Here is a 57,671-nt window from a genome sequence, read left to right on the forward strand (position 1 = left end):
CGGAACAAAGGAATTTCCCAACGTTGGTTCCCTTTTCCCGCTACCAGGTCTCTGTCCCCATATCCCTTTTGCAGCAGATAGGCCCGATAGTCAAATTCTTTCAACTCTCCTGCATCCGCAGGCAAAGATATCCTCTTTTCTTTGAGATATCTTCTGAATTTATCCACGCATTCCGGACAGAAACAGCCTGCATTATTGAACACATGCTTCTGAGAATCATACTCATCAATATGCAGACCGCCGGCATTTGCATCAATCATCATTTCTGTTTCTTTTTTCAGATAGGCAAGATAAGAGTCTTTATTCGCGCATGCCGAATAGCATTTATGATCATGCTCCGGAGCCATCAGCCATCGTGCCAGGATATTCCTGCCTTCCAGGGAAACAGCCTTAAATTCTTCAAGGTAATCCCCAACTTTATCTCCTTTGAAATCAGTAAGCCCCTGCGGAAAAAATTGCTCTATAGGAGGAAATACATAGGGATAACGGTTGACGGACAATTCGCTCATACCCACGTATCCTTTTTTCACACCGGCATCCCTGTGTATATTCAAAGCCAGCAGCTGTGTTTCATCTTCATTCCATTCTGCCGCAAATTCCCATAGCTGTGCCTTCCAGAGCACTGCAAACGGCCGTATTCCCCTTTTCCGACATTCCCCGCAAAATTCCCTGTCATTCATATAGCCGTACAGCCGCATTCTGGGTTCAACTGCCCCTTCCGCTTCCAAAGCCAGATAAGGAAGGCCGATGGCACCGCTTCCCAAACAGGACCAGAGCAGCATATTACCATGCATTTCTATGATATCCTCAATCATATGCATATTTTTCATCGGCAGACTGGGATGATAATTCCACATATCCCTCTGCCACCCCATAAAATACAGTCCCTTTTTCATTTTTCTATACCTTTCTTAATCAGCACAATGCCGCAGACTGACTGTATCCACGGCACTGCATTTTCCTTATTCTTTTCTTTCGGCGGACTGTTCCCTTCTGGCAGTTACTACTGCCTTTTCCTGCAGAAGTCTTCAAAATCCCTTACACAATATCGCATCCCTCTTTAAGCCGGCACACCAGATTATAAAGGAAACTCCTTATCTCTCTGATATCCTTCTTTTCCGATCTCCGGTAGGCAGCAATCCTGGCGGTAGGCGGTACTGCCATGGGCACCAGTTCCCCTGCTTCCAGCAGGTTAGCTACATTTTCCGCAGCCTCCAGCAGTTCCTCCGCTCCTGCCCTTTTTTCCAATGCATCCCGGGCGGCGGCGATCGCCTTATCTGCGTGGCCTTCCTGGTTCACATCCGACTGTATGGCTGTTTCATTCCGATTTCTGAAGAATCCCAGGATGGCTGCCACAATAGAAGGATCTCGTACCGTTCCGTCCGGATATACTATACCATGTACCTTGCTCCACATACCGCCTTCTTCCTCTATCATCAGTTCAAATAAATACCAGCCAATCCCATATCTGTCTGCTGTCTCCACTGCCATATCATAGGGATTGGAGCGGCACAGACAGCCCGTCTCGTTGTTAATTACCGGCTTGCCGTATTTTTGAGATAACTCCACCGCCCGCCTGCAGGTTGCTTCCACCCGGCTTCTGGTTTCCAGATAATCATGAAAAATAATAATATCTACCAGTTCCCCTGTCCTGCTGTACTCCGTATCCTCAATGAATGTATGTCCCACGCCAAGTGCATTTACCGGATCCTTTTCTCTGACAAATTTGATAAAATGTCGCACAAAATCCCATACCATATCCAATCTTTTCTGTTTTTCCTGCGGATCATCCACACTCAGAAGGAAACCATGCCAGCTGGGCTCGTTCATCACATCCCAGAACAGCAGGCCGGGATGTGAAGCTACTGCATTAATGATATCAGACACATATGCTTCCCCTATGCTGTAGTTTTCCGGGTAATAGCACCCGGGAATGGGAGAACAGGAATGATCCTCCGACAGCCAGTAAGGTGTCTGGTCATCCGTAAAATAGGGCATCAGCAGGATTGGCGTAGTGGTGATTCCGTGATCATATGCAACAGTCATGAAATCCCTGAGATTATCAAGGAACCTTTCAGAATCCTTTTTCCAGTCCTCCATGTGCATGAACAGGCGGCAACTGTTGAGCGTAAGGCGCTTTGCATATCCCATGTTCCGCACTTCAATCTCGTGATTATAGTCCTTGAGTGAAGCCAGAGAATAGTTAAATCCTTTAATATTGCTGTAATCTTTTAATGGTCTCATAAACCCTCCCAATTTTTTATGCGGTTCCGCCGCCCTTGTTCCTGTCACATCAGATTCATTCCTTTAAATATATTAATAGTCCGCTCCGACATCTTTTATTTCATCATATGCCGCCTTCTTCTCCGCATATTTGGAATCAGCCCACTGATCCAGTTTATCTGCTCCCATACTCTTGGCAGTGGACAGCATTTCCTGATACAGGGCTTTGGATTCCTCCGGCGTGGAAGCCGTAATAATCTGTGCAGTCATGTTATTATAAAGTTCCACCAGATTATTCATAATTGTCTGTTCTTCCGAATCTGCACCCATACGAAGCATGCCCAGTACCGGGTTTGTTTCAGAGATGGAAGTAGCTGCTTCTCTTGCTTTAAAGGTCTGTCCTTCATTACCATATCCGGGAAGTGTGTTTCTAACGCCATCATGATAGATCCAGCCCCAGAATTTCATACCGTCTGATTCGGTAGGAGATTCAAAATCATAGTTCAGGACAGGATAGCTGTGTTCTTCATCCCAGTTCCAATCGGTTCCTTCCTCACCCCAAAGAGACAGGCACTGTCCTTCTTCACTGTACATGAATTTCATAAAATTATAGGCGGCAACAGGATCCGAACAGCTCTTGGGTACAAACAATCCTCTCCAGCCAGCCGTTGTCTGCAGATGCTTTGCACCCGGCTGATTAGAAATGATATCGGTCAGCTGAACAAGTCTGTAGTCACAGCCTGCTTCTCCCAGAGTCACACCCATCTCATCAGCAGTATTGGAATATTTCGCCAGCGCAAACAGTTTGCCTGCTGCCATGTAATCTGAATCGTCACTGTCGGAAGTAAATGCAAAATTCTCATCTGTCATATAACCTTTGAGATACCAGTCGTTCATCAGTTCATAATAATCTTCCAGGACAGGATCCTCTATAAATGCCTTTGCATGCCCGTCCACATCCAGGAAACCGCCGATTCCGGCATCGGACCCCAACAGCATTTTAATGATGCCGTTTGTATGTGTGTAGTTATACATAAAGGGAACCACATCCGGATACTGTTTCTTTACTTCAGCCAGCATTGCTTCAAACTCATCCAGATTGTTGATCTCAGGAGAACCGATCGCTTCATAGATGTCATCGCGAACTACCAGACCTGTGGTTTCATAAACAGCCTTCGGATATTCTTCCATATAATAGTCCGGAGAATAACCGCACATAATGGTATACAGGTTTCCATCATCAGCCGTGTTCACCAGTCTCAATACGGGATGCACATCAAAAGATTCTTCACCTGCCATCTGTGCCAGTTCATCCAGTGTATAACACATATCGGAATTCTGCAGTCTGGATATTTTCGCATTGTCACTGGTAAGAATGATATCTCCCAAATCTCCGGAGGCGATCATCAGATTCAATGCCGTGCTGTCCGCTGCTGTAGTCACCTCAAAGGTCACACCTGTGTTTTCACTGATTTTTTCAGGAATTCTGCCTTCCCATACAGTATAAGGCCACCATGTTTCATCATTGAAAAACCTCAGTTTTACAATGTCCGAACTGTCCGCTTTTGCAGTTTCTCCTGACTGCGCTGCCGCAGTCGTCTGTTCCGCTGCGCTCTCTTCTTTTGGGACTGTTTCATTGCTGCCGGAAGAAGCTGCACTGCCGCCGCACGCTGTCAGTAACATTGCCGATGCCAGACCAATGCTGATAAAAGATTTTATTCCTTTTCTTTTCATAGTACCCTCCTTATATGTTTGTTGTTTTTATTAAAAGACTCCCCGGAGTCTGATAACCGCTGAATTTTCCAAATATCTTTACTCCTTGACTGCTCCGAGCATCAATCCTTGTACAAAATATTTCTGCAGGAACGGATAAACACACATGATAGGCAGCATGCTGGTAACCATGGCAGTTGCCTGTGTCGTCAAAGTAGTCGACTTTGTAGTGATAGTACCGCCTGTAATGGATGCTCCGGTAGACTGGTTGATTTCTACCAGCATTCGGTAAGCTACCGTCCGCAGGGATTCTTTATTGACGTAATAAGAAGAATCAAGCCATGAATTCCACTGGTTCACGGCAGAAAATAAAGACAATGTTGCGATGAATGGTGTAGAAATAGGCATTACGATTCGAATCAGAGTCTTCAATTCCGAAGCCCCGTCCAGCTTGGCGGACTCCAACAATGCCATTGGAATGGAACCGAAAAAGTTCATGCCCACGATAATAAAAAACAGGTTCAGCATGGATGGAATTACAAACACCCAGAAGGTATTTACCAAATGAAGATTTTTCAGGACAATATAATAGGGAATAAGGCCGCCGGATACATACATGGCAAACACCACCAGGAAACGGTATATCTTGCCGAACATCAGATCTTTACGCGACAGAGTATAGCTTACCAGGCAGGTCATACATACTGTCAGAAAAGTCCCAGCGATGGTACGGATAAAAGACACTACAAAGGCGTTTGTCCAAATCTTCTGTCCCAGCAGATTTTTATAGTTATCAAGGGTGAAAATACGGGGCCACAGATATACACCACCCCTCATAAAATCATAACCATCGCTGAAAGATGCCACTACCACATACCAGAAGGGATAAGCCGTTATCAGCAGGACAATGATCAGGCAGAACCAAACAACTATATCCACAGCCAAATCCTCTCGGGATCTTATTTTTCTTTTATTCATCTGCTTACTTTCTCTCATCAGAATATTCCCTCCCCGGTAATCTTCTTTGCCACCTTATTACTCACCAGGATCAATATCACTGAAACGGCGGACTGTACCAGATCTGCAGCCGTTGCGTATGCAAAGCGGCCTTCTGACAATCCCATTTTAAAGGCATAGGTCTGCAGAATCTCGGAAGCCGAATTGTTAATGGCATTTCCGAAAATATAGCTTTGATCAAAATTAGAACCGCCCATTCCGCCTCCCAGCAGGCCGCCGATGGAAAGAATCAGTACTGTCACGACGGATCCCTTGATTCCCGGGAAAGTGATATAACGGATCCGCTGCAGTCTGCCCGCACCGTCAATCTGCGCCGCTTCATAGAGCTGGGAATCAATGCCGCTGATTGCAGCCAGGAAGATGATTGCCCAGTAACCGGTAGTCTTCCAGATTGCTAAAAAAGTCGCTACTCCCCAGAACAAATTCGGTGAAGTCAGGAACTGAATAGGTGCTTTAATGAGGCCCCAGTCCTGCAGTATCTGGTTAATCAGGCCCATATCCGCATTCAGGAAAGAGTTTGCAATAGTATAAACTAAAATCCATGAGATAAAGTTCGGCAGATAGGTAACTGTCTGAACTGCCTTTTTAAATTTCTGTACCTTCATCTCATTTAAAAGCAGAGCCAGAATAATCGGTGCCGGGAAAGTAAAGAGCAGTTTCAAGATACTCAGTACCACCGTATTTCGAAGAATCTCACTGAAACGGTAATAAGAAAACAGTTCTTTAAACCATCGGATTCCCACCCAGTCTGCCGTCCAGATCCCTGAAAAGCCCATCTGAATCTTATAATCCTTAAAAGCAATAATAATACCGCTCAATGGCAGATAAGAAAAAACAAATAAAACCGCCATACCGATCCAGGCAAATATCTGTAATTCTCTTTGTTTTTTGAATGTTTTCCAGCTTATTTGTAATTTTTCCTTCAATTTCATTCCTCCTGTCCTGTTCTATTCGTTCTCCTGCCGTAGAATAAAAAGCCGGCACAAACGTGCCGGCGCATTTGTGATGCCTTTATAATAAAACAAATGGGTAAAAAAAACTTTTGAATATTAGACTTCTTATTTTTGAAAATCAGACCTGCTGTGGAAGAATAAGTTCCACCTGTGCCCCTTCCGTGGGAAGATTCGTAAAATGATATCCGTAGGCAGACCCATACAATAATTTCATGCGGGACAATACATTATGTATCCCGATATGCTCACCGCGTGCATCCGCCGATACTGTTCCGGATATATTGAGTTCTTCCAGCATTGTTTCCGGGAATCCCGGACCGCTGTCACTAATCCGAAGCGTGAGTACATTGTCCCTGTATTCTGCCTCCAGATGTATTCTCAAGGTATCTTCCCTGGACAAAGCATACTTGACCGCATTTTCCACAAATGTCTGCAAAAGAAGCGGCGGCACGGAAATCTGCATGATCTCTTCTGTAAACCCTTCCTCTTCCATCTTTATTTCATAGGGAAACCGGATCCTCTGAATCTCCAGATAATTATGAGTAAATTCCAGCTCCTGCAAAAGCGGTACCAGTGGTTTTTCTACAGACAGAACGTACCGCACATGTTTGATCAGCTCCAATGTTATAGTTCGAATCTGAGCCACATTTCCGGAAGCTGCAAGAGAATAGATAACATTGAGCATATTAAGGAAAAAATGAGGATTTTTCTGAATCTGCAGATATTTCAGAAAGGTTTCCTGCTCTTCCAGCCTTTTCTCATAGTTCTCAATCTTCATATCGTGAATTTGGCCTGTCATTTCATTAAAAGTGCCCGAAAGCTCCCGTACCTCCTGACAGCCTACAAGTTTTGTTATATGAGTATCCAGATTTCCTTCGGAAAAGGTTTTCATCTGTCGGTTTAATTCGGAAAGCGGTGCGAAAAGAACTCTCTGCAGTGTCAGAAGCAGATAAACCAAAAACAAACCGCTTAAAACAGCCAGAACAATAAGTCCTGTCCACCATATCATCCAGTTTCCCCGCAGCTGCTGCCTGGGTACCAGCGTCACAATAGCTGCCGGAAAACCGTCGATTTTTTCGGTCAGCTGCAGATAACGTCTTCCCTCCTCCCAATATGAGGAACTCTCCAGTCCGAAGGTGCGCTCCTTATCTCCCGTTAATTCATATCCATCCCTATCGGTCAGACCGGATTCCTCAAACCCGGCCACTCCTTCTAAATCAATAATCCGGTTCCATATCCCGTCCAGAGACACATATACTCCCAGATACTGTCCCTGGTGGTAATAGATATAGAAGGCAGTCCATTTATTGTCAATATTTTCAATTGTCCACTCTCCTATCGCCCGTTCCTGCTCCTCTCCTATACAAAGTGTTTTCATGCGCGTGCGTATTTCCATCCGCCTGGTCACATAAGTCATGGAATAAGCGGAAATATCATTCCATTGCTTATTGATGAGAATATCTCTTGATGGCTCATAGAAAAATATACCGCTGAAATCAGGAAAATACTGGCCATAGGAATCCATCTGCCGAGCCACCTGCCGCAGGTTGTCCGCATAGCTGAGAGAAGTGTTGCGGAGCATGCCAAACTTGTCATCGGAAACCAATGTTACAGTCAGAAAATTTTCAATCTGCCTAAGCCTGCTCTCCAACTTGGAGGAACCAAAATCCAGCACTCCCTGCATAGATTCCCTGCTTTGCCGATCCAATGCAAACATAGTAACTGTACTTACCGTAATAAACATGATCCATAGAACCAGCAAAATAGCTCCAATTGCAAACCATATGTCGCGCAAACGCCATCTTCTCCGAATTCCTCCCCTGGCTTTTCTCATTGCGAATGCTCCTTTCTCCAGGCCGCTGGTGTCAGTCCCGTACGATTTTTGAAAAAAGTGGTAAAGGAAGAAAAATTTACATACCCCACCATCTCTCCTATTTCCCCAACAAAGAAATTAGTCTGTTCCAACAGTTCACACGCCATCTGTACTTTTGCATCAGCAATATATTCCTTCAGAGAAACTCCCGTTTCTTTTTTAAAAATCCGATTCAGATAATCCGGATGCAGTCCCACGTATGCCGCTACCTCCTCACGGCAAAGCTCCTGCTGCATATTCATGGAAATATACAATTTAACCCTCTGTATAATGGATTCCGGCATCGTTTCATGGCGCTCCTCCTTAATACAGGCAAACATCCTCTCATAATATTCCAACAGCCCCGGAACAGTTCTGGTATAAGCCGGATTTTCCTTGAAAAGCTGAACCTGGATTTTCCGAAACCTCTCTTTCGCATCTGCCTCCAGCTTCCGTTCAAATTCCTGATCCATTCTGCGTATGGCGGCATCAAGAGAAGCCGTATTACACTGTTCCGGGGCAAGTGCCAGAAAATAATCCTTCATCTTCTGCAGCAGTTCCGTATATTTCCCGGCAGTAAACAGGCCGGAAAAACAGCTCTTCATAACGTTTGGCAGTTCAAACGGCATGAAATGAGTATGCCGTACCTGGGAAGCAGTATAAATCCCGGGACTTACCGCAAACTGAGCATCCGCCTGCCGCAGCAGTTCACATTCCTTCTCCCATCCAGTCAAAAACTGTATCTGTCCAAAATAACAGGAAAGTGCACAATGATAATTTTCTTCCATCCAGTCAGACACCTGCAGAAGCGGTTGAAAAGGATCCTTTGAAGGATTTTCCGGAAAAAACAGCCAAAGCCTTTCATCATACTTATTGACCAACGCATACCTTTCTCCGCGAAGTACCTCCCGGAGCACATTTTCCAAAATAAATGACATTAGGGAAGGATTTATGTCCCGAATTTTATAGGAATGGTGCTTTACTGTTACATATACAGGAAGGAAGCGAAGCTGTTCCTTTACCTCATACTCTTCACAGACACGCCTGAGCTTCTCACCACAGCTGATATGATGAGCCATTAGTGTTTCCCAAAAGGCATCCATATTCCGTATCTTCTGTTCCTGCGTTTTCCGTTCTTTTTCTCTTTTTCTATATTCCACTACTTTTTCTTCTGCATCAAGGATCGCTTTCTTGAGTTCCTCCTCTTCAGCCGGTTTCAACAAATAATTACTGCACCCAAGCTGCAGGGCCCGCTGGGCATACTGAAACTCCGAATGACAGGTCAGAAGGAGCGTTACAACAGGGGCGGGAACTTCTTCCTGCATCCATTCGATCAATTCTATTCCGGTGCCCATAGGCATTTCAATATCGCAAAGCAGAATATCAATCTGTTCCTCCTCCAGAATTTTTTTTGCCTGTTTGATTGACCAGGCAGTCCGGATCTCTGTGATTCCCCAGTCTGCCCATGGAAAGGAGCCGGGCATGCTGTTAATGATAATTTTGTCATCATCTACCAGTAATAATTTCATTCATTCTTCCCCTGTCCGCAGCAATTCTTTTTCCTGCTGTAAAAAAACTGATTGTGTTCTATACTCTGTATATCCTTCGAAACTCACTCTCTGTAATAAATGGTCTTAAATAATCAAAGGCACGTCACTTACGGTTTTTTCGTTTTGTTTCTTGATCATATCATATTTTAGTAAGAAAAACCACTTTTCGTAAGAATATCCGTTCGAAATTAGACATTATGTATATAACACCGCTTTTAAAAGGGAAAAATGAGAAATATCGAAATAGAGAAACAGACAGGGCCGCCACTCATCAAGTGACGGCCCTGTCTGCTATTTATATAACCGGTTCAGCATTCTGGAATGTAAGTGATTCAAAAATAATTTTCCCATCCCGAATCCGCTGTGTCAGTATGCCGCATTGCTTTTTCGCCCTGTGCTGGAAACCGATACAGCTCAATTCCGCAACCGCTTCTTTTACTGTAATCTTTGCGGCAGGATCGGTAAACGCATCTATTTTCTCACCGGCTCTTTGAATCAATCCCCCGCAGTAACGGCGGATATCCTCTTTTCCTTCCAGCGGACGCTCACACAGATTCGTAAGGATGATCGCATCATCGGCATAACCGGCAATCAGCGCTTCTGCATTATGCTCTTTCAAATTGGCAAAATGCCTGTCCGTTACCGCCATCGCCTCTGCATTGCTTGGGAACGGATGCGCTTTCACGCCCAGGGACGGCATATTGACCGCTGTTTTGGCAAAGCCGCTCACATAAACCGCTTTTCCGTTTTCCACCATGTATGTGAAAGAAGCGAAGGAAGAAAAAGGCGGCATGGAGGCAACTAGGGCGATATAATTTTCTGTACTTTGGCGGTACAGGAAATTCAGCTTCTCAACAGCATTTTCAATATCCATTCCCAATTTAATTGCAAAGGAAAGAGAAGTACGCATAACACTGGTAAGGGTATCGTGCCCCATGGTACGGGTTCGCCCGTCCAAACGGGTAATTGCAACCAATTCCTCGGAATAGTCTGACAATGCTTCATCCAGATTCGAATCCTTTTTCATACTCATCATGGAATTAATATGATGTGTCATCAGTTCTTCAGCTGTTCTTGTCATTTTTTATCTCTCCTTAACTTTTGTCTGAATTTGGCCTTTGCGTGTATTATTACACTCGTGTATAATAACTATAAATCACGCTTCTTTTATAAGCAATGACCAGATTCAGGAATCCATGTAGTAATACACATTTTTCAAAATATGTGTATTAAAGAGGGAGTTAACCGTAATATGACAGACCGTAGAATTGTTAAATCAGAAAAAGCGATCCAATCAGCCTTTTTGGCTATGCTGCTTGACGTCGGTTTCGATGCCATTACCGTGAAGAATCTGACAGAAAAAGCCGATATCAGCCGGAAGACCTTTTATCTGCATTATCTGGATAAATATGATCTTCTGAACGGGATTGTGGATGAAATGATTAGGGATCTTACTGACCTTTGCGAAAAGAAGAAGAATATGGGGTTTGTGGATGGCACTGTCCTTTGGTTTTACTATTTTGAAGAGCATAAACCATTCTTTACAGCCTTGTTTTCTACGGAAAGTACCATCTCCTTCCGGCACCGCCTGCTGGATTTTATTATGGAGCAGCTGAATAATAAGCTGGAAGGGGTCTCGGAACACAGGGATACCGAAGTCCTGTGTAAATTTATGGCAATGGCCGTACTTGGGGTTATTGAATCCTATGTACTGGATCAATTTCATGTTGGGATTGAAGAAATAGCGATGCAGGTAGGGGAATTGCTGGAGCAGATTATTATACAGGCGAAGGGTGAATAAGCTGGTTTCATTCTTCCAGCGGATTTTCCAAGGCTATTCTGCGCATAACCTCAATAAACTTTTCCGGTTCTTCCATATTCGGAGAATGAGCCGAATCCTCAAATAAAATAAACTCCTTTTTTGGTGCCTCACAGGCCTCTGCATATTTTTCTGCCAGAACTTGAGAAACCATATAATCATGAGCCCCCTGAGTTATATAGAAGGGAACTTCAAATTTTACGGATGATAGGAAAAGATCATCTTCCAGTAAACCGGGGAACAAATGTATCATCGAAAAATCAGCGCCAAGGAACCAGTTTATTTTTTCGGTAACAGTATATCCCTTGAACACAAAGAGTGATTTAAGTATATCCCAGGAAGTAACCCCCTGATGTAAATGTCCGATTCCGTATTTATTGAGAATAGCTGTCCTGCCTTTTACGAGATAATCGAGCTGCGGAAAATCATCTGCATCCGGGTCATATTTTTCCAACTTTTCTATAACATCTTTGTCGTTCATTTGCTTTGCCCTGCTGAGAATATATTGATAGGCTAATCGCTCCGATTCCTTCTGATTGGATACCTGTCCGATACCAATATACGCAAGATAATTCTCCGGATATTTTTCTATGGTCTTAACACCCAGGTATGAGCCCCAGGAATGACCCAGAAGATATATTTTATTCTGACCAAAACGTGATTTGAGATATTCGGTAACTTCGCGGGTATCCTCGACCAGTTGATCTACCGTCATAGTTGTGGGATCCGTTGATTTATCATATGTCATTCCCGCCCCGCGCTGATCCCAATAGCAAACGGTAAAATATCTTTCAAGGCGTTCTTCTTTTTCCAGATAGGAAATGAATTGAAAAAGCGGCGTACCGGGTCCCCCATGCAGGTATAGGAGCACCGGATTTTGTATATCCTCCCCGCGGATAAACATTCCCTGCTTAATTCCGTTGATTTCGATCCATACTTTTTCGGAAACAGAACCTGGAATTATATTTCCCTGTGTATCCTTTAACGGCGTAAGCCTGCCCGGACTGTTAAGAAATGCCGCCACTATAAACATGGAAACAATAATAATAAATATAAATAATAAAATAAACATTTTTCTCCTTAATCGACTCATATCTGCCTGCCGCCCCTTTTATTTTTCCTGCTAATCCTCTCCTGTTGTTACTATTCTTTTTATCCGCAAATTTCCTTTATGCTTCCAGATATCCGAGCACAGCCTTTGCCAAAATCTGAAACATTACCTTAATTTCTTCCGAAATGTCGTCGCCTCCCATTACGCCGGTTGCCGTACTTTGCGCGATGCCGTCTATAAAACTGCTTACAAACATGATTAGGGACCGGACAGGAATTTGCGGGTGAAAAACACCTTTTTCCACATTGGCCATGGTATATTCCACAATTTTATTCTGTGCATATTCAAGGCTTTGTTTAAACTTCAGTTTAGGGAATACCGCCGCCCTTTTTTCTAAATCGTAGGCATAGTAAACAATTAATTCAAAACAGGTTCTCCCCCCGACGGATTTCAGCAGCTCTCCTATATACCTGCCTATTGCAATAATACATTCGGAAAGGATTTCTTTTACCTCCCGCTGCGAGTTCAGTAATGTGTCAATGTCCTGTTCCAATAAATCATAGGTTGTGTTTTTGTTGATATAATCAACATAGATGTCATCTAAACCGGCATAGTAATGATAAATGATTCCCTGGCTGAAACCGGCTTTTTTGATGATGTCACGCATGGTTATGGAATATAACGGCTTTTCCTTTAATATTTCACCGGTACATTCAAGGATGTAATTTTTTTTATCTGTAAGATATTCGTCTGTGACTTTCGGCATATGCAGTCCTCTTTTCAAAATTGACATAGTGTCAATTTATAGTTTAAAGGAAACGCACCTTATTGTCAACCATAAAAAATGATATAGTGTCAATTTTATTCATTAAAAAGCCGCTCCCCGTATCTGATTGCTCAGATGGGCAGCGGCTTTTTCCCGAAATATAACATTAATCTTTAGAAAATTATTGAATACGGAAAGCAATCGAATACAGCAGTCAGACCTTCAAACGGAGGCAAGGGCAGAACATCTTCCTCTGCTCCATCCATCTTTTGAACGCCCAACCGTGCCATGTACATCCATATCAGCGGCTCATTTTCCCCAGATTCTCATCCAGTATGGAAAGGACTCTGTCCATACACTCTGCAGCCTCTTTTATCTTAGCCGCGATCCTAACACGCCTGCTTTCATCCTGCAGATTCTGCAGTGTAACATTAAAGCCGCCGCCAAGGGCTTCTAAATCATTGCCGTTATCATTATTCCATATCTGTGCCGTTCTTTCATATAACCGGATAACCTCATCAAGAAAAGTCAGATCAGGATTCAGTTCCATAACTCTTCTGAAAAAAGCAGAGGAACAGCTGCCATTCGTAGCCATATTACAGATATTACTCACATGTACCGCCCAGCCATCGTCGAATTCTTCGGGCTTCATGCTGTCAAGCTTTCCGTTTTCAATGCCTTCCGCCCACGCCCGGAATGCCTCCGGGCCGAAGCAGTATTCCTCATTTTTAACAGTGAGCAGTTTTGGCATATCAAAAATAATATCTCTGTAAAGCTGTCTGAGGCTGACCTTCCTTTTCTTTTCGCCGATGAAAAACCATCCTTTTGCGGTACTCGGGCATTCCTCATTGGAATCAATGATCCGTTCAACCGGAATCCGTTCAGGTTCTGTCCTGTCTCCCGTCAGAAACAGCAATATTTTCCCATATTCTTCATATCCCACATATACTCCCATGGGAGGTCCGCCGTACGTGAAGGTTATGACAGGCACCCCCTTATCGATATATGCGATCAGCGTCTGAATATACATTTCCTTATTGGCAGCGAGCTGCTGTGCAGCAACAAAGGTTCCTGCATAGCCGCATTTTTCAAAAATTCTTTCGAAATAACTGCCGCCCTCACGAACAGCGCTGCAGGTGGACGCCCCTTCCCCCATATATACGCCGTAGGAATAAACCTGTGCCAGGACATCACCTGTAAGTCCCGCGAAAAAGCAATAACCGAAGTCCGGTTCCCCGGTATATTCTCCCACGCTTTCCATCACATACCTCGCACAGCCGTCGAACCAGTAATTTTCTCCATACTCACTGGTAATTAATCTGTGTATATCAGGTATCATATTGTTGCTTTGCTTCGTAATCATAATAAGTGCCCCCTCTTTTATTTTAGCCTTAGGCTGCTGCATAAGCTGTGATACACGGATGGATCGAAAATACTTTTTTATAGAACTATTTGAACCAATAATGACAGGAAGTGCCTTCTGACAGCTTAAATCCGCCGACATATAAGGGAAATTAACACCGCAGTACCTGATTTCATCATTAATGATCACCGCAAAATGCTTCAGTCCCACAATCCATGTCAGCCGGTTATAGACCCCCGGCCTGATTCCGCCGCGTTTGGGGTATCTGTGGTAATCGCCGAAAACCGGCTGATGGAAACAGATCGCCTCCTGGGATAATCTCTCATCGGGATTATTATCCATATTAATCCCAAACATATAATTCAAATCTTCACCATGATGGAAACGAATGCTCCCTTCATTCATCCCATGGCCGTATCCTCCGCTGTCTTCACCCACCCGAAATTCCATATCCACCCGAAAAGGAATCTTCACATCCATGCCGGTGGACAATACCCTTGTAGATATCCAGGAAATATATTCCGCCTCTCCCTGTTCCGTAACACGGTAAAAGGGGCTGTTAATCGGAATCAGCTTGTCCATGGGGATTTCTTCAGACCACAAGACAGGATTTGCTTTTTCGATCTCCTCCACGGTAACAGAACTGCACTCCAGTTCTTCCGGCCTTCCGAACAGTTCGGAGGAAGCCAGCCTTTTCTTTATGGGTATGAGCAGGGCAACGAGCTCCCTCTTTTCATCCGGCGAAATTAAATTTTCAAGCATCGCTTCCTGCCGCAAACCGCCGCCGTGAACATAATCGACTTCATAATATTTATTGTCATCAAAAAAGGATACCAGGGAACGGAGCCGCTCTCCTAAATCTTCATCAAGATAGACATTTACCGAAGCAAACAATCCGCCTTCGAATATGCAGTCCATATATTTGCTGTCATTTACAAAATCGTCATCCATTTTCAGAAGGTAAACGTCCCCCGCGGCCGTCTGATATTCGAACTGCTCATGGCTGCCAGGGCCGCCTGTCATAATGCGCCGTGACTGCACCCAATGCCAAAAGCCGTCCGGATCGGTCACCTGATTGTCTTCTTTCAGGTATGATGACAGGACACGCATGGAAGGCAGGAGCAAAATCGAAGGCTCCACGGGCTTTGCCAGATTTTCTGAGATCGCAGACAGTTCGTCGTAGGATACAGAGTTATTTTCCCGCGCATCCACCTGTTCCAGTTCCTGGTTGCAGAAGGCTTCATAAAGGAGCGGTAGGGCGGAGATGTTCCGGACTCCGTTTTTTAACATCGTTTTCAAAAAATCATCCGTTACCTGTCTGAGTTCCGTCAGCGCGGCTGCTTCTCTGTCTATCTCCTCTATGCGGCTGACAAACACCTGCACTACCACGCTCATATCATCGCTTTCATATATGCGCAGGATATCCTTTATGGGCACCATCATTTTCCGAAGGACGATGATCTGCTTCAGACGTTCAATATTGGCGGCGTCAAAATAGCGGTATTTCTCGCCGGGCAGGCGCACGCTCTGAATTAAACCGGCTTCTTCGTAGTACCGCAGGCTGCGTGAGGTGAGTCCGAGTTGTGGTGTGAGATCTGTGATCTTGACTAAATCCATAAGAATTCCCCCCTTCATCTCATGTAAGTATCATATCACTTGACGCTGCGTCAAAGTCAATAGAAAGGATAATATTCTTATTTACCAAATGACTCCTACTAAGCCGGAAGAAAAGGGCAATAATGGATTAGAGACTGACAGGCAAAATGCCATACATTATACCACTGAAATATGGTCTAATGTATGGCATCGTATTTTTTGATAAAGTATAATTTTCAGCACTTAATCTGCCTGGGATACCGATACGTATACCTTCTCAAGCTGCAGATTTCCAAACTTATTGATTCACTATTCTATTATATGGCAGGCTTTTTTCAGCGTTCCCATCAGTTCTGTCAGGTAGTCCTCAATTTCCATTGCATCCACATTCTGCTGTCTTCTGTAAGCTGCGATCTTTGCAGTGGGCGGATATGCCATAGGCACCAGTTCGCCCGCTTCCAGCAGATTAGCGGCGTATTCACAAACTTCCAGAAGATTTTCCACATCCTGGCTGTGATCTGAGCCCTGATTCTGCCTGGCCGCATGTAATGTCCTCTCAGCCAATATACTGACTCTTTTTACATAATCCTCCTGATTCACATCGGAACGGATGGCAGTTTCGCCTCTGTTGCGGAAAAAGCCGCCTATTGCTGCTACAATAGAAGGATCCCGGACGGTCCCATCCGGATAAACTACTCCGTGCACACGCGACCACATATCCTTGCCTATCATCAGTTCGAACAGATACCACCCTATCTGGTATTCATCATGCATCTCAATAGACATATCATAGGGGTTGGCTCTGGCAAGACAGCACATTTCATTGTCCAGTACGGGCTTTCCATATTTTTCCCCCATCTTTTTCGCATACTCCAGTGCGTCGCGCATACGTTTCCGGGTTGGAAAATAATCGTGGAACACGATAACATCAACAAGCTCAGCTGTCCGGCTGGGTTCTGTTTCGAAAATAAAAATATTGCCTATACCGATATCATGCTCCTGATCTTTACTTTTCACATACCTGCAGAAATGTCTGACAATCTCCCATGTTTTTTCCTGCCTGTAACGGAGAAGTTCCATATTGGGCCGCTCCTGATAATCCTGTACATAAGAAGGCTCTTCATCATACCATGTCACAAAATTATCGGTATATCCCGGCTCATTTGCAATGTCCCAAAACAAGAGACCTTCCTCATGGCCGATAGCTTCATACAGATCGTCAAAATACTTCTCGCCTATGTACCAGCAGGATGGATCCTCCAGCGTTTTATATATCGGCTTCAATCCGGCTTCCAGCATAAATCCACTCCATGGAAGTTCATCCTCACGGAACCGAAATCCCATAAAAATAATTGGATTTGTGGAAATACCATGTTTCCACGCTGTTTGTACAAAATCTTTCACATTAGCTAAAAATCTGTCCGGATTTTCCTTATAAAAATCATAACTGAGAAAAATCCTGGCACTGTTCAGATGAAGCCTCTCAGCATAGCCCATATCACGATCAACTATATCATGATGGTACTCCGCCCAGAAAACCCTGTCATTCACAGCATCCGGCTGTGTGTAATTAAATCCGCGCAGCTTCTGATAATCAACTGTTTTTTTCATGAATCCCCCTAACTATGCGCTTCAGCGCGCATCACTCATCACCCCTTTATTCCGCCGAGGGTGATTCCTTTTACAAAATTATTTTGTACAAAAGGATAAATTATGAGTACCGGAAGTACCCCCGCAATTGCCATAGCCATACGTACCGAAACCGTAGGCAGGTCAGCTGCTGTTAATTCTATAATAATTATCATAACAACATTTCTAATAAACTGAAAGCGTTTTTCGTCTTTTGATTTCATATTATAGTCCCTCCTTAAAATAATGCACTGTCCGGATCTATTTTTCGGACGATCAGATTAGCAGACATTACAAGGATAAATCCGATGATCGGCTGATTATTCCCTGCAGGAATTACTCCTAAAAAATATCGGATGGATGAAAAGAGAAAATAATGGGGGAGCACGAAACACTCCCTCATATATTGCTTTCCGAATTATTATCAGTTAAACTAAATATAATACTAAAAAATCCCGAATTCGGAGACAAAAGACAATCATGAAAAAGCACTTTAAGCTGGATATTACAAATAAACAATATCGCTCTGTCCTTCTTTTAAGCTACAGCACCATTACCATAATTGCTATCGCTATTGTCCTGACAGGACTCTTTTCCTGGTTCAATGTCTATACCCAAAGGGTTATATATAATCTCTCTATGACACAGCTTCAGAATCTGGATACGACCATCAGCAATAATCTGGACATGTGGCGGACACAGCTTCAAACGGCCTGGCAGGATGCGAATATCAAACAACACATCTATACCCAGTCAGATAGCTGGAAAACAGAAAACTGGATTGGCAGTTATCTGCAAAGGCTCTGTGTCAATAATGGGTTCGCTGAATATGTCTGCCTTTTCCGAAGTGAAGATGAATTCCGATATTACGGCTGGCGCTATCCTGAAGAAGCCGAAATACAGCAAATAGAGCAAAAGATCATGGAAACCCAAAATGATACACAGCAGTTCATTATCGAAACAAGCAATCGGAAAAACCTGTGTATTTTTCTTACAGACAGAAAAGCCATGGGTGTCAGCCCTCAGCGGGGCATCATTTATTCCCTGGATTTAGAGCAAATGGAGAAAAAGCTCATTTCACAGAAGATTGAAGATTCTATTTTGCTTGTATACACCTCCGATGGCCAGTCCATCATCAACGGAAAACTTTCTGATGAACGTGTTGAACAAATATGGAACCTGCTTCAAAATCAGGATATGTCATCTCCTGGTATGGAGATTGTCCTTGATGAATCCAAATATCTCTGTAACAGCCTTTATAACGACGTCACAGATATGCATTTTGTCATGCTTCAGGATTATCATATCATTCAGACCCGTATGACCGGAATGAAGAAGGCCGCTTTCATCAGTGTTGTGGCCAGTCTGTTCATAGCGCTGCTTCTTGCTGTTATCCTGGCAAATAAGCTGTACTATCCCCTTCAGGATTTCTTCTCCAAAATCGGATCCGGCCCTGAAATTCTGCCGGGAAATGAAGAATACAGCAGACAGCAGGCTGAAATCACCAGCGAAAGAATTATCAGTCAGATACATATGATGTCGCAGCAGTATCATTCCGATAAAATCCTATGGTTTCTGGGTGGAGAAGATACCGACACAGATATCCCTCCTGTGCTCCGGCTGCAGGATCGCGGTGAGCATTGCCTATTTCTTTTATATTGGACAAACCGACATTATTTAGATGAAAATTTTTCATCGGATATATACAGCATACTGGAACGCAATCATTCCGGCTGTAAGATCAGTGCCTTTGCAGACACCGGTTCTCCCTGGCTGCTGATTCTGCTTAAAGAACCGGTCAGAAGCGGTTCTCTCTCTGATTGGAATAAACTCCAGCCTCTCTTGGAAGACGAGTGCACACAAATGGCAAAGGTCCATGGAACACAGATCTTTTATGCTGTATCAGCACTCATTTCTGAAGAAAAAGACCTGCGTCCTAATTTTCAGGAGCTGCAGATGCTGTTGAAATATCATCTTCTCGGACAAAGCCGAAAAGGCATGACCTCTGAAATATTTGAAGACAGAAAAAAACTGGATATTCCTAAAAAAATATATGATGATTTCCTCGATCGAATTAAAAAAGGAAAAACGGAAGAAGCCATTGCGCAGCTTCCCCTGCTGTTGGACGAACTGTCTTCTTATAATATAAAGAAAGTACTTCTTTCCCTTTCTGAGCTGTGCGTCCAGATTGAGCAGTGTATTTTCAGCTGTGAACTAACCGGAAAACAGCGTCAGGAAAATTATCTGGATCACTATATCAAAATCACTTCCCTGTATGACAGAAGTGATCTGGAAAATTATCTGAGACACCTGACAGAAGAAATATGTTTTGAAAACAGTGTTTTCCAGGAAAAGACTCTGCGGATGAATATGCTGGATGCGGTTGAATACATTCAGGAACATTACAGAGATGAAGATATCTGTGTGGAGCAGGTAGCGGAACGTTTTCATATGTCGGTCTCTTATTTCAGCAAGTTGTTTAATGAATATGCAGGAATGACATTTCCGGAATTCATTACCGATCTCAGGCTTACCTATGCCAAAGAAATGCTGCGGGCCAATCCTGATATTAATATAAAAAAGGTGGCAGAGATCTGTGGTTTTTCCACTACTTCTTACTTTTCTTCACAGTTTAAAAAGAAATTCGGACTCTCTCCATCTGCCGTTCGGAACAGCTGATAATATGAAATTGAACGAAAAATATAAAATTGATACGCTTCTTTTTGGCTTTAGTACGCAAAGCTGAACGGATTGCGTATCTTTTTTATTTTCAAAAGCGATTGTACCGGCCTACAATACATGTATCAAACACATGGGAGGCGAACCAAAATGAGTAAACAAAAAACTCCATACAAAATGGCTGCCACTTCGAAAAGCAGCCCCGCCCTGCGGAAATTCAGGCAGGACATTCCTCTATATATATTGGCTCTACCCGGAGTCATAGCCCTGCTTCTGTTTTCCTATTTTCCAATGGCCGGAATTGTCCTGGTATTTAAGGACTACAATTTCAGGGGAGGTATATTTGGAAGTCCCTGGGCCGATCCGATCACTAAAAACTTCCGTTTCTTCTTTAATAATATTTCCACTGCAATGCGTTCCACCGGTCTTACAGTCATGTATAATCTTCTCTTTTTTATAATAGGAACCATATTTGCAGTAGCGATTGCTATCATGCTCAGTGAGATTAAAGGAAAATTCTTTATAAAGATTTCTCAAAGTCTTATGTTTTTACCCTATTTTATTTCCTGGATGGTTATGGGCGCAATCCTCTATGCAATGCTGAATGTGGATTCCGGTCTGGTAAACCAGATTTTAATTTCTATAGGAAAAGAACCCATTGATTTTTATGCGAAACCCAAAACCTGGATTGCAATCCTGACTATTGTAAACACCTGGCAGAGCTGCGGCTATACTTCCATTATTTATTATGGAGTACTCACCGGAATTGATTCCTCCCTATATGAAGCAGCAAAAGTGGACGGTGCAACCAAACTGCAATGTATCCGAAAAATTACAATACCCCTTTTAAGACCGACCATCATCATCCTTTTCCTGCTATCCATAGGAAATATGCTGAAAGGCAACCTGAACATGATTATTGGTCTTACCAACTTAAATCCGGTACTCTTTCCAACAACTGACTTAATCGATGTCTTTGTATACAGAAGCGGCGTAAGAAATGGAGAGATGGCATTTGCATCGGCAATTTCTTTATACCAGTCAATCTTCGGATTCCTTCTGGTTATTACCGCGAATAAAATTGCCGGTAAGTTTGACAAAGACTCAACTTTATTTTAGAAGGGAGAAATCCAATTAATATGAAAACAAAAAAATCAGGTTCAGATAATATCCTGTTAATCATTTTCTATATATTGCTGACACTTATTGCTGCCATATGTATTTTTCCCATTATTTTCGCAGTGATTGGTTCCTTCACGCCTGAAAGTGAAGTGGCTATTCATGGATTTACTCTTTTCCCAAAGGTGTTATCCACAGAAACCTATCAATATGTATTTCAATCGCAGGGCGGCAAGTTACTTAATGCTTATAAAAACAGTATAATTACCACGATTGGAGGTACAGCGCTTTCCGTATTCATAACAGTCTGTTATGCTTATGTTCTTTCCGTAAAAGGTTTTCGTTTTGGAAACAAACTCGCATTTTTCGCTTATTTTACAATGCTTTTTAACGGGGGAATGCTGGCCTGGTATCTCGTCTGTACTAAATATCTTGGCATGAAGGATAGTTACCTTGCGATGTTCCTTCCCTATGCCATGAATGTTTTTAATATGTATCTGATGCGGAACTTTTTCAATGGTCTTCCCTATGAACTGGTTGAAAGTGCAAAAATAGACGGGGCAGGACATTTTCGAATTCTTGCCCAGATTATACTTCCCCTGTCAAAAGCCGGAATTGTCACAATCACTCTGTTTTATGCACTTCAGTATTGGAATGATTTTTACCTGCCGCTGATGCTGATCAATGATGAAAAATATTATACCATTCAGTACATTCTTTATAAAATGATGTCAAATATCCAGTATCTGGCGGCAAATCCGTCAAGCAGTGTGGCTTCCCATATCATACTGCCTGCACAAACAATTAAAATGGCAATTACCTGTATTGCGATCGGCCCTATCATATTGATTTACCCCTTTATCCAAAAGCATTTCGTTAAGGGCGTAACTGTGGGCGCATTAAAAGGTTAATTTGGTGAAAACCAAGTAATAAATAAATAGGAGGAATTAAAGATATGAAGAGAAGGAATGTAACAGCTTTTATTGCGGCCGCAGCAATGACCGTATCCATGCTATTGTCCGGCTGTGGGGGCTCAGCCCCTGCTGCGGGGGAAGGAGACACCGGACAGCCGTCTGCCGAAAAGGAAGCGCCTACCCAGGCAACGCTGATTCTATATGGTGAGGCTTCTCCCAGAATGTCTGATTTTACCGAAAATGAATTTCATGACAAGGTCTTAGACGCGATTAATGTGGATATAACCGTACAGTATCTGCCCTGGTCGGAATATGCCGGGGGCAAAACGGAACTTATGCTCTCTTCCGGAGAAAAATTTGTCACCTATACAGATACCGCTTTCTTATCTAAATGTGTTTCCAAAGGCTATTATGCAGATATCACGGAAGCAGCCGAAGCCTATGCCCAGGATTTGAGAAAAAACTGCGGCGGTGACGAAATGTTTGATGTATGGAAGGTAGATGGAAAATTATATGCTCTTCCTTTCGGCAACAAACCGAATGCCGGTGAAAACTATGTTATTACTGCCAGACAGGATCTTTTGGAAGAGGTCGGCATGACAGAACTCAAAACCCTGGAGGACGTAGAACAATTTTATACTCTTGCCAAAGAAAAACATCCTGATATAATCGGTTTCGGACGCGGCGGCATACTTCCCCAGATGGTTAACGGAGTGATTGAATCCGATATGAATGTATTCCGCCTCAACAATTTCGTTTCCACGGACGGCAACAAGCTTGATGATCCCACTATATATAATTATTATGCATCGGAGGAATATAAACAGGCTGCTAATATTTTCAGAGATTGGTATCAAAAGGGTATGATTCCCAGCTATGTAATGTCCAATGGTTCCCAGATTGATGCAGAATTCATGGCCGGAAAAGCACTGTTCGCAACAGGCGCAAGCTATCGTGTATTTGAGTATGAAGATGCTGTTCGCAAAGCGGATCCCAATGCTAAATTTAAAAATTATTTTCTGGGTGATCAGTCCCGCAAGCCTTTAATGTCCAGAGGTACCTACTCTACCGCCTTTGCCGTAAGTGCAAATGTAGAAGGCCGTGAACTGGAAGGATATGTAAAACTGATTAACCTGCTTCAGAGCAGTCAGGAATGGGTTGACTTCATCCTTTATGGTGTGGAAGGCAAGGATTACAATATCAGTGAAGATGGACAGCTTGAAATGATCAATACAGACGCTTTATTTGAAACATGGCTTCCCGACAATATTAATTTTAAAAGATACCAGAGTTATATTACAGAAGACCAAATCAAAACGTATGAACAGTGGAATGACGGCTGTATCCCACAGAAAGATCTCGGATTTTCCTTCGACATGACACCTGTTCAGACAGAGTATGCGCAGATGCAAGCCGTCGAACAGGAATACTTCTATCCTATCACCAATGGATTGGTTGATTACGATGAAGCAATTGATGAAGCGCTCAAGAAACTGGATGAAGCCGGAATCGACAGATTTCTGGAGGAGTACCAGAAACAATATAACGATTTTTTTGCTGGCAAAAGTGAATAACCTTTTTTAATAAACAAATATAATGCTTTTTGAATGCGGCTGTGAAAAATAAAATCATTTTTCACAGCCGTATTATTTAAAACCAGTTTTTTATATCAGGATTATGATAGTGTACCTGTAATTCTGAAATATGATAAATCAGTACGTCATTCAGATAAAAAGGCTCTTTTTTATAAAATTCCCAGACTATTTTTTCATCTTCAGCCCTAACTACAGTCACAGAAGTACTCATATCGTTTTTTAATGATGAAAAAAGAACTTTCCCTTCCTTCATCAGGCCACCGGTGTATTCCTGGTGCTCCTTCATCATGTCTTCCGTCATCTTTTCCGGATGGGTGACAATTCCTTCTATTAAAAAATATTTCATATTTCTCTTCGTTCCTCCTTAAAATCCACTTAAATCACACACCGCACAATGCGTCTAAAGCCGCCGTGACAGTAACCGGAAGGCAAATCAGGAAAGCGCTTATTACGCGAACGTCAGCCAGTCCTCCCGATGGAACTGAAAATAATCAAATTCACATATTTTACCATTTTCATCAGGCACTGTACGGACACCGTTATTGGCGAATCCAAGCTTTTCTATCACACGGCGTGAAGCTATATTTTCAGGTTTTACAATCGCCACTAAAATATTCTGTCCGGTTTCTTCAAAAGCATAACGTACAGCAGCTTTGGCAGCCTCGGCTGCATAACCATTATTACGATATTCTTCAGCTATACCATAGCCAATTTCAACTTCCCGGTTCAGTTCCGGCTTACTATGGATGTATACACGTCCAATGCATTGGTCTGAATCTTTCAGCCAGATATAAAAATTAACGATAAGCCTGCCTTCTTCATTTTTAGCTTTTACCCAGCGAATCCAATTTCGTACATCTTCATCTGATGCAAATTCATCTTTTCCAAAAGCTCTCACTATCTCTGCATCCTCTTCCGTAATGGTGCGCAGAAACAGTCTCTCTGTATATAATTCCACAAAAACATTCTCCTATTCTTACTGTATTTTCAGCAGCTCATCCGCGATATCTTCTGTATTCCCGATAAGCCGTTTTACCTGTGGAAGCCATTCTTCATAGAAATACATTATCCTTCTGCTCTGTATACCACTTCTGCTGCAGTTCATACATCCGCTTATATTCACCTTCCACACGCAGCAATTCTTCATGACTGCCATCTTGTACGACTTTCCCATCCTTCAATACTATGATTCTATCCGCAATCTGTGCGGAAGCCAGCCTGTGTGTTACTATTATTGCAGTCTTTTTTTCACAAATCTTTGCAAAATCAAGATACAATCTTGTTATTTCCAATAAAGTTACTGCGTTTTGCTGTTAATGTATAGATATCTGAATTATCCAATGTAAAATAAGCTACTAATTTTTTTGCTTTATCTAATTGATATATCATATTACCATCTGAATCATACAGAACCATATCTAAATCACCATTTTTTATATTAGAACTAAATACAAATTTTATTTTATCACCTGTCTCCCCTGAAAACGAAATTTCAGAAGTTGAAGTTGACTGTTCTGTATAACTATGATTCAAATTTCCTAATATTTTAGGCCTGGTTAACAAATAAGCACTTATCATTACAATAACCACTGTGGTAATGCCTATTATTATGTTTTTCTTTTTCATGCTTATCCTTACCACCATATTCTGATTTTTCCCTCAGTCCAACCTCTCGCCGAACGGAAAAATGTTGCACTGTAGTTTGTCTTATACTCATTTATAGAATGCTACTGTATTATTGTGCTTAAACAGAATGGATGTCCTTCCGGATCAAACATAACAGTCGATGTGTCATAATATTGTATCTCACATTTTTTTGCCCCGCACCTTATCGCATGTTCTACTGCTTCCAAAAGATTTTCAACGTAAAAATCAATATGGGCCATTTGTTGTTGCTTACCTCTTTCCCATGGCCAAACAGGTTCGACATAATCTTCTATTTCTTGAAAAGCAAATAACCATCCCTGTGGAGAACGCAATGCTGCCCATCCTTCACCAGAAATTTCTTTTTCCCAACCAAGCAGTGCGGCATAAAAATCAGCCAACGCATCAGCATTTTTACAATCATAAGCAAAGCCACAAACTCCTTTTATCACAATTATTTTCCTCTCTCAATTTATATTCTATGTTATCAAGTTCCGATTTCTCGCTCATTCCAACTTCTCACTGAACTGGGAACTATCATATGTCAGTAATATCACCGGGGGCAATATTATTCCAATTACCATCGAGCATTTTCGTTAGTGCTTGATAGGTGATTTTTTTAGGAACAATTTTATTTCTAAAGGCACTTGTATCTGATTTAGCTGTAACGATTACAACCTGAGATTTCGGCAAAAAGGTTAATCTATGTATATCCGTACAAATTTCATTATTCAAATCATTCAAAATAGCTTTATCAAGTTGTAAACGAAAATCTTTATTGTGTTTGGCTGTCCATATAAAATCATAAGTCATAATCATAAAGTTTCCCTCACAATTCCACTTTTCCCCTTGCCTTATTGATATACCGGTAGTTGTTAATCCCAAACCACAATGCAGAACGGATGCCCAGCGGGATCAATCATAGTAATCCACTCCCCATCACCATACTGCATTTCCGCAAGTTTTGCACCCGATTTGATAGCTCTATCCACCCATTCCGCTAATTCCTTCTTATCCTTTACTCCAAAATCTAAATGGACCATCATTTGTTGTTTTTCTGATTCTGATGGCCAAACAGGAGCAACATAATCTTCTGCATATTGAACTGCAATTCCCATATCGCTTTCAGGAGACTGCAGTCTTATGAAATTTTCTTCTTTAAATACAATGGGCCATCCCAAAAAATCCGAATAAAAACTACTCAGTTGGTGAATATGGCTACACTCTAAGATTACGGTTTTCAATTTTAATCCCATTTGCTATTCCTCAAACTTCCGATTTATCGAAACTTTATATTGTCTTTTTCTTTAATAAATAAACTGCCAGCACACAAAAAATCAGATATACAAAAATAGAAATAACCGACGCTTCAATACCAAAATCTCCGCCGGTAATCAGAAACATCTTATTGTCCAAAACAAAGTTAAATATAGAATTGCTGTCTGCACTGTTCCCGATATGCAAAATTCCGCCAATAATCGCCATATTCCAAATTCCATGGACAATCGCATTGTTCCAGACAGAATGACTTACATAAGCGACGAGGGAAAACAATATTCCCACAATACTCCCCGCTATCAGTAATTGAATAATGCTTATAAAATCAAGATTGTTCCCGATTATATGCAACGCACCAAAAAGAACAGATGGAATAATAACCGCAGCTTTTATATGAAATCTTTTTTCCAAACACCCCATAATCACGCCCCGGAAAACCAATTCTTCAACTATCCCGGTTGCCAGGCCAAAGAATACTACAGCACTTGTAATTGTGGCCAAAGTCGTTTCTGTTTCAAAAGTATATATCTCCCAGTGTCCGCCGGTTAATATAGAAATCAGCAACACCAATGCAGGCATAAGGACAGCGGCTATCAGCCAGACACCATTTACTTTAAATCGCGGTATTCTCATTTCAGACATATCCACTTTTAAAATTTTTTTGCAAAGCTGTATTATTCCTGCTAAAGCCAGCGCCACATATAAAACTCCTGCAATAACATTACAAATTGCACCGGGCACTCCTAAATTCAGTAGAAATTCACTGATAACAAATGCTAAGGTCTGTGCAATTGCCAGAATTGCAATAGAAAGTATAATACCTAAAACTGCTTTTGCTGTTGATAATCCCTCAGCCGGCTTCTTTATTTCTTTCATAATCGTTTCCTTTCAGCCTTTCACTCACTTTTTGATTTTAATATCTAATGTTAAACATTATCGTTACAAGAACTCTAAATAAGAGTAAAATTATATACTCCTCAAATTTCATTTTCTACCCTGTATTAAAATGAGTATAGCATATAGGAATTAACAAAACTATCGTTTTTAAGATAATTTATGTTATCGTTTTTATCACAGATTATTGTTATCTCTCCTATAATGAGAAAAATAGGATGGCTTCCTGAAGGTATCACCCCCTCCTTCCATCAATTCATAAAAAAGACCGATCTCCGTTAAAGAGATCGATCCATAATTTTTCATATATCTATACCTCATCATTACCTTCAGACACTCCAAAATAGGCTATCCTATAAAGTTAATGTACCAGATTGTCATCCACCAACTGCTGCATCAGCTCGCAATAGCTGTCCAAACTCAATTCTCCGGTTACATATTTCTGAAAAAGTTCTCCCTGCATAGCGATGAATGCCATAGGATTTGCCGGCATAGGCCGTGCCAGCAGCTTCACATTCTTCATATATTCCCGCATGTCCGCATAACCGGTAACCTGAAGATCCTCCTCCCAAATCAAATCTTCTCTTGCCGGCATCCGGTTCATTTTTTCAGCATACAGGCTGCTTCCTTTACGGCTGATCGCATAACTTATAAAACGCTTTGCGGCTTCTTTATTCTGTGAAGCTTTATTTAATGCATACTGCCATGTGGCAATAAATGTGGTGTTACTCCCAAGATCCGGAAGAGGCGCCAGATGAATGTTATCCTGCCCGTACACATCTGCATCCACATACATATTCAGGGCAGAACCATACATGAATACCATTCCGTACCTGCCATCAATAAACTTCTGGTTCATCTGCTCATATTGATCAACAAGATTATTTTCGGACGTGTATCCTTCTTCAACCATGTCTTTCAGAAATATGACAGCGGCCTGTGTCTGCGGATTATGCCAGTCATAAAAATCCCCGCCGAAAAGATTAATAAATTCTCCTATTTCATTGTGAGCGTAAGTCTTTTCCCAGGATCCTCCATACGCCAAACGTTCCTTTCCCCAATCGTAAGACAGAAATTCCATAAAATTCTCTTTTGTACTAATATCATTTATACCCGCTTCCCCTAACCATTCCTGATTGACCCATAAGCACAGTACATCCATCATATAGGGAGCCGAATATATCTGTTCATCTGCCATCACGACCTGTTTTAAATAATCCTGCGGAAATGCGGCCGCTACCTGCCGGTTCATGACATCTTCCTGTAATGGTTCCAGATATCCTGCATATTTAAACTCGCTGATCATCTCATCATTAATGCTGAAAACATCCACAGAAGCATCCCCGGCAGCTAATAGAGAGGATACCTTCGCTTGTCTGGAATCCGCATTAAGCGGATATTCCAGTACAGTTATCTGCATATTCAAATCTTTTTGTGCCTGGCTGATATACTCCGCGAATTCCTTTTTCCCTGCGTCCACATGCATAATCGTAATGTGATCCATATCAGAGATTTGTACTTCTTCCTTATTATTTTCTTCCGCACAGCCGGTAAAAATCAAACTGAAAATGCACATTACCGCTAAAAAAAATGTCCGTCCCTGAAATTTCCGCATTCCGCCCCACCTCTTTTCTGAAGTACGTCTGTCCCTCTCTTACCTCGGCCATCTGTCTTCTTTTTTAAGCAATGGTGCAAACGGGATATGTGGTTCACATTGATACCAGTAAGCTACAGAAGCCAAATCATCCTGTCTCTCAAAGTTTCCTTTGTGGCAGGTCCCAATCTGCTGAATGGTTATGCGCAGATCTTCTTCGAAAAGCACCGGATCCATAATATGCCAGCGGTAAAAGCCACGCTGCGGCAATATATCATCATTATGATATAAATTATGTATCCCTTCATCATGATGCGAATAGTAAGGATACCCCATAAACGGCGTATTATAAGTATTTTCCACTGTCCTGCCGTCTATCTGTCCGGCAAAGCTCCAGGCTCCTCCGAAATAGTCTTCCGTTCCCGTACCGCATATCGTCGGATAGTCATGATCCCCATCCAGATAAAATTTGATTTCTCCTTCTCCCCACCAGTAACGTTCCAGCGCGGTAAGCGCCAGATAAGTCCCCACATAATGGCCTTTTCCCTTTACATTGTCCAGAATCACATAATCTTTCTGCTTTTCCGTCATGCGTTCTCTTCTCCATTGAGCATGAAAATACGTGATATCCTCCGGCATTTCCTCCGTCAGACAATAATCCACTTGATAGAAAAAGGCAGGGACTTCGCATTCATGCTGGTTTTCAATGGTTATCTTCGCCTTTTTCTTAAAGGGCATGGGAAAATAGCAGTTCATTCCTCTGGTGGGATTCACTGCAACAGGCAATGAGTTTACAATACACCCTCTGCCGAATCCGCAACAGAAAAAATCACCCAATGGTGTTTCCACGGAAGGTTCCTGCTCCTCGTCCCAATACATCCGAAGTACCAGATCGCGGAGTACATAATAATCCTTATCCGTATGATCGGTGACCGTTATCCAAATATGTTGGATCACACCGGTTCCTTCTATTTCTGCCAATGTAGTCACACTGCCGGGGAGCAGTCCTTTGATGCAGGGTGCTCCTTTCCTGGAAGGGCCGAGTACGCTTTCAGCCATTCCTCCTTTTCCTTTTTCCCCATAGGGATTTTCGGCATTAACCGCCCTGCTTTTTCCATGCTTCGCCAGAGGAAGCCCGGCAAGTCCGCCCATAAATGTCTGATACATTATATTCTCCTTCTCTTACTTTTTATCTGTCCCAACGTTCTTCTACAGCAGGCAATACGGGGAAAGTCTCATGCGGCTCCTGCTGGTACCAGCATGCCATTGAAGAAATCTCCTCCGGCAGCGGGCGATAACCTTTTTTTCTCCACCATCCAAGCGTATCCACCGTCACTCTGATATCTTTCAGGAAACCAATATAATCCGATAAATGCCATCTGTATAATCCAAATTTACGGATACTTCTGCCATCTGCCGTAAGTGCCAGCGGCATCCCCAGACAAGGGGTACAAAAGCTGACTTCTTCATCCGCACAGGCGGTTCCGTTCAATTTGGAAAAACCAAAAGATCCGCCGAAATAATCCTCGCAGCCATTATCCGCTATGCTGGGGAAATCGTCGCCGTCAAGATAAAATTTAACTTCTCCTTCTCCCCACCATCCGGAACTCGCCGCATTCCATGCCAGATATGTACCCACGTATTTGCCCATGCCCTTCACACCATCCAGTATTGTATAAACAGGCTTTTCCCGTGTGGTCATACTTCTTCTGTACTGTGCATGAAAATAAAGAGGTTTTTTGTCCCATTCTTCTTTATGATAGAGAATTCTATAGGCAATACAGCCGATTTTTTCCTGTCCTTCATGGGTTAACGTAATTCTGGCCCTCTTTGCAAAAGGCATCTCCCAGTAACAGTTCATGGCACATCGCGGCAAAAATGCTATCGGTGCAGAATTTACCAATACATGATTATCATCAAATCCATTAGCAAAAAACATTCCCAGGGGCATTTCTACCGATGCTGCTGTCTCATCATCCCAGAAGATACGCAAAACCAATTCCGACAGCCATTTATGATCCGTCGTAAAAAACATTTCCCTGATACATCCCGTTCCTGCTATATCCGCCAGAACTTTTGTTTCACCTGGCTGGAGCGATATAAAAGGATGTACCTTTAATCCACATCCCCCATCCAGAGGTTCTTCCTCTGTCATCCGGCAGCCGCCGCCTTTTTTCCCGTCCGGGTTTTCTCCCGATATCTGGCGCGTTTCCCGTACAGGTGAAAATGCCAGCCCTGCTCCCATTAATAATTCATTCCTCATGATTTTACACCTCCAGCCATGATACCGTCCATGATCTGCTTTTCAAAAACAGCAACAAAAACAATGATCGGAAGCAGTATAATCCATCCCATGGCACTGACCAGATCCCAGGGTACCCCATACATATTATCGCGTAAGGGCAGCTGTACAATAGCAACACTTAACACCTGAATTCCGTTTGAATAATATAACGGCGTAAAAAAGTTATTCAGACAGGTGATGAAATTGATAATACATACGGTAGCTATTGCCGGTTTCATCAATGGCAATACAATTAAGAAAAGTCTCTGGGAAAAATTAGCACCGTCAATTGAGGCCGCTTCTTCCAGTGAAACAGGAATTTCACCCACGAAATTCCGCAGGATCAGCACTGTAAATGGGATGATGGAGCTGATATACAGAATAATTAGTCCCTGATATGTATCAAACAGCTTCACCTTCTGCATGAACTCATACAAAGGTCTTGCCGTAATTACTTCCGGTATCAGCATAGTTGCAATGATGAAAGCAAAGCCAATGCTGACAGCCCGGGAGCGGAATCTGGCAAATCCGTAAGCCCCCATGACGCAGATGACTGTCCCGATAGTCAAGGTTGCTCCAATGATGATGATTGTACTTCCGATTTTGGAAAGCAGCCCTACGTTATCAATTAAGAAACGGTAGCTGTCCAATGTGGGGTGATCCGGAAGATAATCAATCGGCATTTTAAACAGCTCTGCAGGAGGCGTAATTGAAGATATAAAAATCCAATAAACCGGAAACAGGATAATGAATGCTACAACCGCACTTATAACCCATCTTCCTGCCGCTACCATTCCTCTGTATATTCTATACTTCCACTCTGATTTTGCATTCATCTTCGGTTCCCTCCTAATTTTCAAATCGGCTCATCACCCTCAAATTAAACCAGGAGAATACAGCCATAACAAGAAACAGCATAACGGCCAACGCAGCAGCATAACCCACATTCAGATTCGTAAATGCCTCCATTGTAATCCTATATGCAATCAGAGAGGTATCTTCCCCCGGCCCTCCCGAAGTCATGGAATATACCAGGTCAAAACCGGTCAGCCTCCATAATGTAAAGGGAATACATAACGTCAAAACATTTCTCATGATCAATGGCAGTGTGATATGGATGAAAGAGCGGATTCCATCCGCACCGTCCACCTTTGCCGCTTCATAGATTTCATTAGAAATAAACTGCAGACCTGATAATACTAAAATTGCAAAAAATGGAAGATCCTTCCATAAGTCCATTGCTATAACGGCTGTCCTGGCTGTTCCTGCATTGATCAGCCAGTTCATCTGAAAATCCGGTACAAACCGACGCACAAAATCATTGATTAAGCCATAATCATTATTAAATGCCCATTTCGCAGCCATGCCGATCACAACCGCGGGCATTGCCCACGGAATAAGGACAATCGTCCGCATAAAACGGCGCCCCCGGAACTTCATATTCAAAATCAGCGCCAGCGCCACACCCAGGACAACATGGAAAACCATGGAAACGACTACGAACATGGCCGTAAACTGCAGTGTTGTAAGTACCTTCTGATCTTTAAAAACATTCAGGTAATTGGAGAAACCGGCAAACTCATTCACTCCGCTTAATATCCTGATATCAAAGAAGCTGTTATAAACAGTCTGTAAAATCGGATAAATTGTGGTGAATCCCCGCAGCAGAAGCACTGGAGCAATCAGAACCCAGGCTATCCACTGAAGAGACTTCTTTGTTATCATACCAAAGGCCTCCTCTCTATCATTTTCAGGACGGCAGTCAGCAGGCCGCCGCCCTGTAATGATTTACATACCTTACTTATTATAGGTTTCTGAATATTCTTTCGCTTTAGCACAGAAATCATCAATGGTAATCTCATCCTTCATATAGGACTGAAAAATAGTTCCCATTGCAGATATAAATTCCATTGTCTGAGGAAGCATCGGACGTCCTCTTACCACACATTCATTCGCATATCTGGAATACATCTCTTTTGCAGGATCCGTGTCCGGAACCACTTTTTCGGCTACATCCTTTCTGGCAGGATATCTGTCAAACGCTTCATAGGATGCTTTCATTCCTTCTTCGCTGGCCATATACTTCAAGAATGTAATCGCGGCATCCTTATTCTTGGAAGCAGCATTGAGTACATAGCTCCAGGAATCCGTAAAGATATATCTCTCATCTGAAAATTTAGGAACCATGGCCATATGGATTTTATCAGCTCCCAACATATCGGCTTTTGCATAATCTGAGCCAAGTCCCCACATAAACAGGCTTCCATATTTTCCGTCTATGAATTTAGGGTTCATCTGTTCATACTTATCCGCGATCTGATCTACCGGTGTATAACCTTTCTGCACCATATCATGTAAAAATTCCACGGCCTCTCTGTTAGCCGGGTTTGTCCAGTCAAGATAATCACCGCCGAACATATTTACGAACTGAGCGATTTCATTGTGTGAGTATGTCTTCTCCCAGGAACCGCCATATCCATATCTGCCGTTGCCGGAAGCGGCTTCCATATATTTTACAAAATCTTCCTTGGTATCAATGGATGTAATTCCAACCTCATCCATAATCTGCTGGTTCACCCAAAAGGCAAGGTAGCCGGAATACCCGGGTACTCCTATGATCTGTCCATTTTTATCTGTAATCATATCTGCCATATATCCCTGCGGGAACTCAGCCCTGATATCCTCTGTCATTACCGTATCATTCAGCCCTTCCAGCCATCCGGCATTTTTGAACGATGCGCTCATTTCATCGTTTATTTCCAGAATATCAACACTTGCATCACCGGTGGAAAGAATCGTTGTAATCTTCTGCTGCCTGGTATCGGAATCCGTAGGTGCAGCGATCACATTAATCTTAAGCCCGGTAGCGCCTTCCACATTGGCAAGCCACTCCGGAAAATCTTCATCGGTGGAGTTTATTGTATAAAGCGTCAGATCATATGCCCCATCCTTCTTGGTTTCAGCCGTATCCGCAGCCGCCTGTTCCTGCACGCCCGTCTCCTGGCTGCTTCCTGCGTCTGCCTTCTGCGAGGAATCAGAACTTCCGCAGCCGGCCAGCATGGCACCTACTAAAGATATCGTTAGAAAAATACTGACAAACTTCTTTTTCATATTCAAACCCTCCTATATTCAGGGAATTTCTGTATCCCCCTGTTTGTATTTGATTCCCTGCATGCCTTATTTGACCGGTGTTCTCCGGATAACTCCCTGCCAAAGCCTGAAGGAAAACCTGTAAGCCAAAGATAACAAAATACGTTATCTCCAACAATACAATATCTTTCGAATCGTTTATATAATTTTTAGATCCGTTGCGCACGGTCTTTATATTTTCTATAATTTGAATATGTAGAATAATTGCTGAAAATATAAAGGATGAATCTATGATGAAACATTTAATCAGGAAATTGCAGGGTATATTCACACGGTTCCAGCTGAAGCTTCTGCTGGCTTTTCTTTTGTGTACGCTGATCCCTCTCATTATTATCAGCTGTGTTTCCTATGGCGTATCTTATTCAATTGCCCGCGACAAGATTATGGATTCTGCCATTCTTGCCGCCGACCAGCTGCATACACAGCTGAACTCCAGAATACGGCAGACTGAAAATGTCGCAGATGCACTGCAGTATGGAATGTACACACTGGAAGCTGCCGATGATCAAAGCCTGTTTTCTTATCTGGAAACTTTTACGGCCTTGCGCAACAGTATGTCCCTGTATACTTCAACTTTCAATCTATATCAGATTTGTGTCTTTCTGCAGAAGGAGCAGCTTGGAAGCGATGAAGGTTTATACTTTTATCCCTTCAGCGAATTGTCTGCTTTCCGTATCACGGAGGATCAACTGAAAAATCTGGGGGCCTCTTCTCTATGGCTTTACCGCCCCCGGATCACACTTCCCTTTATTTTAAATTCCGAAGGGAAACAGACAGATACCCTTATTTGCTGCCGCGCACTGCATAATCAGGGCAGCGGTCAGTTGGATTATGCCTATTTCATTCTCCTTGATATGGAAGAATTTTCCGAAATACTTTCTGCTACCTTTGTAAACACCGATATTATCAGTTATCTCATTACTCCGGAAGGACAGCTGGCGGCCGCTTCAAACAGTGATTTATATGATCAAAGCCTGTCTTTGAATCAAATGGCCCTCTTTGAGGAGAACAGAAACTCCACATTTTCATATGAAAATTCATGGTACCATGTGCTTCAATTGGATAATGGCTGGTATCAGATCACGGAAATCCCCAACGACTATATTACCGGCGGTACAGCCCTCCTGATGCGTACCATTCTGCTCACTCTGCTTTTGGCACTTCCCGTCACCATCGTTACCATCCTTCTGATTTCCAGAAGTCTTTCAGGCCGTATCCATAACCTTTCCCTGGCAATGGAGTCTTTCCGCCTAAGTCCTGATCTGCAGAATAATGAGCCTCTGACCATCTCGCGTCCGAAAGATCCCGACCTATACGATGAAATTGACAGCCTGGGGCTTACCTTTGAACAAATGCAGTCTACCATCCGACAGAATTTACAGTCCATCCTGGAGCTTTCTCTTACGGAGGAACGTTTAAAATATCAGCTGCTGCAATCTCAGATTAATCCTCATTTTTTATACAATATCCTGGGTTCCATCAAAACCTGCCAGTCTCTCGGCAAACTGGAAACCGCCGGACAAATGATTACGGATCTGACCCGTTTTTACCGGCTCACACTGAGGAAATCCGGAGAACTGATCACACTCCGCGATGAACTGGAAATAATAACGCTTTATCTGAATATGGAAAAACTTTGTCTCAACAACAGTCTGGACTGGAAAATTGATCTGGAAGACGGAATTGATAATTTTCTGATCTGTAAATTCACTCTGCAGCCTTTTGTAGAAAATAGTATCCTGCATGGTATTTCTGCACAGACTCCGGATCTATTCCTTCATATTTCAGCAGCTTACGGAGACGATACGGTCATCATTACCATAAAAGACAATGGCGCCGGAATCCCATCCGCAAAGCTCTACGAGCTGCAGCAGAACCTGCAGAACCGAACCGTGAATTATCAGAAGAATTTTGGAATCTGTAATGTAAATGCCCGTATATCCAGCGAACTTTATGGAAACGGACATATAAGAATTGAAAGCGCGCCATTAAAGGGCACATGTGTAACAATTGAATTCGCACAGATGGAAGGAGATGAAACAGAATGAAGAAAATAATGATCGTAGATGACAATGCCCTTTCTGTGGAAGGCATTGAGAAAAATATCGACTGGGCAGCTCTCGGCACACAAATCACCCATATCAAATATGACGGAGGTTCCGCCATAGAAGCAATGAGACAGGAACCCGCCGACATTATCATTTCCGATATTGAAATGCCGGATCTGGACGGCATCTCCATGAGTCGGCTTGCCATCTCGATCAATCCCTTTGTAAAGGTCATTCTCATTTCCGCCTATGATCGCTTTGATTACGCCAGGCGCGCCATAAGAATCGGCGTATATGATTACATTGAAAAACCCATCGATTACCAATATCTGACCGAAAAAATTCGGGGAGCCTGCAGTCTCATAGATCAGGAACGAAAGAATATGGAACTGCTGAAGGCCAGCAGGCCGGCCATGATTGAAAAATTCTTTAATGATCTCGTCCATTATTCCGGCAGAGAGGCTTCCTGGCACTTATCCTCCTATATGGAATACCTGAATCTGGATCTGAATTACCGCTATTATACCGTTGTTGTTTTCGACGTGGAAAATGCGGCGGAACTGAAAAAAGAACTGGGGGTTGCTCAATATGAAATGCTGCTTTTCCGGCTGAATGATACCATCCGTGAATACAGCCGTATTTTTGATTTTTCTTATCTTCTGAAAGGCTTCGATGGTCTGGAACTGATTCTCTGCCAGAACAGCTCCAATGTCAGCCATGTCCTTCAGTCCGTACATAAAACTGTCTCTTCCATTGTGGAAGCGCATGCGGATTCTCCACTATCTTTAAATGTGGGGATAGGCAACATCGTTTCTGAGCTCTGGAACACGCATCTTTCCCACGAAAGCGCTCACCATGCGCTGGAATACCGTTTTTTCTTCCCGCAGAAAAATATTTTTGATACCAGGGAAGCCCTCGGACGCAACCTTTCGCTGGAGCCGTTTTCCGATTCCAGTGAGGATGAGCTGATCCGGCTCATCTGCCAGAAAGATTATGCCGCAATGGAACAATGGATTAAGGATTTTTCCGCCGACCTTCTCAGCAAATACCAGTCCAGGGATTTTATTTTTGTCCGTATTTATTCCCTGCTGGGCAAAATCCTTAAATTTTTATATGAGCTCAATATTGATGCAAAGGATCTGGAGGGAAAAATTGCCCAGACCTATGCCCGTCTGGACAGCTTCAATACCAGCGAACAGTTTTTTTCCTGGCTGAATGAAATCTGCACGTTGGCCTGCCAAAGACTGGATTCCTCTTTAAAAACCTATCATGATCAGCTGTGTGAATCTGTGCTCTCCTATATCCGGGAAAACTTTGAAAACAGCAGCCTGTGCCTGCACGATATTGCCAAATATGCCAATGTAAGTCCTGCCTATCTCAGTGCCCTTTTTAAGAAAAACATGAAAATAAGTATCAGCGACTCCATCAGCTCTGCACGGATCGAAGCCGCATGCCGTTACCTGAAAAACTCCAATCTGTCCTTAAAGGAAATCAGCGAAAAATGTGGCTATGCCAACCAATACTATTTTTCAACCAGTTTTAAAAAATGGAAAGGCATCTCCCCCTCCTCTTTCCGGGAAGGGAAAATGCCTGGCTCCACCTAAGCTCATGTTAATCCAGATAAAACTGCGCCTGCATACTATAAAGAGAACTATAAACCTTCTTCAATTTCATTAATTCCTCATGCGTTCCTTCTTCAATAATAGCGCCATCCGAAAAAACAAGCACATAATCACAAAACCGTGAACTCGACATTCTGTGCGATATATAAAGCGTTAATTTACCCTCGACTAAACTATTGAAATTCTTATACATCGTATATTCCGCTTTAGGATCCAACGCAGCTGTCGGTTCATCTATAAAATTATGACAGGACTGGCCTGATACAGCGCCCTCGCCAAAGCAATCTTCTGCCCCTCCCCTCCGGAGGGTTCAAATCCATCTTCCTCGAAATCCTTATGTATGTAGGAATGAATCCCCTTTTCCAGCGCATTCAGCTTATCACCAAATCCGCTTTTCTTAAGTACCTCAATGACCCTGGCATCTTCCTCCGTTTCTCCGAAAGCGATATTATCCTTTATAGAAAATGAAAACAGTTTATAGTCCTGGAATACCGTGCTGAATAAATGCATGTACTGCGAATAATCATATTCTCTTATATCTGTTCCATTCAATAAAATCTGCCCTTCGGTCGGGTCATAAAGCCTGCATAACAGCTTAATGAACGTTGTTTTACCGGCGCCGTTTTCACCTACAATAGAATATTTCTTATTATCAAAGATTTTTACATTAATATTCTTAAGAGACCACTCCGTCTGACCCGGATACCTGAAAGAAACATTCTTAAATTCGATCTCATACGGCGCATCAGGGACATCATAACTGCCTGTATTCATCGTTATCGGTACATCCAAATATTCCTTCAGCGCTCCGTAATATCCTTCAAACTGTTTGATTTCAACACAGCTTTTCATTAAATCATTCATTGAACTGCTGAAGCTGTTTATTGCAGATAAGTACATCGTAAAGTCCCCGATACTTATCATTTTTTGCAGCACCCGGACGATCAGAAAAGAATAGGTAAATAATTCCTGCAGCAGATTCGTTATGCCCGCTATGTACTGACTTTTATTTATTGAACTCATCTGCATTTTATAAAAGTTCTGGGAGATATTCAGATAGTGTCTGACGTTTTTGGAGAACCATTCCGACACATCAAGCAGCCATATTTCTTTTCCATATGAAAAATCTTCAATCATGCTTATTAAATAATTGGTCCTTCTTTCAACAGGCGCCTTTTCCATATCCAGGCTTACATATCTCTCTTTTAATTTTCCTTCAATAACGGCATTAATAAGCACTAGGATAATCAGGACTACTACCACCTTGACGCTCAAATTTACGACAATAAAAATAATTCCGACAAACCTGACTGCATTTCCCAAAATGTTAAAAGCCTGATCCATTACTTCACCAAATCCTTGTCCATTTGCATATAAAAACTTTTTGGCTTTTTCCTTAACATCCAGGAAGGACGGATCCTCCAGCTTCTCATAATCACATTTTGACAATCTGTTTGATATCATTTCCTGAAAATCTACAAACAGCTTTCCTTTTAAAACAAAACAATGCTTTCTCAGCCAGGAACAGATTACAGCCGTTGCAAAATTACATGCTATCATTGTAACTGTATAGATTATAATCAATTTAATGTTCTGGCTTCCGAGTAATTCATCTATTATATATTTGGGTAAAATAATCAATGTTAATGGAATCACAGAGGATAATATTTCCTGGATCAATGCATAAAATATGTACTTTCTCTGAAACTTCCATGCTTATTTGAATAAATAGAGAACACCATTCATTTTAATACCCCTCCTGCTGTCTTTACCCCTTCCATTACTGTATATATAATAGTACTTTTTTTCAACATAAATCTTTGAATAACCTGTTTTTGTAACAGCTAAAGTCTGTTTTTTCACATATTTTTTCTATCCATAAATACTGCAATCCCCGACAAGGCAGACAGCGCATCTGCTGTTTTACTCACATACCACATTAACCTTCCCTTTGCTGTGAAGAAACTGCCTTTCCAGCTCCCCATGCAGTTCCTGCAGCTTATCCATACATGGATCACAGACATCCACTCTCGTGCATTTCCATTCACCATCCTCTTTCCCGCTTATCATATCATATGGCTTAACCACACACTTTTTCCCGCAGATATCACAGTATGTCTCAGTCATAGCTTCTCCTTTGCTTTTTATACATATAACTCTTGAACTATTTTTTCTTCTTTTGCTGCCTGCCCTGTAATTTATATAGGGTATTTGGTTTCTTTCTATTATCATATCACAATCATTCTCTCTTTTACAATGGAGATCATATCAGGGATACTTCGCTGCCATACGCAGCCAAATCCTATATAATGTATCGTGTGTTCCTTATAAGCAAACGTGACAAATGTAATCTGCGGAAATGAAGTAAGCGATATTTCTGTAACCCTTGTTTCCGGCGATTTAACTATCATTCAAAATGATTAACTGCATCTGCCGGACGGCGGTAAAAAACGTCGTCCGGCAGATGTGGTTTTATATATATATTCTTACACGGAAGGGGAGATTATGATAAGCTTGCCTGGCAGTGTCTTATAGGATTTCATAATCTCTATTACCAAATATTTCCCCTTCTATATCATAGATATCCACAAAAGGTATACTGATGTCATCCATCATTATAATAAGCCCCTTATACATATCTATTTTCCTTACGCTGCCGCTGACCGTAATATATTTTCCTCCCGCCTTTTTTTCATCCGGCTTAAAATAAGTGACGGTAACCTTCGGCTGGTCAGACAGCGTTTCCTGCACGAATCTGAGTTTTTCATCTATTATCATTTTCGCATTTTCATCCAATTCCGCTTTTTCCTCAGTGAGACGCGCCGTTTCCCGGATGGCCGCATCATGGCCGGTCAGCGCGGCAAATGGGGCAAATTGTGCCGCCCGGTCGGATACAGGCATCTGAGGATGTGTTTTTGAAACGTGGTGGGGAAGCTGAATGATATCATCATATCTATGGATATCAGAATTTTTATTTTCCAAACCCTGTCCCTCCTTTCTATCACTCCGCGGCTTTCGGCACAAATGATAATGAAAGTCGATTGCAAACGCCGTGCAGAGAAACCATATCCCTGAAAATGGGACTGATTTTGTTTAGAAATCATTTCATCTGCTGCTCTGCATGTTTGTTCCAAAGTTCATAAAAGTTAGATCGATTTTTAATCAGTTGCGCAAAGCTTCCCTCTTCTCTGATTTCACCATTTTCGAGTAAGAATATTTTGTCAACAAATTCTATCGCTTTTAACCGATGAGTTATAAGCAGAATCAAACTGTCTTTTTTCTCTGAAAACAAATTTTGCAGTACTTTTTCCTCCGACAAATAATCCATGGAAGCCGTTGCCTCATCCAATATAATGACTGAAGCATCCTGCAATAAAACACGTGCAATTGCCAGTTTTTGTTTCTCTCCTCCGGATAATTTAATGCCCTTTTCGCCGATATTCGTATCTAATCTTTTATCCAATCCTTCTATCTTTTCCTTTAATAATACCATATCGAGCACACGCCATATTTCTTCCTGAGCATATTCTTTGTTCATCGTAATATTTTCCAATATAGTACCGTCGAAAATAGGGGCATCCTGAGATACATATGATATATATTGATAATATTTATCTAAATTTATTGTGCTTATATCTGACTCGTTAATGAATAAATTTCCTTTTGTTCCCTTTATAATACCCAGCAGCGTTTTCACAAAAGTTGACTTTCCGGCTCCGCTCTTACCAACAATTGCATACTTTTTGCCGGCCTCCATTTCATATGACAGATTATGTACAGCATCTCTTCTGCCATAACCGGCAGAGAAATTTACAGCCTTAATTTTGAAAGGTTTTTCCATTAATTCTATACCGTTAAATAAATTAGTATCATCCTTTAACGACAAGAAGTTTACATATCTGTTATAAGCAACTTTATCCAAATTATATTTTACATACATAATATTAAATTCAGATATCGGTGAATAAATATTATCAACCAGCATTACTAAAGCAACGATTTTTCCTAAAGAAATATTTAATTTCCAAATACCCATTATAATAATAATGATTTTAACAAATATTACGAGTAAGTAAAAAAAGGCAAAAAAGAATTCGTGTATCATCACTACTTTTGTTTCAGATTTGATAATTTCATCGTATGCTTTACCGATATCTGCTTTTTCTTGTTTATATTTTCGATTTACACGAAATATCATTGTTTCCATAAGAGCGCGGACATATTTATTAGATGTCCATTCAGTCTCAATAAGGACTTTTTCTTTAATATTGTAAAGTTTCTTTAGCATAAGATTAGAAACAATAAAAATAACTACATATCCAATCCCTATTACAAACATTATTCGTATACTATACGTACCTAAAACGATAAGACTAAAAAGTAATCCCGGTACTAAACTATAAAAAATTTCAATAAAAAATCCAAATAAAATATTTTTACCTGCCTCAGAACCATTTTCTACAATTTGAATAATCTTTCCGGTTCCATAATTCGCATAGTCAAGAAAATTTATTTTACTTACTTTATCAATAGCCAGTAATTTAAAATTATAGTAGATTATGTTTTCTATTTTTGTTGAAGGATAGTTATCTGCATAGTTTAAAATACAGCATGCAATTGTTGTAATAGCATATAACAGCAATGGAATAATGATGTAGTCAGTAATATCGGCCTTATTTTTTATCTCTGATAAGATATCGATTATTCTTTGAAAGTAAACTATACTAAGCACATTCATTAACTGAGACACCAGTCCCATAATAATATAAACAGCTATTAAACCTTTCAGCTTATATAGAACATTCTTTACCATAATAATCCTTCCTGTCCGGTTATGCCTTATGCCCGCCGATTTGATCATTGCGTTCCCTGGCCATAGCCCCCTCTTCTAAATTCATGCCTTTTAAAATAGCATTTTTCCCGTATTTTTTCTGGATGGCAAGCATTGCCTGCTGCATCTGTTTTTCCCGTTTGAGCTTTGCCTCTTCTTCCTCTTTCTTTTTTTCCAGAGCGCTGTAATCGGTAAAAAGATCAAGCTGTTCAAATGTCTGCGTCTCTTCTGCCGCGGTTTCCTCGGCAACATGGTTCGCGGTGACATAAACTCTTCTGACCAGCAGGTTTTTATCTATTATTTTATCATACAAATCCAGGACGGTATCCATAATCAGCATCGTGGAAGAAGTCCGGCGTGAAATATTAGCAGTGCCATGGGCATGCTTGGGGATCCGGCGCCCATAGCGGTCCGTCACGACTTCACCCTTGTAAAGCCTCCTTCTGTCCGGGTCTTTCAGGTTTTCTATATCATATCCTACCGTAAGGACTATCTGATCCGTTACAAGGCCTTTATCCACCAGATCCAGAACCAACCTGTCGGTCATTTCCTGTACGATGAGCCTTGCCTTTTTATAATCATAGGGACACTGCAGGACCTGGCCGGAGCCGGTACTGTTTGTGGTTGGCTTATATGCCCTGATGTCGGCCATTGTACAAGGTTCCCATCCCCAGGCATGGTCAATCAGCAGTTCCGCATTTACTCCGAACAGGTTATAGAGCAGGTCTTCATTATAATAATCATTAGGCCTGCCGATGGAGCACCTTGCGATATCCCCCATGGTATACAGGCCGTTTGCCTCCAGTTTCCTTGCATATCCCCTTCCCACCCTCCAAAAATCGATGAGCGGTCGATGGTTCCAAAGAAGCTGCCGGTAGGACATTTCATCCAGCTCCGCAATCCTTGTACCGTTTTGGTCCGGCGGCATATGCTTGGCAACAATATCCATGGCAACCTTACATAAATAAAGATTCGTCCCGATTCCGGCCGTGGATACGATTCCGGTGGACTGGTATACATCCTGAATCATTTTTACCGCTAATTCACGGGCAGAAAGCCTGTAGGTATTTAGATACTGCGTTACATCAATAAATACTTCATCAATGGAATAAACATGAATATCCTCCATTGCTACATACTTAAGGTAAATGTTATAAATTTTTGTGCTGTAGTCCATATATAACGCCATTCGTGGCGGGGCCGTAATATATGCAACCGCCAGCTCGGGAGAGCTTTTTAACTCCTCCGCATTACAGGAAGAGCCTGTAAATTTATGGCCTGGTGCCAAATGCTGTCTTTGGATGTTAGCCTCTTTCACTTTTTGGACTACTTCAAACAATCTGGGCCTTCCCGGTATCCCATAGGCTTTGAGGGCCGACGATACGGCCAGGCATATGGTTTTCTCGGTGCGGCTCGGATCCGCCACCACCAGGTTTGTGGTAAGAGGATCGAGCTGCCTTTCCCGGCACTCAACGGATGCGTAAAATGACTTTGAGTCAATCGCTATATATACATGCTCTGGCTGTGACATAGGCAAATCCTCCATCCAATGACTATACCAATATATTATAACCAAAAGGAAAAGGAAACAAGCAATAGAATGAAACAGAGTCCCATTATGCATCAAACGGGTAACAGAGATATATTTCCCCAGCGGCGGCTGAGACTGAAAATCATAGCCCGGTTTATTGATCCGAACAATAATAAATCCGAACCTTTTCTGTCTGAAAAAGTCCGGATTCCTATCATTTAACCTATAAAGTATAAGGCAAATCACCTATTCGTACTGTCTATTTGAAACAGTTACTCTGCCGTGTCTTCATTGGGGATCTGCCTGACACTGCCGTCCTCACCGTCAACCATCATGACACTGCCAGCCGAAGAGCCGGAGGCTTCCGTAACAGAGATAATAATATTTTCGGCCTCAGCCAGTTCTGCTTTTTCAGGCGCAGCTTCAAAAGATACCCAGGCTGTGCTTCCGTCTTCCCAGTTCACCATCATGGCACTGCCATCACCGGAATCGGAGATATCCGACGCGGAAACCACTGCATTCTTGCAGGCCGCCAGAGCGGAGCCGCTTTCATCAGAAAAAGTATCTGCCGCAAGAGCAGGCATTACGGAGAGGGATGAAACTATCATAGTTGCGAGTGCAATTGTTGGTATTTTTTTCATTTTATTTGCTTCCTTTCTTTTCTTTAATCAGACTGTTAGATATATAATGTTACGGCTATATTTATATTAAAGATTTTTCTAACCCCCTTTCCCTGTTTCTATTCGCAATTATAGCGTACCAGAGATTAAGGAACGGTTAAGAGCCTTACTTTTCTTTTTGTATCACTCAAACTTGGCACATGCCCCTGTTCCCTCCGGCCGCTGCTTTCGGGGCTGCCACCCGGCTTGTCTTCCCATCCCCCTGCACCGGCCGTGCAGGATTTCCTGTAAGGGGCGTATAAACTCGCCGGTCCTTAGGCCGCGTATTTTACGGCCTTAGTACCGCTGCGTGTTTATCCGAGCGGAAGCGTCCCCTGTAAGGATTCCTGCACGGTCTGCGCAGGGGGACGGGAAGACAAGCCGGGTGGCAGCCCCGAAAGCAGCGGCCGGAGGGGACAGGGGCATGTGCCAAATTTGAGTGATACCATTTTATCCTGTTCAGATTATGGGAAGCATGACGGTAAAAACTGTTTGTCCGTCCTGGCTCCGGGCGGATATCGTTCCGCCGTGTGTTGTGATGATTTCAGAAGCTATCGCTAACCCAAGGCCTGCCCCTTCCGTCCCCGACCGGGATTCATCTGCGCGGTAGAAAGGCTTGAAAATGTTCTCCAGTTTTTCAGGAGGGATACCAATACCATTATCTGCAATCGTGATAACATACCGCTTATCCTCAGACTCTGTTGAAATATCAATTCTGCCGCCCTCAATATTATATTTCACCGCATTTTCCACGAGATTAGAAAAGGCACGGGTAAGCATAACACTGTTAGCGGTAGTATGAAAACCACTGTGGTGAAGGTTTATTTCCAGATTCTTTTCCCGAATTCTCGGTGTGAGTTCCGCAATAATATCACGGAACATCCTGTCAAAATCTACCGTATCATTGAAGTCATAGCTGTGCTGTGCCGTCATGGCAAACAGGTTATCCACCAGTGTCATCATACGTTTCAGCTGCCTTTCGATCACAGTGAGCGTCTTTTCATATTCCTCCGGTTCCGGAGTCTCGTCGAGACGCAGGACGTCGATATTCGTTTTGATAACCGCCAGCGGTGTTTTCAGTTCATGCGCAGCGTCTGAGGAAAAACGCTTTTGCTCGGAGAACGACTTATCAAGCCGTTCAAGCATCCTGTTAAAGGAATCTGCCAGACTGCCGATTTCATCCTGTGAGGAAATTCCGTCAATGTGCTGCGACAATTCATTTTCCGTTATCTGCCCGATCTCACCGCTCAACCGGCGCAGGGGTTTTAACGCACGCCCAAGCAGGAAATAGGACATAATACCTCCCCCGATAATGACCGCCGCCATAATCCCGATACTATAAATATTGAAATCCCTTCTGGCCTGGGTGATCACAATGGAACCTTCTTCCGCCTGTGAGGAAGTTTCCTCCGGCAGCATATAGACATAGGATTCGCCGGTATCAACGGATGCCCGTTCCTCCTGCGAATCAGTCTCTGTCTCCTCAAAAAGGAAGGGAACTACAAATGACTGGTTTGCATTATAAATAGAGAGTGCTGTGAGTAATATGCAGACGCATGTGAGCAGCAAAACAATATAGAACGTAAGGCGAATGCGGATGGACTTCTTTTTCACTTTTCATTCCTCCCGGTTTGACGGCGCTGTTTCTACTTTTTAATAGAATAGCCGGCCCCCCTTATATTTATGATGATTTCCTGGCCGCTGAATTCTCCCAGCTTTTTCCGCAGCGTGCTCATGTGTACTTTCACGGCATTGGAGAAAAAACAGTCGTCACTTTCCCATACATGCTCAATCAGTTCCTCAGGGCTGACTGCCCTTCCCTGGTTCAGAAGCAGATATTCGAGGATGGAAAATTCCTTTGGTGTGAGGCAGACCTCTTCGTTCTTATCGGTAAAAACAAGACGCGCCTGCGTATCCATGCGGAAGCAGCCGAAAGGGATAACCGTATTGTGCTGTGTGAAATCCCTGCGCAGAAGGGAACGGACGCGGGCTTCAAGCTCTCCGAAATCAAACGGTTTAACAAGATAGTCATTTGCCCCCAGATCAAGTCCCTCAATCCGCTGTTCATAGGCGCTGCGAGCGGATAAAATCAGAACCTTCTGCCGGAGATCGTTTTCCCGTATTTTCTGAAGCAGGGTAAGGCCGTCCATGCCAGGAAGGTTCAAATCCAATAGGATAAGGTCGTATTTATTGATAAATGCGAGTTCATAGCCCTCGTTTCCGTCGGCAGCGGTATCTGCCAGATATCCTTTTTTGGTAAAACCTTTGCAGAGGGCATTGCGCAGGTCCGCTTCGTCTTCAATAATCAGCAGTTTCATAAATATTTCTCCCCGATTCATTATAGTCCTGGCTCCGATATGTATTATATCATTTAATAATTAAGAATCGGTTAAGATAAAAACAACTTAAAGGAAGCCCCCATTACAGGAACTTCCTTTTAAATAAAACTTATCTATTAAAATATAAATCAAACAATTCAGAAATTTTGAAAAATACTCTCCAGTTCCACCAAAAGTTCCTTCGTTTTTTGTGCCTCATCCGATTCACATTTCATCTGTTCCGACATTTCCCGCATCAATTCTACAGCTGCCTCTTTGTCCACTGTTGCCGGCGCCCTATAATGAAAGAAACGATCAAAATTCTTCCGATACAAGCACTCCAGTGTCTCAGAATCCAGTCCGATTCCTCTGACTCTAACACCATCAACCTCCATCTCCTCTTCTGTTTCGAAGAATCGGCGCATCCAGGAGATTTTCTCCATACTCTCCTGAAGATTTGCTTCGACAACTGCCGGTTCTCCTGCCTGTGCCGCGTTATCCGTGCCGAACAGAAACCGCTCCCGATAACGCCGGAAGAACTCCGCTGTCTCCTTCGGCCTGGCTGCAAAATCCAGATACATTTCGGTACCGGGCGTAACGTCATAGCAGATGTTCGGATAAGTATCAAACAGCCTGGCAGCATAATCCAGCCGTTCCGAGGTAAAGAAAAAGTGAGCAAAAGTAATCCTCAGTCCCGGATAGCGCTTCAGCACAGTTTCTACCTCGCGGTACAGCTCTTCATAGGAAGGTATATTACGGTCCTCCCCATAATACCAGTCGTTTTCCTGCGCCCATCCCGGTACCTTTTCACGATCCCAGAAGCTGGCGGGATCTCCCACATGGAACAGGATTGGCCACTGTTCTTTTTCAGCTTCCTCATAAAAAGGATCAAATATCTCATCATTAATGGACAGCTTAAACTTTCTTCTGACATTTGGCTTACAGATCATTTTAAATCCGTCAAAGCCTGCAGCCATAAGCTTTTTAGCCTGTTCCAGCATATTCCTGTTATCTTCCCTGTTCGGATATCGTCTCAATCCGGCCAGCGCATAGATGCGTTCCGGTAACAGTAATTTTGCATACAAACTCAGAGCGTTGCAGGCAAAATCCGGTTCTTCATACAATGTAATTGCGGGAATGCACAGCGCTTCCAGCCCACAGGTTTGAAGGATTCTTGTGATCTGATCCGCATTCTGTGCACACGGCTGCCGAAAATCCTGATTAGGACACAACGCATATGATTCCATAATATGGCAATGCAGGTCCTTGATACCACATGCGACCCGGTGGTTCCTTTCCTGTATATCCAAACCTACCTTATTCACTCCCGCTAATTTTCCATCTTTCTTCCCGATTGTACACTCTTCATACTTCATCAACTACACTCCTCCCAGTCTAATAATGATATAGCCGATAAGGGCTACGGGTTAATTTCATTAGTAAAAATTTTTATTCAAAGGTTTCTTTATATTTTTTAGGGGTCATCCCGATGTAGCGTTTAAAATTGCGGTACATGGTGTTCTCTGATCCAAAACCGGTTAATTCTGCAATTTGTGCATTATTGTAATTTGTAGTTCTTAATAAATATTTAGCATGTTCCAGGCGGACATCCATAAGGTATGCGGCAAATGTTATTCCTGTTTGTTCCTTCAAGAAAGTATAAAGATATTTTTCCGTTATTCCCATATCTTTGCTTGCAGAATAGGCAGATAAGTTATAATCATTATAATTACAGTTAATATACTCAATAATTTTTTCTTTCAACTCAATGTTTTTACTTTTTCTTTTTTTATTCAGAAATTCTGTAAGTTCTTTACATTCTTTTTTAAATTGTTCTATCAAATCATCACAACTGATATCCTTATAAAAAATCTGTTTAAAAAAGGGAGACTCGATATGCTGTTCATCTATTTGCAGCCAAGTGGAGTAAAATATATTTTTCAGGGAAAAATAAACCTGTTCTTTTTGTAATTCATATTGGTAAGGCCATCTGTGATAAAAATTTGCTATCTTACTCAACATAACATAGAGTTCCTGGAGCTGGCCTGTTTTCAATAAATTATAAAAACGGTTAATGAATTCAATATTTACAGGGTTCTGATAAGAAGCATTTGATTCAATAGAATAAGAAACTACTCGTGACACATTTTCATCTAAATTTTGTAGTTCCACAATCTGTCGGGCTTGTTCATAGCACTGATTAATATTTTTCAGATTTGTCCCGATAGAACTAATTGCAACATGAAGTACCAGATCATATTGATCGATAAGTTCGTCAATAGCATCCTGAAAAAATTTTTTGACAGATTCCACATTCGGCACATCATTAGCTGCCAGTTCTATTAAAAACAGTTCATCAGATATTCCGCTATGTGTATGAAAATAAGTATTATTATATTCGTTTTCAAACATCTCAAGAAGGCTTAATATAGCCAGATCTGAAATTTGCTCACCGATTTCTTCTATCCGTACAATGGCAACACAAAAAAATTCGGGTTCCCTGCCAAAATTATGCGCAAATCTCTGTAATTCCGTTGGAGAAGAAACTCCATTCAGCAGAAAATGTTCCAGCAGAATTCCTTTATTTCGGGTGATCAGTTCATTAATTTTAATCAGGTTATCACAATCCTTTTGTTTCAAATATTCGATATTCTGTCGGACGTATTGAAATTCATTCCTCTCTTTTTTCAATTTGAATAAATCTGCCGACGGTAATACCATCATCACGTTTTCAATATTCTTATAATTTTTGAAACCAAGTATAAAAGACAGGAAAAGAACCAGCAGGATTCCTCCAATCAGATAAATATTCAATATGAAATGTACCTGTTGCATCTGTTTTTCTACATAACTGGCAGAAAGGCCGGAAATCAGTATATATTCATTACTTTCATTCCGTACTATATAAGTGCCGTTATAGGATTGATTCCATGGAGTAGGGGTAGTATCGGATAAAATATTCTCTGGAGTATTACCATAGGACAGTAACGGTTCATTGCTGTTTTTATTTATTAAAGTAAGAAATTCTGTCGCATTTAAGTCTTTAGATATGATTGATTCGACAATATCATTGGGATCTATTACAAAGCAGGTCAAATAAATATGCAATCCCCTCATAAGATTACTGTTTTCAAGATAAAGAACAGGATGTTCAATTACTTTGTTCTTGTTATTTATAACAAATGATATTTTGTCCAATTCTATATAAAAGTTACCGTTTGTATATTGCTTAAAAAGATATTCCTTGAACAACACAGAATTAGATAGGTCTGTTCCGCTTTTTTCTGCGTATAGCATTCGGGGATAATACCAGTCAAAATTCATGGAGCATTGATCCGTGGAAACAAACATTTCGTTATTTTTTGATATTGAGAAAAAAAAGGGAATAAAATCCACAAGGTTTTTAATATCTTTATCTTTTTGGTTTAGGGCTGCCAGATTCAAAACATCAGAACGTTCCAATTGTTTTTTAAATATAAGGGAAGAAAATTCCGGATCCAGCAATAACATACTGTCAATCAATTCCATTTTTGAAACCATATTTTCGATGGCACCCAACCCTTCCTGATTTTCTGCACGGATTTTTTCGAGAATATAGTTTCGAATGTTATTCTGCGCTACATTAGTAATTAGAATATTGCTTATATAAATGATAAGAAAGGCTATAAAATATCTGATAATATAACGGCCGAGAATTTTTTTAAATTTCATAACCTTACCTCCAATATCATTCTATCTGTAAAAATGAAACATTTTATTGGGAAAGACCAGGAATATTTTTTATAATATAATACCATTTTTAGAATAGCAAGTGCCCGGCCTTAATCTGGAAAAAATAAGATAAAAAAGAAAAATTGTGAGTATTTTATCATACTTAATGAGATAGAAACGGATAGATTGTTACTTTCAAAATAATCTTTGTATTGCTATCATTTAATTAACTCAGTCACCAGTGAAATTTTTACAGTGACAGTGAGTGATTTACCATTATATTTCAAAGAAGAGAAGGGAGCAGGTCTATGAAAATGAAAACAAAACGTTTAGCAGCTATCGGATTGACAGTCCTGATGGGAATGGGGGTATTTTCAGGCTGTGGAAAATCACCGGCACCAGCTTCACCGGAAACCAGCTCGAGGGTAGAGTCTGCTGCGTCCAGGGAAGAAGGCAGTATAAAGTCATCAGATACCGACAATACCATAACAGTGGGTATACAGACAAATAGTATGATTACCGATTATAAGGATAATCTTCTTACTCAATATGTGGAAGAAACTATGGGAATTACTATTGATATTTATGAACTGCCGGAGGATGCGGATGAATGCCGTACCAAAATTTCACTGATGGTTGCTTCCGGGGAAGATATGCCTGATGTATTATTTGTAGACGGGATATTGACATCAGAAATGATTCAGCAATACGGAACCGATGGAATTTTTCTGGATATAACAGATATTTCCCATGACACATCCAAAATGCCGAATTACTGTGCAATTGACGAAAAGGATAAGGCCGTCATGGAGAACGCACAAATAATGTCTGATGGAAAGATGTATAGTTTTTCCAGATTCCAGCCAAGCGTTTGGAATCAGGCACCTAATAAATTATTTATTAATCAAAAATGGATTGATACTCTAGGATTGGAAGTGCCCACAACGACAGAGGAATTAAAGAATGTACTGATTCAATTCAGAGATAACGATCCTAATGGAAATGGCAAACAGGATGAAATAGGAGTTTATGGTTATCAAAGCGGCGCCTTTGGTGAAAATGTTCTTGCATCTTTGATGAATTCCTTTATTTTTTGGAACGGCGGAACACAGAATGGTGGATTATCCATATCTGAGGATGGAAGTACCGTAATTGCCCCATTTGCAACAGAAGAATGGAAAAATGGTTTGATTTATTTAAAGGATCTGTATGATGAAAATCTTCTTTCCGCAGGCGTATTCACTGATGATACAACTATTTTTAAAGCTACGCTGAATGAGCCGGATAATGTTGTAGGGCTGGTGTCTGCAGGTTCTCTTTCCAACTGGCCGGAAGCAAAAACAAATAAAAATTATCTGGAAATGAAACTGATTAAGCCACTGGAAGGCCCCGATGGAGTTGCTTATACTCCTTTTAATGTGGATAATCCCAGACAGGAAGGCTTTATATTTGCTAATACTGACAAATTGGATCTTGCCATTAAGTTTATTGATAATTTTTACAGTTATGATACTACGCTGTTTGTATTTAATTCTGCGGAGGATAAGTATTATACTACGGATCCTGAAGAATGCAGGAAATCCTCAGAGGTTTATGGACATGAGATTAAATATGTCCAGACAGGTGATTTCTGGGGGAGTCCTTCCAATGCAACATGGAGAACTATTGGTCCTTCCTATTATTCCGTTTCCATGCAGGATTCCGTTGGATCCAAGGCGGAAGAAGCCCCTGCTGCTGACGATCCTACCTATTTGAATCCACAGCAGTTGGAATGGTATTATCCGGCACATCCAGAAAATACATTGCCTATTGTCCATTACAATGAAGAAGAGGCTGGAACTATTCAGGAAGCCTTGACAAACATTCCATCCTTTGTGAATCAGGCAATGGCAGAATTCATTACAGGAACCAGAAATATTGATACCGGATGGGACAGTTATTTGGAGGAACTGGATAGTATGGGACTTCAGGAATGGCTGGATAATGCACAAACGGCTTACGAACGTCAGCAGTAACGTTAAGGAAGGGATTGCCTTTGATTATAAAAGAATGGCAATCCCTTTGTTTCAGGCATTTTACTTAATGAGGAAGATATTATGGCAAAAAGGACAAAAAGTGCAGTTGTTCAGAAATCATTGTGGAAGAAAATCGGGGCCAGATGGCAGCTTTATCTATTGCTATTGATTCCTCTGGTTTATATTGTGGTATTCGCTTATGCTCCAATGGGAGGGTTAATAATTGCATTCAAAGATTATCATCCTAAAGATGGTATCTTTGGAAGTGAATGGGTAGGCTTTAAAAATTTTATTAAATTTCTTACCTCTTATAAATTTCCGGTTATAATGAAAAACACATTGACTTTATCACTGTATGGACTGGCAGTTTCCTTCCCAATTCCCATTATTTTTGCATTATTTTTAAATGTAATGATGGGGAAAAAATATAAAAAAATAATACAGACGGTTACCTATATCCCATATTTTATCTCATCAGTGGTAATGGTAGGACTCTTGTTCTCACTCCTGAATAACCGATATGGGTTATATGGAAGCCTGTATTCTCTATTTACCAAAAACACTGCACCGAATATATTGGCTAAAGGAGAAATGTTTAAACATATCTATGTATGGTCAGGTGTATGGCAGACCACCGGCTACAGCGCAATCATTTATATTGCGGCTTTGGCGGGTGTTGATCAGGAATTGCATGAAGCAGCAGAAATTGATGGTGCCAGCAGGCTGCAGCGGATGTTTTTCATCGACATCCCTGCAATTCTGCCCACAGCAAGTATTATGCTGATATTGGCAGTAGGAAATATTATGAACATAGGCTTTGAAAAGGTTCTGCTGATGCAGAATAATTTGAATTTAAACTACAGTGAAATTGTATCTACATATGTTTATAAAGTAGGCCTTGCTTCTGGATTATCCGATTTTTCTTTCTCTACAGCCATAAGTATGTTTAATTCCGTAATTAATTTCATCTTATTATTAATTGCAAATTGGGGAAGCAAGAAACTGAATGGCAGCGGCATCTTTTAGAGGAGATAATTTGAATGAAAAAATTCAGAAACTTTAGTTTAAATGACAAAATTTTTTATGTCGTTGTTACACTCTTACTGACTGCATTTTTTATTATGGTTTTATATCCCTGTATTTTTGTATTGAGTGCATCCATTTCTTCAGGTGCGGCAGTACAAAGCGGAAAAGTAGTACTTTTTCCTGTAGATATCAGTTTTCAGGGTTATAAAACGGTATTTAACACACCAAATGTATGGGTAGGATTTAGGAATACGGTTTTTTATACAGTAATTGGAACCATAATAAATGTTGCCACCACAATCACAGCTGCATACTGCCTTTCAAGGCATGATCTGCCTGGAAGAAATGCCATTATGCTGATATTTACCTTTACCATGTTTTTTGATGGGGGGATTATTACAAATTATCTGCTGATACAGAAACTGCATATACTCAATACCGTGTGGTGTATGCTTTTACCCGGTCTGATAAGTGCCTATAATCTGATTGTCGCCCGTACGTTTATTATAAATACTATACCAGCAGATCTTTTGGAAGCTTCACAGATGGACGGATGTTCTGATTTTACTTATTTTATTAAAATAGTTATTCCCTTGTCAAAAGCAGTTATAGCCGTGCTTGTTTTGTTCTATGGTGTCGGGCATTGGAATTCCTATTTTAATGCCATGATTTATTTACATGATAAGAGTTTATATCCGCTGACCCTGTTCCTTCGTTCCATATTAATGGCTGATCAGATCGATCCTTCAACGATAACAGATCCGGAACTTCAAATGCGGCTTTCAGAGATGGCTGGCACAATTAAGTATGCATTAATCGTGGTAACAATGATTCCTATACTAATGGTATATCCGTTTATACAAAAATACTTTGTAAAAGGTGTAATGATTGGCTCCATAAAAGGATAAAGAACACGAAATAATAAGAGAGGTATCTATGTTTAGTAATCTAGATTTAACAAATATAAAAATATGTAGTACTGAAAAGTTATTTCCACGAAATAAACACCCCCGGGCTGTAATAGATAATCCGTTCGCTATCAGGCAGATTAAACAATTACGGGTACGGGGATTGGAATACCTGAAAGAGGAAATCCCCCTTCTGGACTATGATTCCTTCAGTGAATATTGGAAAAACGGAGAGAGGATACATTATGAAGCATCTTATTTTAACCGTCGCCGTCGTTTGATTATCTTTTCCATACTTGCATGGGCGGAACCAGAAAAGGAAGAATGGCTTCATGCACTGAACGAAGACATATGGCAAATATGCAGTGAACCATTCTGGACAATTCCTCCGCATTTTTTTGGATATAGTCATGAAGAAATCCCATTCTCTATGTACTATAATCAATTGGATCTGTGTTCTTGTGATACGGCATACGCTTTAACTGAAGTAATGGCATTACTTGGAGAAAGGCTTCCTTATCAGATTAAGGAGCAGATCAAGTTGAATGTCCAAAGGCGTGTGCTTGATACATGGCTGAATCCGGAGCGCAAATTCTTCTTTGAACATTTTCCTAATAACTGGGCTTCGGTTTGTCCGAGTTGTATTGCAGGTGCCGCATTGCAGTTGCTTTCGGATGGCCCGAAACTCCGTCAGATTTTATTAAGATCCTTGAAATGCATCGATATTTATTTATCCTCCTTTGGAGAGGACGGGGTGTGTCTGGAGGGGGCTGGATATTTTTCCTATGGCTTCGGGATGTTTACATGCTTTTCGGAATTGCTTTATGAACGTACAGAAGGACAGTTAGACTTATTCCGTAGGGAACCAAAACTCGCGAAAATTGCCAGGGTACAAAGCTGGTATTATGTTTCGGGAAATCAGTCAGTAAATTTTTCGGATTGTTCAGATGATCAGAGGTGTTATCTGGGAATCTCTCAATATCTGTATGAGAAAACCGGTGCCGAGATACCTCCGGCAGCAGCGGACATTTTAAATGATGTGGGTGACAAATATTGTATTGCACTGCGAGATATTCTTTGGACAGAGGTCTCTCATACAGAAAAGCCCCAGTTAGTAAATATAGAACAAGAAACGTCAGTGAAATGGTTTGAAAATGCCCAATGGTTTTTATCCCGAGGAAAACATCTGGCTTTCGCAGCCAAAGGTGGCCAAAATGGTTCCGGAGGAAATACGGGATATGAAGGCTATGAACAATTCAGTCACGGACATAATGACTGCGGTTCTTTTATTCTTTACTCGGATGGCATGAGCTGCCTCTGTGATTTAGGCGGGCAAAAATATAATGCAGATTATTTCAGTGAAAAAAGATATGATTTTCTGGCTGTCAGTTCCCGAAGTCACAATGTACCTATTGTAAATGGATGTTTACAGATGATAGGCAGCACATGCAGCGCTAAGGATTTGCGAGTCAGAACAAAGGGAGCGAATCCTTTTTTCCAACTTGACATAAGCGCTTGTTATGGAGGGAAGGAAAACGGTATTAAGTCTTTGGTAAGATGTTTGCAGCATAATATAGAAACAGATACATTAACTCTATATGATAGTCTTGTATTGGATGATCCTGGTGTTTTGTGTGAAAACTTTTGCGGAAAAGAGGAAATAAAACTATTGGAAGATGGTGCTGTTTTTTCCAGAAAGGGAAGTCATATAGTTATGAAGTATAATACAGAAGACTTTAAAGCAGAGATAATAACGGAGCAATATGATACCGGCAGTCTGAACACGGTATGGTTTTTGCGGGTGACTTCGAAAGAAAACGCAGTAAATCATGTATTCCAGGCTGATTTTTATGCTGTTCCAAAATCGAATACCCTTTCTCATCCATTTTCCTCATAAACTTTTATTCTATCCTCCACTATTTTAATAGTTTTCAACTTTAAAAAACACGGCTGCCGAAATCCCCTTCGGCAGCCACATCTTTTTATCTCTTATTTCCAACCTTCTACAATATCAGTCCCCGGAAATATTTAATTGTAAAGTCAACGCCCTTATCTCCAAGCTCACCCTTCCAGGTTTCCGAATGCGGCTCTATGCTCAGCCTGCCATTGTATCCTTTGGCATACAGGGCGGAAAGAAAAGCCCCCCAGTTCGTCTGATCCATCCCCGCAGGCGGATCGTCAAACCGTTTTCCGCCAATCACAAGGGATCCCTTCAGATGCACATGTATAAAACGATCTCCCCAGTCCTTTGTCTCCTGAAGATAGTCCCCTCCGTCATAGATACAATGGGAAGTATCATACTTGATATACAGATCCTTC

The 57,671-nt window shown here is 41.7% G+C and carries 49 protein-coding genes (2 of these 49 only partly in view); 11 read left to right on the forward strand and 38 right to left on the reverse strand.

The window, feature by feature from the left end; genetic code table 11:
• The 8 genes from BLA28_RS10590 to BLA28_RS10625 form a co-directional block, all read right to left on the reverse strand.
• A protein-coding gene (locus BLA28_RS10590) for a hypothetical protein (RefSeq protein WP_071699098.1) crosses the window boundary here: on the reverse strand, positions 1 to 896 show its 5' end (the start). It extends 1,210 nt beyond the left edge of the window; only the first 896 of its 2,106 coding nucleotides appear in the window; its start codon is at positions 894 to 896; its stop codon lies off the left edge, out of view.
• A gap of 142 nt (positions 897 to 1,038) precedes the next feature.
• Entirely contained in the window at positions 1,039 to 2,244 is a 1,206-nt protein-coding gene (locus BLA28_RS10595) for a glycoside hydrolase 5 family protein (RefSeq protein ID WP_044967772.1), read from the reverse strand.
• Positions 2,245 to 2,316: 72 nt separating this feature from the next.
• Positions 2,317 to 3,957 carry an extracellular solute-binding protein gene (locus BLA28_RS10600; protein ID WP_025483333.1) on the reverse strand — a complete coding sequence of 547 codons (1,641 nt, stop codon included), beginning with the start codon at positions 3,955 to 3,957 and terminating at the stop codon, positions 2,317 to 2,319.
• 78 nt (positions 3,958 to 4,035) lie between these two features.
• Complete coding sequence (locus BLA28_RS10605; RefSeq protein WP_207650790.1) at positions 4,036 to 4,932, reverse strand: carbohydrate ABC transporter permease; 897 nt, start codon at positions 4,930 to 4,932, stop codon at positions 4,036 to 4,038.
• Positions 4,932 to 5,879: an ABC transporter permease gene (locus tag BLA28_RS10610; RefSeq protein WP_242877456.1), complete on the reverse strand. Its 948-nt coding sequence runs from the start codon at positions 5,877 to 5,879 to the stop codon at positions 4,932 to 4,934. The genes BLA28_RS10605 and BLA28_RS10610 overlap by 1 nt, the downstream gene beginning before the upstream one ends.
• Positions 5,880 to 6,024: 145 nt before the next feature.
• A complete protein-coding gene (locus BLA28_RS10615; protein WP_081365601.1) occupies positions 6,025 to 7,740 on the reverse strand; it encodes a sensor histidine kinase in 1,716 nt (571 codons plus the stop codon).
• Positions 7,737 to 9,287 carry a response regulator transcription factor gene (locus BLA28_RS10620; RefSeq protein ID WP_044966889.1) on the reverse strand — a complete coding sequence of 517 codons (1,551 nt, stop codon included), beginning with the start codon at positions 9,285 to 9,287 and terminating at the stop codon, positions 7,737 to 7,739. Before BLA28_RS10620 ends, BLA28_RS10615 begins: the two co-directional genes overlap by 4 nt.
• A 316-nt stretch (positions 9,288 to 9,603) precedes the next feature.
• Positions 9,604 to 10,389 carry a nuclear transport factor 2 family protein gene (locus BLA28_RS10625; protein WP_071699099.1) on the reverse strand — a complete coding sequence of 262 codons (786 nt, stop codon included), beginning with the start codon at positions 10,387 to 10,389 and terminating at the stop codon, positions 9,604 to 9,606.
• A gap of 171 nt (positions 10,390 to 10,560) precedes the next feature.
• Between BLA28_RS10625 and BLA28_RS10630 the strand changes: the two genes are divergently transcribed.
• Positions 10,561 to 11,109 (forward strand): TetR/AcrR family transcriptional regulator C-terminal domain-containing protein, encoded by a 549-nt coding sequence (locus BLA28_RS10630; RefSeq protein WP_071699100.1) that lies wholly within the window; start codon positions 10,561 to 10,563, stop codon positions 11,107 to 11,109.
• Positions 11,110 to 11,116: 7 nt separating this feature from the next.
• Here the strand turns inward: BLA28_RS10630 and BLA28_RS10635 are convergent, their stop codons facing one another.
• The 5 genes from BLA28_RS10635 to BLA28_RS10655 all read right to left on the reverse strand — a co-directional run bounded on the left by BLA28_RS10635 (position 11,117) and on the right by BLA28_RS10655 (position 17,756).
• On the reverse strand, positions 11,117 to 12,220 hold the full coding sequence (locus tag BLA28_RS10635) for an alpha/beta fold hydrolase (RefSeq protein WP_143131491.1): 1,104 nt from the start codon (positions 12,218 to 12,220) through the stop codon (positions 11,117 to 11,119).
• Between the two features lie 76 nt (positions 12,221 to 12,296).
• A complete protein-coding gene (locus tag BLA28_RS10640; protein WP_071699101.1) occupies positions 12,297 to 12,944 on the reverse strand; it encodes a TetR/AcrR family transcriptional regulator in 648 nt (215 codons plus the stop codon).
• Positions 12,945 to 13,245: 301 nt separating this feature from the next.
• A complete protein-coding gene (locus tag BLA28_RS10645; protein WP_071699102.1) occupies positions 13,246 to 15,924 on the reverse strand; it encodes a MerR family transcriptional regulator in 2,679 nt (892 codons plus the stop codon).
• A 288-nt stretch (positions 15,925 to 16,212) separates the two neighbouring features.
• The gene (locus BLA28_RS10650; protein WP_071699103.1) at positions 16,213 to 17,514 is read right to left on the reverse strand and encodes a glycoside hydrolase 5 family protein; all 1,302 of its coding nucleotides are present in this window, start codon (positions 17,512 to 17,514) and stop codon (positions 16,213 to 16,215) included.
• A gap of 38 nt (positions 17,515 to 17,552) precedes the next feature.
• Positions 17,553 to 17,756 (reverse strand): hypothetical protein, encoded by a 204-nt coding sequence (locus tag BLA28_RS10655; protein WP_071699104.1) that lies wholly within the window; start codon positions 17,754 to 17,756, stop codon positions 17,553 to 17,555.
• A 256-nt stretch (positions 17,757 to 18,012) separates the two neighbouring features.
• Here BLA28_RS10655 and BLA28_RS10660 point away from each other — a divergent pair, with 256 nt between their 5' ends.
• The 4 genes from BLA28_RS10660 (at position 18,013) to BLA28_RS10675 (ending at position 23,818) form a co-directional block, all read left to right on the forward strand.
• Positions 18,013 to 20,211, forward strand: coding sequence for a helix-turn-helix transcriptional regulator (locus BLA28_RS10660; protein ID WP_071699105.1), 2,199 nt, complete (start codon positions 18,013 to 18,015; stop codon positions 20,209 to 20,211).
• Between the two features lie 150 nt (positions 20,212 to 20,361).
• Positions 20,362 to 21,330, forward strand: coding sequence for an ABC transporter permease (locus tag BLA28_RS10665; RefSeq protein WP_169897232.1), 969 nt, complete (start codon positions 20,362 to 20,364; stop codon positions 21,328 to 21,330).
• A gap of 20 nt (positions 21,331 to 21,350) precedes the next feature.
• The gene (locus tag BLA28_RS10670) at positions 21,351 to 22,241 is read left to right on the forward strand and encodes a carbohydrate ABC transporter permease (protein ID WP_044966865.1); all 891 of its coding nucleotides are present in this window, start codon (positions 21,351 to 21,353) and stop codon (positions 22,239 to 22,241) included.
• 44 nt (positions 22,242 to 22,285) lie between these two features.
• The gene (locus tag BLA28_RS10675) at positions 22,286 to 23,818 is read left to right on the forward strand and encodes an extracellular solute-binding protein (RefSeq protein WP_071699106.1); all 1,533 of its coding nucleotides are present in this window, start codon (positions 22,286 to 22,288) and stop codon (positions 23,816 to 23,818) included.
• 76 nt (positions 23,819 to 23,894) lie between these two features.
• On the opposite strand, the gene BLA28_RS10680 is transcribed toward BLA28_RS10675, so the two are convergent.
• The 14 genes from BLA28_RS10680 to BLA28_RS10745 all read right to left on the reverse strand — a co-directional run bounded on the left by BLA28_RS10680 (position 23,895) and on the right by BLA28_RS10745 (position 34,644).
• On the reverse strand, positions 23,895 to 24,185 hold the full coding sequence (locus BLA28_RS10680) for a YciI family protein (RefSeq protein ID WP_044966862.1): 291 nt from the start codon (positions 24,183 to 24,185) through the stop codon (positions 23,895 to 23,897).
• 102 nt (positions 24,186 to 24,287) lie between these two features.
• Complete coding sequence (locus BLA28_RS10685) at positions 24,288 to 24,797, reverse strand: GNAT family N-acetyltransferase (RefSeq protein ID WP_071699107.1); 510 nt, start codon at positions 24,795 to 24,797, stop codon at positions 24,288 to 24,290.
• 94 nt (positions 24,798 to 24,891) lie between these two features.
• Positions 24,892 to 25,116 (reverse strand): hypothetical protein, encoded by a 225-nt coding sequence (locus BLA28_RS10690; protein WP_071699108.1) that lies wholly within the window; start codon positions 25,114 to 25,116, stop codon positions 24,892 to 24,894.
• The gene (locus tag BLA28_RS10695; protein WP_071699199.1) at positions 25,106 to 25,465 is read right to left on the reverse strand and encodes a hypothetical protein; all 360 of its coding nucleotides are present in this window, start codon (positions 25,463 to 25,465) and stop codon (positions 25,106 to 25,108) included. The genes BLA28_RS10690 and BLA28_RS10695 overlap by 11 nt, the downstream gene beginning before the upstream one ends.
• A gap of 101 nt (positions 25,466 to 25,566) precedes the next feature.
• The gene (locus BLA28_RS10700) at positions 25,567 to 25,935 is read right to left on the reverse strand and encodes a VOC family protein (RefSeq protein ID WP_071699109.1); all 369 of its coding nucleotides are present in this window, start codon (positions 25,933 to 25,935) and stop codon (positions 25,567 to 25,569) included.
• 85 nt (positions 25,936 to 26,020) lie between these two features.
• Complete coding sequence (locus BLA28_RS10705; protein ID WP_071699110.1) at positions 26,021 to 26,302, reverse strand: hypothetical protein; 282 nt, start codon at positions 26,300 to 26,302, stop codon at positions 26,021 to 26,023.
• Between the two features lie 56 nt (positions 26,303 to 26,358).
• Positions 26,359 to 26,739, reverse strand: a complete 381-nt coding sequence (locus tag BLA28_RS10710) for a VOC family protein (protein ID WP_071699111.1) — start codon at positions 26,737 to 26,739, stop codon at positions 26,359 to 26,361.
• Positions 26,740 to 26,773: 34 nt separating this feature from the next.
• Entirely contained in the window at positions 26,774 to 27,637 is an 864-nt protein-coding gene (locus BLA28_RS10715) for a CPBP family intramembrane glutamic endopeptidase (RefSeq protein WP_071699112.1), read from the reverse strand.
• Between the two features lie 379 nt (positions 27,638 to 28,016).
• Positions 28,017 to 29,270 (reverse strand): ABC transporter substrate-binding protein, encoded by a 1,254-nt coding sequence (locus tag BLA28_RS10720; protein ID WP_081365605.1) that lies wholly within the window; start codon positions 29,268 to 29,270, stop codon positions 28,017 to 28,019.
• A gap of 39 nt (positions 29,271 to 29,309) precedes the next feature.
• On the reverse strand, positions 29,310 to 30,416 hold the full coding sequence (locus BLA28_RS10725; RefSeq protein ID WP_071699113.1) for a glycoside hydrolase family 172 protein: 1,107 nt from the start codon (positions 30,414 to 30,416) through the stop codon (positions 29,310 to 29,312).
• A gap of 22 nt (positions 30,417 to 30,438) precedes the next feature.
• On the reverse strand, positions 30,439 to 31,512 hold the full coding sequence (locus BLA28_RS10730) for a glycoside hydrolase family 172 protein (RefSeq protein ID WP_071699114.1): 1,074 nt from the start codon (positions 31,510 to 31,512) through the stop codon (positions 30,439 to 30,441).
• A complete protein-coding gene (locus BLA28_RS10735) occupies positions 31,509 to 32,369 on the reverse strand; it encodes a carbohydrate ABC transporter permease (protein WP_069428603.1) in 861 nt (286 codons plus the stop codon). Before BLA28_RS10735 ends, BLA28_RS10730 begins: the two co-directional genes overlap by 4 nt.
• Before the next feature lie 13 nt (positions 32,370 to 32,382).
• Positions 32,383 to 33,258, reverse strand: coding sequence for a carbohydrate ABC transporter permease (locus tag BLA28_RS10740; protein WP_069428604.1), 876 nt, complete (start codon positions 33,256 to 33,258; stop codon positions 32,383 to 32,385).
• A gap of 72 nt (positions 33,259 to 33,330) precedes the next feature.
• Positions 33,331 to 34,644, reverse strand: coding sequence for an ABC transporter substrate-binding protein (locus BLA28_RS10745; RefSeq protein WP_069428605.1), 1,314 nt, complete (start codon positions 34,642 to 34,644; stop codon positions 33,331 to 33,333).
• Positions 34,645 to 34,913: 269 nt separating this feature from the next.
• Between BLA28_RS10745 and BLA28_RS34535 the strand changes: the two genes are divergently transcribed.
• Together BLA28_RS34535 and BLA28_RS10755 are read left to right on the forward strand one after the other, a co-directional pair.
• Positions 34,914 to 36,731 (forward strand): sensor histidine kinase, encoded by a 1,818-nt coding sequence (locus BLA28_RS34535; RefSeq protein WP_071699115.1) that lies wholly within the window; start codon positions 34,914 to 34,916, stop codon positions 36,729 to 36,731.
• Complete coding sequence (locus tag BLA28_RS10755) at positions 36,728 to 38,335, forward strand: response regulator (protein WP_071699116.1); 1,608 nt, start codon at positions 36,728 to 36,730, stop codon at positions 38,333 to 38,335. The genes BLA28_RS34535 and BLA28_RS10755 overlap by 4 nt, the downstream gene beginning before the upstream one ends.
• 252 nt (positions 38,336 to 38,587) lie before the next feature.
• Here the strand turns inward: BLA28_RS10755 and BLA28_RS10760 are convergent, their stop codons facing one another.
• The 10 genes from BLA28_RS10760 to BLA28_RS10805 all read right to left on the reverse strand — a co-directional run bounded on the left by BLA28_RS10760 (position 38,588) and on the right by BLA28_RS10805 (position 51,403).
• Positions 38,588 to 40,009 (reverse strand): ATP-binding cassette domain-containing protein, encoded by a 1,422-nt coding sequence (locus tag BLA28_RS10760; RefSeq protein ID WP_143131492.1) that lies wholly within the window; start codon positions 40,007 to 40,009, stop codon positions 38,588 to 38,590.
• A 267-nt stretch (positions 40,010 to 40,276) separates the two neighbouring features.
• A complete protein-coding gene (locus tag BLA28_RS10765; RefSeq protein ID WP_025483292.1) occupies positions 40,277 to 40,480 on the reverse strand; it encodes a hypothetical protein in 204 nt (67 codons plus the stop codon).
• Between the two features lie 402 nt (positions 40,481 to 40,882).
• Complete coding sequence (locus BLA28_RS10770) at positions 40,883 to 41,335, reverse strand: hypothetical protein (protein WP_069410808.1); 453 nt, start codon at positions 41,333 to 41,335, stop codon at positions 40,883 to 40,885.
• A gap of 118 nt (positions 41,336 to 41,453) precedes the next feature.
• A complete protein-coding gene (locus BLA28_RS10775) occupies positions 41,454 to 43,166 on the reverse strand; it encodes an ABC transporter ATP-binding protein (protein ID WP_071699118.1) in 1,713 nt (570 codons plus the stop codon).
• A gap of 19 nt (positions 43,167 to 43,185) precedes the next feature.
• On the reverse strand, positions 43,186 to 44,715 hold the full coding sequence (locus tag BLA28_RS10780; RefSeq protein WP_071699119.1) for a Y-family DNA polymerase: 1,530 nt from the start codon (positions 44,713 to 44,715) through the stop codon (positions 43,186 to 43,188).
• A gap of 272 nt (positions 44,716 to 44,987) precedes the next feature.
• A complete protein-coding gene (locus tag BLA28_RS10785) occupies positions 44,988 to 45,356 on the reverse strand; it encodes a hypothetical protein (protein ID WP_071699120.1) in 369 nt (122 codons plus the stop codon).
• A 477-nt stretch (positions 45,357 to 45,833) separates the two neighbouring features.
• Entirely contained in the window at positions 45,834 to 46,988 is a 1,155-nt protein-coding gene (locus BLA28_RS10790; protein WP_071699121.1) for a sensor histidine kinase, read from the reverse strand.
• Between the two features lie 32 nt (positions 46,989 to 47,020).
• Positions 47,021 to 47,692, reverse strand: a complete 672-nt coding sequence (locus tag BLA28_RS10795) for a response regulator transcription factor (RefSeq protein ID WP_071699122.1) — start codon at positions 47,690 to 47,692, stop codon at positions 47,021 to 47,023.
• Positions 47,693 to 47,850: 158 nt separating this feature from the next.
• On the reverse strand, positions 47,851 to 49,068 hold the full coding sequence (locus tag BLA28_RS10800) for an amidohydrolase family protein (protein ID WP_071699123.1): 1,218 nt from the start codon (positions 49,066 to 49,068) through the stop codon (positions 47,851 to 47,853).
• 73 nt (positions 49,069 to 49,141) lie between these two features.
• Positions 49,142 to 51,403: a helix-turn-helix domain-containing protein gene (locus tag BLA28_RS10805; protein ID WP_071699124.1), complete on the reverse strand. Its 2,262-nt coding sequence runs from the start codon at positions 51,401 to 51,403 to the stop codon at positions 49,142 to 49,144.
• A gap of 308 nt (positions 51,404 to 51,711) precedes the next feature.
• Here BLA28_RS10805 and BLA28_RS10810 point away from each other — a divergent pair, with 308 nt between their 5' ends.
• The 4 genes from BLA28_RS10810 to BLA28_RS10825 all read left to right on the forward strand — a co-directional run bounded on the left by BLA28_RS10810 (position 51,712) and on the right by BLA28_RS10825 (position 57,249).
• Positions 51,712 to 53,418: a type 2 periplasmic-binding domain-containing protein gene (locus BLA28_RS10810; protein ID WP_071699125.1), complete on the forward strand. Its 1,707-nt coding sequence runs from the start codon at positions 51,712 to 51,714 to the stop codon at positions 53,416 to 53,418.
• 81 nt (positions 53,419 to 53,499) lie between these two features.
• The gene (locus tag BLA28_RS10815) at positions 53,500 to 54,444 is read left to right on the forward strand and encodes an ABC transporter permease (RefSeq protein ID WP_071699126.1); all 945 of its coding nucleotides are present in this window, start codon (positions 53,500 to 53,502) and stop codon (positions 54,442 to 54,444) included.
• 14 nt (positions 54,445 to 54,458) lie between these two features.
• Positions 54,459 to 55,352: a carbohydrate ABC transporter permease gene (locus BLA28_RS10820; RefSeq protein ID WP_071699127.1), complete on the forward strand. Its 894-nt coding sequence runs from the start codon at positions 54,459 to 54,461 to the stop codon at positions 55,350 to 55,352.
• 28 nt (positions 55,353 to 55,380) lie between these two features.
• Positions 55,381 to 57,249, forward strand: a complete 1,869-nt coding sequence (locus tag BLA28_RS10825) for a heparinase II/III domain-containing protein (protein WP_081365608.1) — start codon at positions 55,381 to 55,383, stop codon at positions 57,247 to 57,249.
• Positions 57,250 to 57,355: 106 nt separating this feature from the next.
• Here the strand turns inward: BLA28_RS10825 and BLA28_RS10830 are convergent, their stop codons facing one another.
• A protein-coding gene (locus BLA28_RS10830; protein WP_071699129.1) for a sugar phosphate isomerase/epimerase family protein crosses the window boundary here: on the reverse strand, positions 57,356 to 57,671 show its 3' end. 461 nt of this gene lie beyond the right edge of the window; the window shows 316 of its 777 coding nt (coding positions 462-777); its start codon lies beyond the right edge, outside the window — the gene reads right to left on this strand; its stop codon occupies positions 57,356 to 57,358.

It is taken from the genome of Eisenbergiella tayi (assembly GCF_001881565.1).
In the GTDB taxonomy this organism is placed as follows: Bacteria; Bacillota; Clostridia; order Lachnospirales; family Lachnospiraceae; genus Eisenbergiella; species Eisenbergiella tayi.

Coding starts and splice junctions, on each gene's coding strand:
- BLA28_RS10595 (WP_044967772.1), bottom strand. CDS start 2,244: ATGAGACCATTAAAAGATTACAGCAATATTAAAGGATTTAACTATTCT.
- BLA28_RS10600 (WP_025483333.1), bottom strand. CDS start 3,957: ATGAAAAGAAAAGGAATAAAATCTTTTATCAGCATTGGTCTGGCATCG.
- BLA28_RS10605 (WP_207650790.1), bottom strand. CDS start 4,932: ATGAGAGAAAGTAAGCAGATGAATAAAAGAAAAATAAGATCCCGAGAG.
- BLA28_RS10615 (WP_081365601.1), bottom strand. CDS start 7,740: ATGAGAAAAGCCAGGGGAGGAATTCGGAGAAGATGGCGTTTGCGCGAC.
- BLA28_RS10620 (WP_044966889.1), bottom strand. CDS start 9,287: ATGAAATTATTACTGGTAGATGATGACAAAATTATCATTAACAGCATG.
- BLA28_RS10625 (WP_071699099.1), bottom strand. CDS start 10,389: ATGACAAGAACAGCTGAAGAACTGATGACACATCATATTAATTCCATG.
- BLA28_RS10630 (WP_071699100.1), top strand. CDS start 10,561: ATGACAGACCGTAGAATTGTTAAATCAGAAAAAGCGATCCAATCAGCC.
- BLA28_RS10635 (WP_143131491.1), bottom strand. CDS start 12,220: ATGAGTCGATTAAGGAGAAAAATGTTTATTTTATTATTTATATTTATT.
- BLA28_RS10640 (WP_071699101.1), bottom strand. CDS start 12,944: ATGCCGAAAGTCACAGACGAATATCTTACAGATAAAAAAAATTACATC.
- BLA28_RS10645 (WP_071699102.1), bottom strand. CDS start 15,924: ATGGATTTAGTCAAGATCACAGATCTCACACCACAACTCGGACTCACC.
- BLA28_RS10650 (WP_071699103.1), bottom strand. CDS start 17,514: ATGAAAAAAACAGTTGATTATCAGAAGCTGCGCGGATTTAATTACACA.
- BLA28_RS10655 (WP_071699104.1), bottom strand. CDS start 17,756: ATGAAATCAAAAGACGAAAAACGCTTTCAGTTTATTAGAAATGTTGTT.
- BLA28_RS10660 (WP_071699105.1), top strand. CDS start 18,013: ATGAAAAAGCACTTTAAGCTGGATATTACAAATAAACAATATCGCTCT.
- BLA28_RS10665 (WP_169897232.1), top strand. CDS start 20,362: ATGAGTAAACAAAAAACTCCATACAAAATGGCTGCCACTTCGAAAAGC.
- BLA28_RS10670 (WP_044966865.1), top strand. CDS start 21,351: ATGAAAACAAAAAAATCAGGTTCAGATAATATCCTGTTAATCATTTTC.
- BLA28_RS10675 (WP_071699106.1), top strand. CDS start 22,286: ATGAAGAGAAGGAATGTAACAGCTTTTATTGCGGCCGCAGCAATGACC.
- BLA28_RS10680 (WP_044966862.1), bottom strand. CDS start 24,185: ATGAAATATTTTTTAATAGAAGGAATTGTCACCCATCCGGAAAAGATG.
- BLA28_RS10695 (WP_071699199.1), bottom strand. CDS start 25,465: ATGAAAAAGAAAAACATAATAATAGGCATTACCACAGTGGTTATTGTA.
- BLA28_RS10705 (WP_071699110.1), bottom strand. CDS start 26,302: ATGATTATGACTTATGATTTTATATGGACAGCCAAACACAATAAAGAT.
- BLA28_RS10710 (WP_071699111.1), bottom strand. CDS start 26,739: ATGGGATTAAAATTGAAAACCGTAATCTTAGAGTGTAGCCATATTCAC.
- BLA28_RS10715 (WP_071699112.1), bottom strand. CDS start 27,637: ATGAAAGAAATAAAGAAGCCGGCTGAGGGATTATCAACAGCAAAAGCA.
- BLA28_RS10720 (WP_081365605.1), bottom strand. CDS start 29,270: ATGCGGAAATTTCAGGGACGGACATTTTTTTTAGCGGTAATGTGCATT.
- BLA28_RS10725 (WP_071699113.1), bottom strand. CDS start 30,416: ATGTATCAGACATTTATGGGCGGACTTGCCGGGCTTCCTCTGGCGAAG.
- BLA28_RS10730 (WP_071699114.1), bottom strand. CDS start 31,512: ATGAGGAATGAATTATTAATGGGAGCAGGGCTGGCATTTTCACCTGTA.
- BLA28_RS10735 (WP_069428603.1), bottom strand. CDS start 32,369: ATGAATGCAAAATCAGAGTGGAAGTATAGAATATACAGAGGAATGGTA.
- BLA28_RS10740 (WP_069428604.1), bottom strand. CDS start 33,258: ATGATAACAAAGAAGTCTCTTCAGTGGATAGCCTGGGTTCTGATTGCT.
- BLA28_RS10745 (WP_069428605.1), bottom strand. CDS start 34,644: ATGAAAAAGAAGTTTGTCAGTATTTTTCTAACGATATCTTTAGTAGGT.
- BLA28_RS34535 (WP_071699115.1), top strand. CDS start 34,914: ATGATGAAACATTTAATCAGGAAATTGCAGGGTATATTCACACGGTTC.
- BLA28_RS10755 (WP_071699116.1), top strand. CDS start 36,728: ATGAAGAAAATAATGATCGTAGATGACAATGCCCTTTCTGTGGAAGGC.
- BLA28_RS10765 (WP_025483292.1), bottom strand. CDS start 40,480: ATGACTGAGACATACTGTGATATCTGCGGGAAAAAGTGTGTGGTTAAG.
- BLA28_RS10775 (WP_071699118.1), bottom strand. CDS start 43,166: ATGGTAAAGAATGTTCTATATAAGCTGAAAGGTTTAATAGCTGTTTAT.
- BLA28_RS10780 (WP_071699119.1), bottom strand. CDS start 44,715: ATGTCACAGCCAGAGCATGTATATATAGCGATTGACTCAAAGTCATTT.
- BLA28_RS10785 (WP_071699120.1), bottom strand. CDS start 45,356: ATGAAAAAAATACCAACAATTGCACTCGCAACTATGATAGTTTCATCC.
- BLA28_RS10795 (WP_071699122.1), bottom strand. CDS start 47,692: ATGAAACTGCTGATTATTGAAGACGAAGCGGACCTGCGCAATGCCCTC.
- BLA28_RS10800 (WP_071699123.1), bottom strand. CDS start 49,068: ATGAAGTATGAAGAGTGTACAATCGGGAAGAAAGATGGAAAATTAGCG.
- BLA28_RS10805 (WP_071699124.1), bottom strand. CDS start 51,403: ATGAAATTTAAAAAAATTCTCGGCCGTTATATTATCAGATATTTTATA.
- BLA28_RS10810 (WP_071699125.1), top strand. CDS start 51,712: ATGAAAATGAAAACAAAACGTTTAGCAGCTATCGGATTGACAGTCCTG.
- BLA28_RS10815 (WP_071699126.1), top strand. CDS start 53,500: ATGGCAAAAAGGACAAAAAGTGCAGTTGTTCAGAAATCATTGTGGAAG.
- BLA28_RS10820 (WP_071699127.1), top strand. CDS start 54,459: ATGAAAAAATTCAGAAACTTTAGTTTAAATGACAAAATTTTTTATGTC.
- BLA28_RS10825 (WP_081365608.1), top strand. CDS start 55,381: ATGTTTAGTAATCTAGATTTAACAAATATAAAAATATGTAGTACTGAA.